The sequence below is a fragment of the Ferrovum myxofaciens genome (assembly GCF_000735045.1).
GTDB classification, from domain to species: Bacteria; Pseudomonadota; Gammaproteobacteria; order Burkholderiales; family Ferrovaceae; genus Ferrovum; species Ferrovum myxofaciens.
This window is the reverse complement of sequence record NZ_JPOQ01000010.1, coordinates 1-55,168: the sequence shown is the minus strand read 5'-3', so window position 1 is coordinate 55,168 and position 55,168 is coordinate 1. Positions and strand designations below refer to the sequence as shown.

Annotated in this window: 57 protein-coding genes, 3 tRNA genes and 1 pseudogene; 27 read left to right on the top strand and 34 right to left on the bottom strand. The window is 51.8% G+C overall.

All coding sequences use genetic code 11. The annotated features are described in order from the left end of the window. Positions 1-123 precede the first annotated feature (123 nt). From IV91_RS0102640 to IV91_RS0102535, 23 genes are all read right to left on the bottom strand, one after another. Complete coding sequence (locus IV91_RS0102640) at positions 124-858, bottom strand: ABC transporter ATP-binding protein (RefSeq protein WP_051861906.1); 735 nt, start codon at positions 856-858, stop codon at positions 124-126. Continuing rightward, entirely contained in the window at positions 849-1,514 is a 666-nt protein-coding gene (modB, locus tag IV91_RS0102635) for a molybdate ABC transporter permease subunit (protein ID WP_031595791.1), read from the bottom strand. Before modB ends, IV91_RS0102640 begins: the two co-directional genes overlap by 10 nt. Before the next feature lie 14 nt (positions 1,515-1,528). Continuing rightward, the gene (locus IV91_RS0102630) at positions 1,529-1,732 is read right to left on the bottom strand and encodes a TOBE domain-containing protein (protein ID WP_031595789.1); all 204 of its coding nucleotides are present in this window, start codon (positions 1,730-1,732) and stop codon (positions 1,529-1,531) included. Then, entirely contained in the window at positions 1,722-2,507 is a 786-nt protein-coding gene (gene modA / locus IV91_RS0102625) for a molybdate ABC transporter substrate-binding protein (protein WP_051861903.1), read from the bottom strand. The genes IV91_RS0102630 and modA overlap by 11 nt, the downstream gene beginning before the upstream one ends. 76 nt (positions 2,508-2,583) lie before the next feature. Continuing rightward, positions 2,584-2,775 (bottom strand): CCE_0567 family metalloprotein, encoded by a 192-nt coding sequence (locus IV91_RS0102620; RefSeq protein ID WP_031595787.1) that lies wholly within the window; start codon positions 2,773-2,775, stop codon positions 2,584-2,586. Between the two features lie 13 nt (positions 2,776-2,788). Further along, entirely contained in the window at positions 2,789-3,262 is a 474-nt protein-coding gene (locus IV91_RS0102615; protein ID WP_031595785.1) for a NifX-associated nitrogen fixation protein, read from the bottom strand. Positions 3,263-3,386: 124 nt separating this feature from the next. Next, positions 3,387-4,766: a nitrogenase iron-molybdenum cofactor biosynthesis protein NifE gene (nifE, locus tag IV91_RS0102610; protein WP_031595783.1), complete on the bottom strand. Its 1,380-nt coding sequence runs from the start codon at positions 4,764-4,766 to the stop codon at positions 3,387-3,389. A gap of 160 nt (positions 4,767-4,926) precedes the next feature. Further along, positions 4,927-6,615, bottom strand: coding sequence for a methyl-accepting chemotaxis protein (locus tag IV91_RS0102605; protein ID WP_031595781.1), 1,689 nt, complete (start codon positions 6,613-6,615; stop codon positions 4,927-4,929). A gap of 23 nt (positions 6,616-6,638) precedes the next feature. Then, positions 6,639-6,977 carry a 2Fe-2S iron-sulfur cluster-binding protein gene (locus IV91_RS0102600; RefSeq protein ID WP_031595780.1) on the bottom strand — a complete coding sequence of 113 codons (339 nt, stop codon included), beginning with the start codon at positions 6,975-6,977 and terminating at the stop codon, positions 6,639-6,641. A gap of 78 nt (positions 6,978-7,055) precedes the next feature. After that, entirely contained in the window at positions 7,056-8,594 is a 1,539-nt protein-coding gene (nifK, locus tag IV91_RS0102595) for a nitrogenase molybdenum-iron protein subunit beta (RefSeq protein ID WP_031595779.1), read from the bottom strand. A 31-nt stretch (positions 8,595-8,625) separates the two neighbouring features. Next, the gene (nifD, locus tag IV91_RS0102590; RefSeq protein WP_031595776.1) at positions 8,626-10,083 is read right to left on the bottom strand and encodes a nitrogenase molybdenum-iron protein alpha chain; all 1,458 of its coding nucleotides are present in this window, start codon (positions 10,081-10,083) and stop codon (positions 8,626-8,628) included. A gap of 142 nt (positions 10,084-10,225) precedes the next feature. Next, the gene (gene nifH, locus IV91_RS0102585; protein ID WP_031595775.1) at positions 10,226-11,125 is read right to left on the bottom strand and encodes a nitrogenase iron protein; all 900 of its coding nucleotides are present in this window, start codon (positions 11,123-11,125) and stop codon (positions 10,226-10,228) included. 366 nt (positions 11,126-11,491) lie between these two features. Continuing rightward, positions 11,492-12,316, bottom strand: coding sequence for an SIR2 family NAD-dependent protein deacylase (locus tag IV91_RS0102580; protein WP_031595774.1), 825 nt, complete (start codon positions 12,314-12,316; stop codon positions 11,492-11,494). After that, positions 12,313-12,522, bottom strand: a complete 210-nt coding sequence (locus tag IV91_RS0102575; RefSeq protein WP_031595773.1) for a hypothetical protein — start codon at positions 12,520-12,522, stop codon at positions 12,313-12,315. Before IV91_RS0102575 ends, IV91_RS0102580 begins: the two co-directional genes overlap by 4 nt. A 14-nt stretch (positions 12,523-12,536) precedes the next feature. Continuing rightward, complete coding sequence (locus IV91_RS0102570; RefSeq protein ID WP_031595771.1) at positions 12,537-12,833, bottom strand: 2Fe-2S iron-sulfur cluster-binding protein; 297 nt, start codon at positions 12,831-12,833, stop codon at positions 12,537-12,539. A gap of 19 nt (positions 12,834-12,852) precedes the next feature. Beyond that, complete coding sequence (locus IV91_RS0102565; protein WP_031595770.1) at positions 12,853-13,989, bottom strand: DegT/DnrJ/EryC1/StrS family aminotransferase; 1,137 nt, start codon at positions 13,987-13,989, stop codon at positions 12,853-12,855. Beyond that, positions 13,986-14,243 carry a hypothetical protein gene (locus IV91_RS15590; RefSeq protein ID WP_035417014.1) on the bottom strand — a complete coding sequence of 86 codons (258 nt, stop codon included), beginning with the start codon at positions 14,241-14,243 and terminating at the stop codon, positions 13,986-13,988. Before IV91_RS15590 ends, IV91_RS0102565 begins: the two co-directional genes overlap by 4 nt. Position 14,244: 1 nt before the next feature. Next, entirely contained in the window at positions 14,245-14,454 is a 210-nt protein-coding gene (gene nifT, locus IV91_RS0102555) for a putative nitrogen fixation protein NifT (protein ID WP_031595767.1), read from the bottom strand. Then, positions 14,451-15,575, bottom strand: coding sequence for a cysteine desulfurase family protein (locus tag IV91_RS0102550; RefSeq protein WP_031595765.1), 1,125 nt, complete (start codon positions 15,573-15,575; stop codon positions 14,451-14,453). Before IV91_RS0102550 ends, nifT begins: the two co-directional genes overlap by 4 nt. Further along, the gene (locus IV91_RS19635) at positions 15,572-15,922 is read right to left on the bottom strand and encodes a DUF3024 domain-containing protein (RefSeq protein WP_084189863.1); all 351 of its coding nucleotides are present in this window, start codon (positions 15,920-15,922) and stop codon (positions 15,572-15,574) included. The genes IV91_RS0102550 and IV91_RS19635 overlap by 4 nt, the downstream gene beginning before the upstream one ends. 13 nt (positions 15,923-15,935) lie before the next feature. After that, complete coding sequence (locus IV91_RS0102545) at positions 15,936-16,175, bottom strand: nitrogen fixation protein NifZ (RefSeq protein WP_031595764.1); 240 nt, start codon at positions 16,173-16,175, stop codon at positions 15,936-15,938. An 8-nt stretch (positions 16,176-16,183) separates the two neighbouring features. Further along, complete coding sequence (locus IV91_RS0102540) at positions 16,184-16,402, bottom strand: 4Fe-4S binding protein (RefSeq protein ID WP_031595762.1); 219 nt, start codon at positions 16,400-16,402, stop codon at positions 16,184-16,186. A gap of 29 nt (positions 16,403-16,431) precedes the next feature. After that, complete coding sequence (locus tag IV91_RS0102535; RefSeq protein WP_031595761.1) at positions 16,432-16,710, bottom strand: hypothetical protein; 279 nt, start codon at positions 16,708-16,710, stop codon at positions 16,432-16,434. Between the two features lie 62 nt (positions 16,711-16,772). Here IV91_RS0102535 and nifV point away from each other — a divergent pair, with 62 nt between their 5' ends. The 3 genes from nifV (at position 16,773) to nhaA (ending at position 20,382) form a co-directional block, all read left to right on the top strand. Beyond that, positions 16,773-17,906, top strand: coding sequence for a homocitrate synthase (nifV, locus tag IV91_RS0102530; protein WP_031595759.1), 1,134 nt, complete (start codon positions 16,773-16,775; stop codon positions 17,904-17,906). Positions 17,907-18,126: 220 nt separating this feature from the next. Continuing rightward, positions 18,127-19,023 carry a hypothetical protein gene (locus IV91_RS0102525; RefSeq protein WP_150112354.1) on the top strand — a complete coding sequence of 299 codons (897 nt, stop codon included), beginning with the start codon at positions 18,127-18,129 and terminating at the stop codon, positions 19,021-19,023. Between the two features lie 183 nt (positions 19,024-19,206). Beyond that, a complete protein-coding gene (gene nhaA / locus IV91_RS0102520) occupies positions 19,207-20,382 on the top strand; it encodes a Na+/H+ antiporter NhaA (RefSeq protein WP_031595755.1) in 1,176 nt (391 codons plus the stop codon). Here nhaA and IV91_RS0102515 read toward each other — a convergent pair. Then, positions 20,367-21,266: a D-hexose-6-phosphate mutarotase gene (locus tag IV91_RS0102515; RefSeq protein ID WP_031595754.1), complete on the bottom strand. Its 900-nt coding sequence runs from the start codon at positions 21,264-21,266 to the stop codon at positions 20,367-20,369. The genes nhaA and IV91_RS0102515 overlap by 16 nt on opposite strands. 196 nt (positions 21,267-21,462) lie before the next feature. Between IV91_RS0102515 and IV91_RS0102510 the strand changes: the two genes are divergently transcribed. The 5 genes from IV91_RS0102510 (at position 21,463) to IV91_RS0102490 (ending at position 24,147) form a co-directional block, all read left to right on the top strand. Further along, the gene (locus tag IV91_RS0102510) at positions 21,463-22,644 is read left to right on the top strand and encodes a BaiN/RdsA family NAD(P)/FAD-dependent oxidoreductase (RefSeq protein WP_031595753.1); all 1,182 of its coding nucleotides are present in this window, start codon (positions 21,463-21,465) and stop codon (positions 22,642-22,644) included. Positions 22,645-22,764: 120 nt separating this feature from the next. Continuing rightward, entirely contained in the window at positions 22,765-23,499 is a 735-nt protein-coding gene (locus IV91_RS0102505; RefSeq protein WP_031595752.1) for an SDR family oxidoreductase, read from the top strand. Position 23,500: 1 nt separating this feature from the next. After that, entirely contained in the window at positions 23,501-23,911 is a 411-nt protein-coding gene (locus IV91_RS0102500) for a dihydroneopterin aldolase (RefSeq protein WP_031595751.1), read from the top strand. A 62-nt stretch (positions 23,912-23,973) separates the two neighbouring features. Further along, positions 23,974-24,050, top strand: a tRNA-Pro gene (locus tag IV91_RS0102495). A 20-nt stretch (positions 24,051-24,070) separates the two neighbouring features. Then, positions 24,071-24,147: transfer RNA gene (locus IV91_RS0102490), tRNA-Arg, on the top strand. A gap of 3 nt (positions 24,148-24,150) precedes the next feature. Here IV91_RS0102490 and lolA read toward each other — a convergent pair. Beyond that, positions 24,151-24,771, bottom strand: coding sequence for an outer membrane lipoprotein chaperone LolA (lolA, locus tag IV91_RS0102485; RefSeq protein WP_031595750.1), 621 nt, complete (start codon positions 24,769-24,771; stop codon positions 24,151-24,153). Further along, positions 24,768-27,110, bottom strand: coding sequence for a DNA translocase FtsK (locus IV91_RS0102480; protein WP_051861899.1), 2,343 nt, complete (start codon positions 27,108-27,110; stop codon positions 24,768-24,770). The genes lolA and IV91_RS0102480 overlap by 4 nt, the downstream gene beginning before the upstream one ends. A 93-nt stretch (positions 27,111-27,203) precedes the next feature. On the opposite strand from IV91_RS0102480, the gene trxB reads away from it, so the two are divergent. The 9 genes from trxB (at position 27,204) to IV91_RS0102435 (ending at position 36,014) form a co-directional block, all read left to right on the top strand. Further along, positions 27,204-28,166 (top strand): thioredoxin-disulfide reductase, encoded by a 963-nt coding sequence (gene trxB / locus IV91_RS0102475; RefSeq protein ID WP_031595747.1) that lies wholly within the window; start codon positions 27,204-27,206, stop codon positions 28,164-28,166. Positions 28,167-28,175: 9 nt separating this feature from the next. Continuing rightward, on the top strand, positions 28,176-29,828 hold the full coding sequence (locus IV91_RS0102470; protein ID WP_035417010.1) for a glycosyltransferase family 39 protein: 1,653 nt from the start codon (positions 28,176-28,178) through the stop codon (positions 29,826-29,828). Next, complete coding sequence (locus tag IV91_RS0102465; protein WP_031595745.1) at positions 29,825-30,196, top strand: SMR family transporter; 372 nt, start codon at positions 29,825-29,827, stop codon at positions 30,194-30,196. Before IV91_RS0102470 ends, IV91_RS0102465 begins: the two co-directional genes overlap by 4 nt. Then, entirely contained in the window at positions 30,183-31,322 is a 1,140-nt protein-coding gene (locus IV91_RS0102460) for a DegT/DnrJ/EryC1/StrS family aminotransferase (RefSeq protein ID WP_031595744.1), read from the top strand. Before IV91_RS0102465 ends, IV91_RS0102460 begins: the two co-directional genes overlap by 14 nt. After that, positions 31,319-32,284, top strand: a complete 966-nt coding sequence (locus tag IV91_RS0102455; protein WP_035417009.1) for a glycosyltransferase — start codon at positions 31,319-31,321, stop codon at positions 32,282-32,284. The genes IV91_RS0102460 and IV91_RS0102455 overlap by 4 nt, the downstream gene beginning before the upstream one ends. Continuing rightward, positions 32,277-33,206 carry a formyltransferase gene (locus tag IV91_RS0102450; protein ID WP_051861897.1) on the top strand — a complete coding sequence of 310 codons (930 nt, stop codon included), beginning with the start codon at positions 32,277-32,279 and terminating at the stop codon, positions 33,204-33,206. The genes IV91_RS0102455 and IV91_RS0102450 overlap by 8 nt, the downstream gene beginning before the upstream one ends. A 110-nt stretch (positions 33,207-33,316) precedes the next feature. Further along, complete coding sequence (locus IV91_RS0102445) at positions 33,317-34,360, top strand: bifunctional UDP-4-keto-pentose/UDP-xylose synthase (protein ID WP_051861894.1); 1,044 nt, start codon at positions 33,317-33,319, stop codon at positions 34,358-34,360. A gap of 5 nt (positions 34,361-34,365) precedes the next feature. Next, entirely contained in the window at positions 34,366-34,863 is a 498-nt protein-coding gene (gene purE / locus IV91_RS0102440) for a 5-(carboxyamino)imidazole ribonucleotide mutase (RefSeq protein ID WP_031595737.1), read from the top strand. Continuing rightward, a complete protein-coding gene (locus IV91_RS0102435) occupies positions 34,860-36,014 on the top strand; it encodes a 5-(carboxyamino)imidazole ribonucleotide synthase (RefSeq protein ID WP_031595734.1) in 1,155 nt (384 codons plus the stop codon). Before purE ends, IV91_RS0102435 begins: the two co-directional genes overlap by 4 nt. Positions 36,015-36,065: 51 nt before the next feature. Here the strand turns inward: IV91_RS0102435 and IV91_RS0102430 are convergent, their stop codons facing one another. The 5 genes from IV91_RS0102430 to IV91_RS0102410 all read right to left on the bottom strand — a co-directional run bounded on the left by IV91_RS0102430 (position 36,066) and on the right by IV91_RS0102410 (position 42,215). After that, positions 36,066-36,404 (bottom strand): P-II family nitrogen regulator, encoded by a 339-nt coding sequence (locus IV91_RS0102430; protein ID WP_031595733.1) that lies wholly within the window; start codon positions 36,402-36,404, stop codon positions 36,066-36,068. A gap of 160 nt (positions 36,405-36,564) precedes the next feature. Beyond that, positions 36,565-38,814 (bottom strand): TonB-dependent receptor, encoded by a 2,250-nt coding sequence (locus IV91_RS0102425; RefSeq protein WP_031595732.1) that lies wholly within the window; start codon positions 38,812-38,814, stop codon positions 36,565-36,567. A 202-nt stretch (positions 38,815-39,016) separates the two neighbouring features. Next, positions 39,017-40,420, bottom strand: coding sequence for an oxygen-independent coproporphyrinogen III oxidase (gene hemN, locus IV91_RS0102420; RefSeq protein ID WP_031595731.1), 1,404 nt, complete (start codon positions 40,418-40,420; stop codon positions 39,017-39,019). A gap of 201 nt (positions 40,421-40,621) precedes the next feature. Continuing rightward, a complete protein-coding gene (locus IV91_RS0102415) occupies positions 40,622-41,266 on the bottom strand; it encodes an OmpW/AlkL family protein (protein WP_031595730.1) in 645 nt (214 codons plus the stop codon). 232 nt (positions 41,267-41,498) lie between these two features. Continuing rightward, positions 41,499-42,215: a helix-turn-helix domain-containing protein gene (locus tag IV91_RS0102410; RefSeq protein ID WP_031595729.1), complete on the bottom strand. Its 717-nt coding sequence runs from the start codon at positions 42,213-42,215 to the stop codon at positions 41,499-41,501. Positions 42,216-42,426: 211 nt separating this feature from the next. Between IV91_RS0102410 and IV91_RS0102405 the strand changes: the two genes are divergently transcribed. Beyond that, the gene (locus IV91_RS0102405; protein WP_031595727.1) at positions 42,427-42,996 is read left to right on the top strand and encodes a YceI family protein; all 570 of its coding nucleotides are present in this window, start codon (positions 42,427-42,429) and stop codon (positions 42,994-42,996) included. Positions 42,997-43,058: 62 nt separating this feature from the next. Here the strand turns inward: IV91_RS0102405 and IV91_RS0102400 are convergent, their stop codons facing one another. From IV91_RS0102400 to IV91_RS0102390, 3 genes and pseudogenes are all read right to left on the bottom strand, one after another. Continuing rightward, on the bottom strand, positions 43,059-44,912 hold the full coding sequence (locus IV91_RS0102400) for a hypothetical protein (protein ID WP_084189865.1): 1,854 nt from the start codon (positions 44,910-44,912) through the stop codon (positions 43,059-43,061). A 68-nt stretch (positions 44,913-44,980) separates the two neighbouring features. After that, positions 44,981-46,258: pseudogene (locus tag IV91_RS19575) on the bottom strand (methyl-accepting chemotaxis protein); the annotation flags it as partial. A gap of 225 nt (positions 46,259-46,483) precedes the next feature. Continuing rightward, complete coding sequence (locus tag IV91_RS0102390; protein ID WP_031595722.1) at positions 46,484-47,002, bottom strand: PAS domain-containing protein; 519 nt, start codon at positions 47,000-47,002, stop codon at positions 46,484-46,486. Between the two features lie 182 nt (positions 47,003-47,184). On the opposite strand from IV91_RS0102390, the gene IV91_RS0102385 reads away from it, so the two are divergent. The 9 genes from IV91_RS0102385 to IV91_RS17800 all read left to right on the top strand — a co-directional run bounded on the left by IV91_RS0102385 (position 47,185) and on the right by IV91_RS17800 (position 54,627). Beyond that, positions 47,185-47,622, top strand: coding sequence for a phosphate-starvation-inducible PsiE family protein (locus IV91_RS0102385; RefSeq protein WP_031595720.1), 438 nt, complete (start codon positions 47,185-47,187; stop codon positions 47,620-47,622). 2 nt (positions 47,623-47,624) lie between these two features. Next, positions 47,625-49,493: a signal peptide peptidase SppA gene (gene sppA / locus IV91_RS0102380; protein WP_031595718.1), complete on the top strand. Its 1,869-nt coding sequence runs from the start codon at positions 47,625-47,627 to the stop codon at positions 49,491-49,493. Positions 49,494-49,496: 3 nt separating this feature from the next. Further along, positions 49,497-49,721, top strand: a complete 225-nt coding sequence (locus tag IV91_RS0102375) for a hemerythrin domain-containing protein (protein ID WP_051861891.1) — start codon at positions 49,497-49,499, stop codon at positions 49,719-49,721. 88 nt (positions 49,722-49,809) lie between these two features. Continuing rightward, the gene (locus IV91_RS15585; RefSeq protein WP_051861889.1) at positions 49,810-50,214 is read left to right on the top strand and encodes a hypothetical protein; all 405 of its coding nucleotides are present in this window, start codon (positions 49,810-49,812) and stop codon (positions 50,212-50,214) included. 77 nt (positions 50,215-50,291) lie between these two features. Continuing rightward, complete coding sequence (gene rpsU, locus IV91_RS0102365; protein ID WP_031595712.1) at positions 50,292-50,504, top strand: 30S ribosomal protein S21; 213 nt, start codon at positions 50,292-50,294, stop codon at positions 50,502-50,504. Between the two features lie 68 nt (positions 50,505-50,572). Further along, entirely contained in the window at positions 50,573-52,327 is a 1,755-nt protein-coding gene (gene dnaG / locus IV91_RS0102360) for a DNA primase (protein WP_031595711.1), read from the top strand. A 75-nt stretch (positions 52,328-52,402) separates the two neighbouring features. Continuing rightward, on the top strand, positions 52,403-54,280 hold the full coding sequence (gene rpoD, locus IV91_RS0102355; RefSeq protein ID WP_031595710.1) for an RNA polymerase sigma factor RpoD: 1,878 nt from the start codon (positions 52,403-52,405) through the stop codon (positions 54,278-54,280). Between the two features lie 7 nt (positions 54,281-54,287). Further along, positions 54,288-54,366, top strand: a tRNA-Ile gene (locus IV91_RS0102350). Positions 54,367-54,405: 39 nt separating this feature from the next. After that, entirely contained in the window at positions 54,406-54,627 is a 222-nt protein-coding gene (locus tag IV91_RS17800) for a hypothetical protein (RefSeq protein ID WP_150112353.1), read from the top strand. The last annotated feature ends 541 nt before the right edge of the window (positions 54,628-55,168 follow it).

The following is a 55,168-nucleotide window of genomic DNA, read 5'->3' as shown; positions in this document are numbered from 1 at the left end:
AATCTATGCCCATGCCTATTGCCGCATCACCAGTTACCTGCAAACCATGGCTTACAAAGGGGTCAATCCCATGATTGCCATTCAAATGGCTTTGGCTGGTGAATTAGGGGGCGAGTAGTTACCTTAAAATGAAAAAACGGGTTCTGTGTGAATCGTGATTTGTCCCAGCAATTCAGAGACCCGTTCATTGAGGGGATGCTTGATGATCTCCATGGGTTCCCCTTCCTGCACGACACGACCCTGTTCGTAGATAATCAGTTTGTCCGCCAAGGCCAATGCTTCGCTTAGATCATGGGTAATCAGAATCATGGGGATCCCCAACTTTCTCTGGAGCAGTTTAAGTTCCGTTCTGATCATCTTGCGAACCGAAATATCCACCGCAGCCAGCGGTTCGTCCAGCAGCAGAATCCTGGGTTTTCTCATCAAGGCGCGAGCCAGGGCCACCCGCTGCTTTTGACCCCCTGAAAGTTCCTTGGGGTAACGATTCTCCAGTCCTTCAAGTTGAAATAACGTAATCATTTCATGGAATTCTTCAGCCGCCGGGCCGGGTGCTTGATGACCATAAAGAATATTTTGACGAACTGTCATATGTGGAAACAGCGCATAGTTCTGGGGCAAATACCCAATTTCTCTCCTTTGTGGGGGAAGATCAATGGTGGCAAAGGAATCAAAAAAAACCCGCTCACCCACTCGAATATAGCCTTCATCCATCGGTGAAAATCCTGAAATCGCCTGCAATGTCATTGACTTGCCAGATCCAGATGGACCAAAAATCACCACGATTCCTTCCCGGGAAACCCAGTGGACATCAAGAGTAAATCCTTCAAGATTTTTCTTGAGTCGGATAGTTACATCCATCTGCTGCGACTCAGTTTTCCTGCCAAATAAACAACGAACACTGAAATGCCGGTCAGTACCCAGGCAAGTTGCCCTGCCCTGGTATCATCGCCTGCCTGAAAAGCCGAATAGATGGACAGCGAAAGGGTACTGGTCCTTCCTGGGATATTTCCTGCAATCATCAGCGTTGCGCCAAATTCTCCCAATCCTCTAGCAAAAGCCAATACCACGCCAGCCATGATACCGCTCCGTGCCAACGGCAGGATCACATGAACAAAAGTTTCCCACTTCGATTTGCCCAAACTATAGCTAACTCTGATTAAATCTTCATCAACGGACTCAATCGCAGACCTGGCCACTCTGACCATGAGCGGCAAAGAGACGATAAAGGCTGCAATCACGGCACCTTGCCAGGTAAATAAAAAGGACCATCCTGTCAACTGGTATAGCGGCGCACCGACAATACCCTCCCGTCCCAACAGAACCATCAAATAGTAACCCACCACTGTGGGCGGTAGCACCATGGGAATGGTCACTACTGCATCAATAATATTTTTCCCCCTGAAATTACAGCGCGCCAGGACGAAAGCCAGAGCCAATCCAAACAGGGCAACCAGCAAAGTTGAACTGGTTGCAACCCACAACGAAATTTTCAAGGCAGAGAGAAAAGAATCCATGTTGCTGGCCACAATCACTTCATGATCATCACTTCCGTTGATTTAATCAACGCCACCACATGGTCTCCTACCTTGAGTCCCATCTCTTCAGCACTATCCCGGGTAATGACCGACACGATCATGTTTTCTCCAGATTTCAGGGTGATCTGACACTCTATTTCCCCTTTTTTGATCGCAAGAATTTCTCCTGCCAGTTTATTCTGTCCACTAATTTTCATGATGATCTCCTTCTGTTGGATTGACACGATGCTTTTCCACAATCTGAAATCCAAATCTGGAAAAGACTTCTTTCCCTTCTGGCCCGGAAATAAAATCCATGAACTCGCGCGTCGCCTGAGGATGAGTTGAAAATTTCAAAATAGCCGCCGGGTAAAAAATCGACTCGTGGGATCCTTTAGGTGCACTCATGACGATCCGGACCCGATCTTTCATGGTCAATGCATCAGTGGAGAAAACCAACCCTGCATCGACGTCTCCTCTGGCTACATATTCCAGAACCTGTCGGACATTCTCCCCGTAAACCAACCGATTTTCCAACAAATCATAGAGTCCCTGAAATTTCAGAATTTCTTTGGCGTACTGACCCGCCGGTACGAAACCTGGATCCCCTATGGCCAAGCGATGTACCTTTGACAGATCTGAAAATTCTTGTATTGAAGCTTGATTGGATCTTGGAACGATCAGAACGATCTCATTCGAAAGTAAATTGTGCGGTTCGCCCAGGATCAATTGCTTTCGTTGAAGCGCATCCATTTCTTTCATGGAAGCACTAATAAACATATCTACCGGCGCACTCTCTTCGATCTGCTTCTCCAGGGATCCGGAAGCCCCAAAATTAAAAAGGATTGTTTCACTGGGATGCCTGGACTGATAAATCCCCTTCAGGACATTCAAGGAATCCGTCAGACTGGATGCGGCCGATACCACCAATTCAGCGGCTTCCGCCTGTGCCATCCACAGAAAAAACAGAACTGGGAGCAAACCCGACTTCATCCCTGTAACCCCTTCATCAATGCAAACCAGTATCACACAGAATCCCCCGGATCAAGCAGGGGGATATTGGGTCAAGTCAACCTTCAGTCATTCGGCTTTTCATTTCATTCAAATTTCGGTAGGCCACATAGGTTTTCTGCGCCACTTCCATGATTCTCTCCCATCCGGTCGGCAGATCCTCCGATAGATCATGCAAATCCATCTTCAAAGCTGTTGCCTGAGCATTGAGTTTCTTCAAAACCAGTTTAATATTTTCGGGTTCATCCATGGTTCAATGTCCTTTAACTGAATTTAGCGACTTCGGGAAATTGAGAGATCATGGCCACCCCGGCTTCCACCAATTTCTCCCCTTCTTCCGCCAACTTTTCCATACTGGGAAAACCGAAACGATGTACATCCCTCAATTGCTTGTTGACGACGATCAAGCGTCCAGCAATCAGGACCATCCGACCAAAACCTTCGTGATGCATCTTCATCATGGGACTCACCATAACTTTTGTCTGTTGTTCAATGGCCATCCCAATTGCGTTATAGAACAACTCCAAACGCCAAATGGTTTCCGGGTCCGGGTCTCCCATGAGCGGAATCGTTTTTCTCTTTTCCTTGTCAAGGATGTAGGGATCCAACAATACTTCATCGCTTTTCTTTTCCCAGGTTCCGTAGGAATCCTGAGCTCGCCATTGTTTGACCAATTCCTTGATGAACATGGATTCCATTGCATTTACCTCTTTGGCTTCAGCCAATACTTGACTCATTCAGACCCCCTAAAATGATCTAATTCAGATTGGTTCTCCATAAATCAGAGCCAATAATGCGCCCTCTTCCTTTCCAGCCATCCACTCAAACTTTGGCATAAGCCAACGTCAATCAACGTATGTCCTATTCCCAAGGTGCCGGTTTCCTGACCTGTTCCCATATCGGGTTATACAGTGCCTTGTCAATTTCACGAACCAGTGCCACCATGCCATCATATCCGGCATAGGCATGATGCCTCTCCTGATTGATGTCCAGCCAGGGCATTTTTGCCTTGAGGGCCACGAACTGGGATCTTCCGCCTGACAACATGATTTCCGCCTTGGCATCCTTGAGCATGGTGTACATCTCCTTAGGGGACATGTCATCAATCATGTGGGCTTCCTCCCCCATGATTTCCTTGATTCTTTCCTTGTCCTCCAGGGTGGATTTTTTAACGCTTGTTCCAACGATTTCCATCCCGACTTCCTGTAAGGCAGAAACCACAGACCAGGATTTGACTCCCCCGGTGATCAATAAAACCTTGCGCCCTGCCAGACGTTCCCGATAACTCTCGAGTTTTTTCCAGGCTTTTGATTCTTCCTCGGCAATCAACGCCTCAGTACGCGCCAGCAAGTCCTCAGGCGCACCTTGCCGGACAAGCAACTGCGCCGTCTGCCGCAGAGATTCACTCATATCGGAGATTCCGTAAAAAGAACCTTCAAAATAGGGAATCCCATAGCGTTCTTCCAGTTTTCTGGTGATGTTGATCATGGCTTTCGAACATACCATCATGGTGACACGAGCACGATGCGCCCAAGCCACCTCTTTGTATTTGGCATCGCCAGAGATACAGGACAAGACACGGATTCCCAGACGCTCGAACAAGGGTTTGACTTGCCATAATTCGCCAGAAAGATTGTATTCGCCGATGATGTTGATATCGTAGGGAGTCGTATATTCAGGCTCTTCAGTTCCAATGACATAGTCAAGCAAGGATTCACCCGCCAATTTATTGCCGAGATTCTTATTTCCCACAAATCCGGGCGAATCCACCGGGATGACGGGTTTTCCAAATTTCTTGGTCGCTGCTTTGCAGACAACTTCAATGTCATCGCCGATCATGGCTGTCACACAGGTTTGATAAACGAAAATGGCAGGAGGATCGTATTTTTCGATGATTTCACGAATAGATTTGTACAGACGTTTTTCGCCACCATACACCACATCCAATTCACCGATATCAGTGGTGAATCCGGTCCGGTAAAGACGCGACCCTGAAGACAGGGCACTACGGTTATCCCAGGAGTTTCCCTCGCAGGCAATGGGTCCATGAACCAGATGGGCCGCATCCGTAATCGGCTGCAATGCGATCTTTGCACCATCAAAGGCACAACCTCCCGCGGCGGCGCCAGGAACAAGTTGTTTGGTACACCCTTTTTTGCGTTCCTTTTCCGACTTCCCCTGATTTTTTTCGCAGCCAGGCTCGCTGAACACTTCCTGTATCTTGATATTGAGTCCGGCCATGGTCTGTCCTCCAGAATGAAAGGGATCCTGCAAAAGGGGTGACAGACAATGAAAAGCAATTACCGTGCCATACTCAACACATTGATTTTATTAAAACTTTAACCTGTCGCAAAACAAACAATTGGAATAAACAAAACAATTGATCAAAACAAGGACAACGTTATAACTTGAATCGACTGGTGAGTTGATTGAGTTCACCCGCCATGCTTACCAGGGCCTTGGTAGCATCATTCACCTGTTCTACCGACTCTGCATTTTTCTCGGCTCCCTGAGCAATCTGTTCAATACGCTTCGCCACCTCATGGCTGGCAATACTCTGTTCCTGAACAGCAGCCACGATGTCAGAAATTCCCGCCACCATTTTTTCCGACTCTTGAGCAATTTTATCGATGGCATCTCCCGCTTTCCCAGCCTGAACTTCTCCATGTCGAACCCTGTCCACCACAAGATTGATCATTCGGATCGCCTCCAGGGTGCCTTCATGAATACCACTGGATACTTTCCCGATCGTGGCGGCACTCTGAGCGCTCTGACCCGCCAACTTTCTCACTTCATCGGCCACCACGGCGAACCCCCGCCCCTGTTCCCCGGCCCGAGCCGCTTCAATGGCCGCATTCAGGGCCAGCAGGTTGGTCTGGTCGGCAATCTCCTTGATGGAACCCACGATCTCCGTAATCTGTCCGGCACGCTCCCCCAGATTCCGAACAGCATCCGAAGCTTGCAGAACTTCCTTGCTGATTATAATCATGTTGTCCACCACCTCTTGAACCGTGTTCATTCCTTCCTTGGCTTCCAGCAAGGAACGAGCAGATGTTTGTCCCACCATATCTGCGTTGTCGGCTGTGCTGTCGATACTTGTGGAAATCTCTTCGACACTGGCTGACGCCGCCTGAGAGAACTCGGACTGCTCCAACGATGTCCTGGCTGCGGAGCGGGAGGCCTTCTCCGTTTCCATTGTGCGGGTGTTGATATTTACCGAGGTGAATATGATCTGGTCGATGATGGCGCCCATCAATACCTTGGTGGACTGAACCTTGTTCAACAGCGTTCCTACCTCATCCTGTCCACTAACATCTACCGGACGACTGAAATCTCCTGCCACGATCTCTTCGAGATGTTGTGCCACCGCCAGAAGAGGCCGCGCAACATAACGACGCGATACCCAACTAAAGATAAAAAAGAACAGGACTTGCAAGATGATCTGTGCCGCCACCAATGTCAGGGTGATAACGTTCAGCCGGGAAAATTCTTTCGACAGATCCATCATCAGACCCTTGGCCACGGCATCGTCAAGAATGTTCGAGCGGATTTGTTGGTAGGTGATGAAAGTAGAACCCGATAATAGTGCGAACAACAGGGGCTGAACCATGACCTGCATTTTGTACTGGATAGACAGTCCGAAAAACCAGCGCTTCAGGGACAGAGGTTGGGACGGAGCTTGGGTTGTTGGATATTGACGGTAAAGTGCTTCGGCATTGAGTACTTCTTGCCGTGCAGGCTTCTTTCGATAGGAGAGGTAACCCTCGACGTGTCCATTCTGGATAATGGGGGAAATCGTAGCCAAGACCCAGTAATGATCGCCATTTTTAGCCCTGTTCTTGACGAAACCCCGCCAGACTCGGCCTGATTTGACCGTTGCCCACAAATCGGCAAAGGCCCACTGGGGCATATCGGGGTGACGCACCACATTGTGACTTTTACCAATGAGTTCTGAACGGTCAAATCCTGAGATATGCACAAAAGAGTCGTTGGCATCGGTGATGATGCCTTTTGGATCTGTGCGTGTGACGAATACCACGGACTCTGGATAATCAATTTCATGCTGAGTCACAGGGCCGTTATTTTTCACGATGATTACTCAGTTCAGAAAGATTAAAATACCACCATTATAGGTTCATCTGAAACAATATACTGGCAGGCCAGACGCCATCTGGGAGGAATATCCTTGAACATGAGTTGTTCACTCTCCGCCTTGGATAACTTTCCATCCCGAATGAACTGCCTTCTTTCGAGAGGGCCTATACTTATCCACTTGGGATTCCGCCGCATTGGAACTATTTTTACGGCACAAGCCCCGCATTTTCCTTCTCCGCACACGCAATGCTTGGGTAGGTCATATTGCTCCATCAATGCCAGCAAACTAAGACCGGGTAAGGTTTCCACCACCAGCTTATCTTGCATCGGCGGCGTCAAAAATGTCACCATCACCATGGTACCCCCCTCCACAAAGTTTGGACATCCATAAAAAGGATGGAGAGCGGACCTGTGCTCTCCAACCCAAACTTCGCCTCAGCGGATGATGTCGAAACTATAGTCGCTCTTGGCAGGAATATTGGTGTTCTTGTCCATCTCGTCAAATATCTTGTCGAGTACCGTCACCAATACATTCATCCCGCCCTGATAACCCCACACCGGATAACGGTGATGGTGATGCCGATCAAAAACCGGAAATCCAATCCGGATCAGTGGAGTCCCCGTATCCCGTTCCAGATACTTCCCGTAGGTATTCCCAATCAAAAAGTCCACCGGTTCCGTAAACAGCAGTGAACGCATGTGCCACAGGTCCTTCCCGGCATAGGCATGACACCCCGCTCCGAAGGGGGAAGAAGCCAGCAAGGCTTCCATCTTCCCGAGCCAGTCATTCCCCCCATTGGTGGACAATACATGCACCGGCTCCGCCCCCAGTTCCATCAAAAAGGCTGCCAGCCCCAGACACAGGTCAGGATCCCCATAGATCGCAAACTTCTTCCCATGAATATGCGCGCTTGAATCCGCAATCGCATCCACCAGACGTCCTCTTTCCTTCGTCAGCAATGCCGGAATCGCCTTACCCGTGATCCGCGATATTTCCATCAGAAATTTGTCCGTCCCAGCCACCCCAACCGGATGGTTGAAGGACACCACTTCCTGACCATGGGTCGCTGCATACGACAACGTCTTCTCGGTGCAATACTGTTGCATCGAAATCGTCGCCTTCGCATTCAACGCCGCCGCCGTATCCTCCAGCGTCGTGCCGCCGTCGTACATCCGGAATTCACCATCCGCAGGCGTATCAAATACCTCACTGTTGTCCGCCAGGATCGTGTAGTCCACCCCCATCAGATCCAGCATCCGTTTCACTTCCCGCGTATTCCCCACGGTGTAACCGTCAAATCCCCCAATCAGGTTGATCTTGTCCTTCGCTACCCGTGTCTTCCCTTCCCAAAAATTCGACAGAATCCCCTTCAACGCGTTGTCATACCCCGTAATGTGGCTTCCCACAAAGGCCGGCGTATGTGCATAGGGCACCGGAAAATCTTCAGGCACACTCCCCTTGTTGCGCGCATTGGTGATAAACCCGTTCAGGTCATCCCCAATCACTTCCGCCATGCAGGTCGTGGATACCGCAATCATCTTTGGCTTGTACATGCTGTAGGTATTGGACAACCCATCGATCATGTTGTTCAGACCCCCAAATACCGCCGCATCTTCCGTCATCGACGACGAAACGCAGGATGACGGCTCCTTGAAGTGCCGGCTCAGGTGGCTTCGGTAATACGCCACGCATCCCTGAGATCCATGCACAAACGGCATCGTCCCTTCAAACCCCACCGCCACAAACACCGCCCCCAACGGTTGGCATGCCTTCGCCGGATTCACCGTCAATGCTTCCCGTCCAAAATTCTTCTCCCGGTATTCCCAGGTCTTGGTCCACTCCCGAATCTCCTCCACTCGCTCCTTCGGGTGTGAATTCTCAAAATTCTTCTTCTTGTTCTCGAACATCTCCAGATATTCCGGCTCTCGAAATAAATTGAAATGATCCAGTACGCTACTCGAGTTCTGCGTCATGATGTCTCTCCTATCACAATATTAATCGGCTTCAACTATTCGCCCAGGGCGTCTTGGTCAATCCCCAGATCGGATTGTTGATCGCCATATCCATATCCCGCGCAAATATGGCAAATCCGTCATACCCGTGGTACGGACCCGAATAATCCCAGGAGTGCATCTGCCGGAACGGCACTCCCATCTTCTGGAATACATACTTCTCCTTGATCCCAGACCCCACCAGATCCGGCTGGACCTTCTCTACAAACTTCTCGAACTCATAACCCGTCACATCGTCATAAATCAACGTCCCGTCCTTCACATAGTGGGTCGTGCGCTGGTAGTCGTCGTTATGACCAAACTCATAGCCCGTCCCCACCACTTCCATCCCGAGATCCTCGTATGCACCAATCACATGACGCGGACGCAACCCTCCCACAAACAGCATCACCGTCTTCCCCGCCAGACGGGGCTTGTACTTGTCAATCACCGCCTGCATCAACGGCTTGTACTTCGCAATCACTCGTTCCGCCCCTTCCTTGATCTTGTCATCAAAGTGGCTTGCAATTTCACGCAACGATGCCTCGATCTTCGAAGGTCCAAAAAAGTTGTACTCCACCCAGGGAATCCCGTACTTCTCTTCCATGTGTCGCGAGATATAGTTCATCGAACGATAACAATGCAGCACATTCAGTTTCGCCTTCGGCGTGTTCTCCAACTCCGCTATACTCCCGTCCCCAGACCATTGCGCAATCACCCGCAATCCCATCTCTTCCAGCAAAATCCGCGAGGCCCAGGCATCCCCACCAATGTTGTAGTCCCCAATGATCGAAACATCATAGGGTGTACTCACAAACTCCGGATGCTTCCCTTCCGACTTGTCAAATATCCAGTCCCGCACCGTGTCATTCGCAATATGGTGCCCCAGCGATTGCGATACTCCACGAAACCCTTCGCATCGCACCGGCACAATCGTCTTCCCACCAAACTCCTTCGACTTCTTCTTCGATACCGCCTCGATATCATCCCCAATCAGTCCGATCGGACATTCCGACTGTACCGTGATCCCCTTGTTCAACGGAAACAGATCCTCGATCTCGTCCATGATCTTCTCGAGTTTCTTGTCCCCACCAAAAACAATGTCCTTCTCCTGAAAGTCCGAGGTAAACTGCATCGTCACAAAGGTATCCACCCCCGTCGTGCCGATGTAGTAGTTCCTGCGGGCCGCCCACGAATACTGTCCACAGCCCACCGGTCCGTGACTGATGTGCACCATGTCCTTGATCGGCCCCCACACCACCCCCTTCGATCCTGCGTACGCACATCCACGGATCGTCATCACTCCAGGAATCGACTTGATGTTCGACTTCACATTGCAGTCCGTCTTCCCTTCTTCGTACACATTCAGATGTTTGGCTCGACGCTTCGCTGTCTTCTCGGGATAAACCTCCAGAACTTCCTCGATCAGCGCCTGGTTTCTTACTTTCACTTGCTCTACTGTCAGGCTCATTTCGCCCTCCTATAAAAAAATGAATAAAGGGTTTACAAGACCCGGAAAATCTCCACCCATAGCCCCTCCTTTCCAGGACCATCGGCGCAACTTTCCCGGACCCCCGCCCATGGCTCTTCACCTCGGACGGGGTTCCCCCCAATTACTGGGCCGCCGCCAGTTCTGCCGCCAGTTCTGCCGCCGTCTTGCCCACCACCGATTCATCCACACGCTTCATGATCCCGTGCTCCATCAACAAGTCTTCCAACTCGTCCATCGTGATCGGCGTCGGAATCGTCCCATTCCCCGCGTTCGCATGAATCTTCGTCGCCAGGCTCCGGTACTCATCCGCCTGCTTCGAATCCGGTGCATATTCCAGCACCGTCATCCGCCGCAGTTCCGCATGCTGCACAATGTTGTCGCGGGGTACGAAATGAATCAACTTCGTGTTCAACTTCACCGCCAGCGATTCCGCCAACTCCAGTTCCTTGTCCGTCTGGCGCTCATTGCACACCAACCCCCCCAAGCGTACGCCACCGGAATTGGCATACTTCAAAATCCCCTTCGAAATATTGTTCGCCGCATACATCGCCATCATCTCTCCCGACATGACGATGTAAATCTCCTGTGCCTTGTTCTCCCGAATCGGCATCGCAAATCCACCACACACCACATCCCCCAATACGTCATAGGAAACGTAATCCATGTTGTCGTAGGCCCCTTCCTCTTCCAGGAAGTTGATCGAGGTGATCACGCCCCGTCCCGCACATCCCACACCGGGCTCAGGTCCACCGGATTCCACACAGCGAATCCCCTTGAAACCCACCTTCATCACATCTTCCAGCTCCAGATCCTCCACGCTTCCCGCATCCGCTGCCAGACTCAAAATCGTGTCCTGTGCCTTCGCATGCAGAATCAGACGCGTCGAATCCGCCTTCGGATCACAACCCACAATCAGAATCTTCTGACCCAAATCCGCCAGCGCCGCCAGGGTGTTCTGTGAAGTCGTCGACTTCCCGATCCCACCCTTCCCATAAAATGCAATCTGTCTCAAATTAGCCATCTCTTTCTCCTTGGAATACAGTTAAATTGAATAGCAGTCCCTAAATTAATCTTGGTTCATCGGGTTTTGTAACTCAACAACTTGAAAAACTTTTTTTATCACCCACAAACCGAAATATATTTTCCGGTTTGTGTACAAACTAAGCAATGTCCGTGCCATTTCCGATAAATCATCACAACATATTGTTTGTATTTAATTATTTTACTAAATCGAAAAAATATCAGGGACCGATCAGTTGTTCGGTATCCAACACCCCTGTCATGAATCATGCAAAACATTCCAATAATTCCAACAGGGTGTTTCAATTCCTTCGAAAGATCCGGCCGGGAAATCCTTTTCAACCGTGGAAAAATACAGGGAGAGTTTTCAAGCCCGAACGACCAATTCCTGTACAAAGTCACCCAAGGAAATATCGAGTCGCTCGATCCCCTGCTCCCTCAGGAATCTATCCTCGTTTCTTGTCAACTCTCCTGGCAAAACAGCCCAGTGCTTGAGGGCGGACCGTTTCATGATCTGGCGAGCAAAAGTTCGCTCCAGTTGATTGCTGAATCGACACCCCATGAAGACAAAGTTCTTACCCCCACGAATGCGTTTGACCGCATCTGGAATGGGGGTCTGAATATCGATTTCTGTCATGACTTCGACAAAATCCGTATCCGACACGAGAAAGTTATTCCCTGGAGAAATTGAACCCAAGGGCTTATAGATCAATTTGCTCCAGTTATCAGCCTGACTTGCTTCAACAAGATCCCCCCCCGACTGATAGTAGTGAACCCAGGTGCCAAAATGTTCAGACTGACTGACTCCGTGCACCTGCCCCCAATCACCGCCCGGTGACATTGCTCTTTGCATGGCATTGTCATACCAGACATCGACGATCAAGGCGGGCCCCAAAGGAAGGCGCGCAAGATAATAATGAAGGGGGCTTGGCTCCACTTGCGGCATGAAAGCCTCGGTCATGATTCCGGCCAAACTTTTCCGATGCTTGAAGTTTTCGATGAACTGAGCTGCAGCCGTCAGGTTCTTACGAACCTTATGCGGAACAGAAGCTTTTGAAACCAGTTTTTCCACCAGAGAATTCGGGGAATTGGGCACCGGGCAATTCGGCACGAGATCCAATACCCCTGGGCCCAGATAGGGAATAAACCGGCCTGTTTCCAGGCCATCCCTGATCAAGCCGATCTCGTTCATACCGATATTTCCTGTTTGAGTACGTTGAGTTGTTCGGTAGAAAGCCTGAAAACACCCCGGCCACCTGAAAGAGATTCATAGCAATTTTGAGTATTACGACTCAAATGATTGAACCAGTTCTGGGCCGTCAGGGCAGATGGGCGCTCACCAATTTCACTGACAGTCGCGTCATTGTTGAAGCGTACATGAATCATGATATTTTCCATGGTGTGTCGTACTCCTACATGAAACTGAGAATTTCAATGGTGATATTTTCACCGCCCAATAATGCCTGACAAGCGAGCCTCGATTTGGAACCAATCCCAACGAGGGTATCGAGTTTTTCGTTTTCGACTCGCTGAATTTTGGAAAGACTTTTTTTTCCTTCCGTCACGAATATATGACAGGAACCGCACTCAGCCTTGCCTTCACACTTGTGAGGAATACTTTCGCCAGAATCAAGAATGGCGTGAAGAATACTGACTCCTTCCGCTGCTTCAATTTTTTTCCCCGAGGGCATCATGGTTACAACAGGCATTTCATTTCTCCTTTATCTATCAATAAATAGCCGAACCGGCTCCTACATTCAATGAAGCATCTTTGGTGATCTTGACGATGAACCCCACTTGGTCTTCCGTTAAATGCCCATGAAAGGGCAAGACAATGACTCTATCAGCCACCTTTTCCGTGACCAGAAAATTTCCCTTTCGGTAACCTGCCTTCTGGTAATAGGGCTGGAGATGGGCTGGCTGGCAATAAGCCGCCGCTTCAACCCCTTCGGTATGTAGATCATGGATGATGGCGTCACGACTACTTTTCGAAAATCGGGTACCCAGATGAATCAGGTAGAGAAACCAATGAACCTCATCGACATCCTGGGCGATGTAAGGATCTTTGATTCCTTCAAAGGAACGCACATGATCGTAGTAAAAATCTTCAACTTCCTTTCTTCGTTCCAGGATTCGATCAATCCGCTGTAACTGGACCAATCCCAGAGCAGCCGTCATATCGCTCATCACGCATCCCCAGGGTAACCGTACCCCAGCAATGACAGAAAACCGTTCATCCTGACGACGATTTCTGATTTGCCTGATGGCGGAATAAAGTTGGGAATCGTCTGTCACGATCATTCCTCCCTCTCCACAAACCAGAGGACCTGGTTGCGAAAAGTCGAAAATCGCCAGATCTCCAAATGAACCCACCGGCTTGCCCTTGTAAAGTGAGGCAATGGCTTCGGTGGAATCCTCGATCAATAAAAGACCCCGTGCTCTGGAAAGTTCCATGAATTCATCCCAGGGTGCCGGATGACCGTTGGTATTTCCCACCAGCAATGCCCGGGTGCTCGAGGTAATTTTAGTTGCAGCCTTGACAGGATCCAGGGTTCCTGCCCAGTAATCGATCTCCGAAAATACCGGAGTTGCCCCACAATGAGAGACTGCATGGCTGATCTGATGCCACGCATAGGGAGAAGCAATCACCTCATCCCCAACACCGATTCCCTTTGCCTGTAGGGAAATCACGAGGCCCAGGATTCCACTATGAACGGCAATGGCATGTTTGCGGCCAAGAAAAGCAGCAAACGCCGTTTCAAATTCCTCGACCTTACTTCCGTGACTGATTCTAGGTGACCTCAGAACCTCTGAGACACTTTCTATTTCAAGTTGGCTGATGTCGGGATCCGAAAGCGTGATCATTGCTTTTTTTCCACCACAATCACCCCCGTGGCCTCAAGCAGTTCCTGGGTAATCTTCCAACAGTGATCCCGACCATCCACCAGATGGATATCAAACTCCTGACAGCTTCTGAAGGGCGTATCACCTGCTATATCAGAGGGCTCGCAACGAGTCAGTGAAACTCCGGGAAATCTCTCTTTGAACATTGCCGACAGACTTCTTCTATCTTCACACTCTTCGAGAAACTGCTCGATCATTTCAATATCGATATCCATTTCATCCCTCGCTTTTTCTGGCCTCAACGGTTATGGGTAACTTGGTGTCTGCCTCCATTTCCGGTAGTTCCAATATCCAGCCATTCCCAAGGGTAACCTTCCCTCCCCAAAGTCCAGGCTTTTCCATGGTAAGGATGGGTTCTTCCAGATCCTTCTTGGGAACATAGATCGAGTGCCCCCCCGTTGCATTTTTTCTGATCATGACTTTCATTGAATCTTTCCCCTCATGTTGTCGATAATGTCCGGCAATACGCCCAACAAATGATCCACCTCCTCTTTTGAGGTGTCACGACCAAGAGAGAACCGTACTGAACTTTCCGCGCCCAGCCCCAATCCCATCGCCAGCAATACATGAGAGGGGTGATTTCCTCCTGCAGTACAGGCAGCGCCGGTTGAAACATGAATCCCTAGTTGATCAAGCTTATCCACGATCACTTCGCTGGGGAGACCATGAAAGCAAATGTTGCTGGTATTGTTGACCCGCAGGGCATTCTTTCCGTTGACTCGTGCAAACGGAACCATTTGCAGAATCTGAGATTCCAGATAGTCTCTCAACCAGGCGATTTCTTTCCAGTGGGAGTTTTGTGCCAGGATTCCGCACACCACCCCCAGCGCAGCGATTCCCGGAAGATTTTCAGTCCCCCCACGCATTTTTCTTTCCTGATGACCGAAAAAAATGGGGGGTAACCACTGCTTCTTCCTCACAAACAAAACGCCGATTCCCTTGGGAGCATGCATCTTATGGCCTGACAATGAAAGAAAATCAGCCGCCGTTGACTTCATGTTCACTTCAGCCTTGCCACAAATTTGCACGGCATCGGTGTGAAACAATGCTCCGCTTTTATGAGCGATCTCCGCTGCGGAATTCACCGGAAAAATCACTCCAGTTTCATTATTGGCCCACATCAGAGAAACCAGAGCAGTCTCTTCGGTCACGGCACTTTCGAGATCGGACAAGTCGAGATTCCCATCGCTGTCTACACCCAACTTCGTCACCCGATAGCCCTTTTTTTCCAGATCTGCCAGCAGTAGCAGCGTCGAAGGATGTTCTACCCTACTGGTGACAATTTGCTTCCTGCCAGGCAGAGCTGCGCAAGCCCCCAGAATCGCCATGTGGTTACTCTCAGTGCCCCCACTGGTAAATATGATTTCCTGAGGAGCAGCCCCTAAAAATTCCGCCACCTCTCCCCTGGCCCTGATTAATCTCTGTTTGGCTAATTGGCCAACACCATGGGTGCTGGAAGGATTTCCAAATTCGCTCATAGCCACAATCACAGCCTCCAGGCATTCCTTGGAAAGCGGTGTCGTTGCGTTGTAATCGAAGTAAGTCATGGCCAAAATTTTCTATGTTTATCCTGATTAAGTACGGTCAGAAGCAGCGGTAACGTTTCAAATTCGGACTCAAGACACCAAGTTCCATGGCTGTGATCCTTTCGATAAAGTTGCCATGTTCCACTCTCCCTGTTGAATTCAATCCTGGCAATGTCGATAGTCCCACCTGTCTTATCAATATTCCGGGAACAACAAGGACTCCTGACTTCGTATCCCCCGGGAATGGAATGCACTTCCGGGGAAACATAGCGATACCTGCACCTTTCGGATAATTTTTTTTGAATTCTTTTGAAATCAACTTCATTGGGATGTGGATACCTTTCCAAAGAACCCTCCCCATCGTCCATGTGCCGCCGATCTTCAGAGGGATACCAACTCCTCTTCCAGGCAACCCACCACCAATCCTTCAGCGAACTCCACCAGATAAACCGGGGTATTGGTCTCTTCATGACTACCCACTTGAACGATCTCGCCGCTACACCCAGTCTTCACGAGTAGATCGCCCGGCTCCTTTCCAGGAAAGGTTCCATCGTTCAAAAGATCCGTTATGGCTGTGACCGGCTGTCCCCACTGATACTTTGGAATTCTTTCACCTATCATGATTTCACCTAGGCCTGATAACGGGGGTAGTTGTTATCGATGACGCAAGTGTTTTCCACAGGACAGACAGCCACACACTGCGCATCATCAAAATAACCGATGCATTCCGTACATTTTTTCGGATTGATCACAAAGGTTCCATCCTTCTCATAAATCGCTACATTCGGGCATTCCGGTTCGCAGGCCGAACACGCGGTACATTGGGATGAAATGATCTTGTACGCCATTTTGGTATTCCTCTCGAAGTTGATTCCACTCACACGACCCAAATCATGAGCAACAAGCATGCCAATTCAAAACTTACTAAAAAAACATAAAATATCCTTACAATACAACCAATTTTAATTTGTTTATATCCATACATCCCTGTCTCATCTGTCGCAAACGCGACAACCCTCCATTGATCCAGCGGTTCAATGTTTGTTACCTGAATCGCTCTATTTTTTTGGTTTCCCCCCTTTTTCCAGTCATCCGTCCTGCTCTTCAAGGTTCTGAATTCGTCTTTCAATGGATCTTTGTCGAAATTTCCAATCACTTCTCCCTATTGGCACAACTATTGCTCAGGGTTAGGTAATGCCTGAATATCCGGGGGTTGACATGACTGTAATCATTAACGATGTAACGTTACGCGACGGCGAACAAACCGCTGGAGTGGCTTTCAATGCGGAAGAAAAAATTGCCATTGCCTGCGCGCTGTCAGAATCCGGGGTTCCCGAGATGGAGGTAGGTATTCCAATCCTTGGCCCGGAAGAACAGGAAATCATCCAGGCGATCACAAAAATGGGACTTTCTGCCCGTTTGATGGTGTGGGGCAGAATGTTGCATGAAGACCTGCTTGCCATGGCAAAATGTGGGGCTGACATCGTCAATCTGTCTATTCCAGTTTCCGACCTTCAGATTTTCAATAAAATCGCCCGGGATCGAAAGTGGGTATTGAATACCATTAGCCGTCAGGTCAGCGAAGCCCGGGATCTGGGCATTGAGGTCAGTGTTGGTGGGGAGGATTCTTCCCGCGCCGATTTGAACTTTCTGATGCAGGTCATGGAAACGGCGCAAATTGCGGGAGCCAGAAGATTTCGGTTTGCAGATACCATGGGACTACTGGATCCCTTCACGACCTTTGATCGAATCCAGCAGTTGAAAAGAAATTCGGACCTGGAAATCGAAATTCATGCCCATGATGATCTTGGTTTGGCTACGGCTAATACCCTTGCCGCCGTCACTGCCGGTGCGACCCACGTCAACACCACGGTCAACGGTCTGGGGGAAAGGGCGGGTAATGCACCCCTTGAGGAAGTCGTCATGGGCTTGAGACACCTTTATGGCATTGAAACGGGTATCAACGCGCGTTGCTTTCCGGAAATATCAGAACTGGTCGCATGCGCCTCTGGCCGTCCGATCCCTGCCAATAAATGTATTGTCGGCAGTTCCGTTTTTACCCATGAATCAGGGATTCACATTGACGGCCTACTCAAAAATGTAACTAATTATCAAAATTTTGACCCCGCTGAAGTAGGTCGTGAACACTGCCTCGTCCTGGGAAAGCATTCAGGCTCAAAATCCGTTCTGAACGCCTACGCCAAACTCGGTATTCTGCTGAATGATGCCGAGGTCAAATCAATCCTTGGTCGTATTCGGAATCACGCGATTGCCAACAAGCAAACTCCCAATGCCGGAGACCTGAAACGCTTCTACGCGGAAACTCTATCGATATTGCCCCCTCCTCACTGAGGGCCCCCTGACTTAGAGAGGTCGTTTTAAGAATTTTGTTTGATCAGGTTTGTCGTGTTTGCTACATTTCTTCTGGTGATCATAATTAACCATTAATTATCAACTAGATAATTTTGGCACAGGAATTGCTTAGGTTACTGTTGTAGTTTTGACCATCGTTATATAGTTAACTACATAACGACAATCTCTTCGCACACAAACTCAACAAGGTTAAATCACCATGACTTCACTCATAAGCAAATCAACCTCATCACGATTGATCAGCTCAGGACTGTTTTCCCTGACGTTCAATGCCTTTGCCGATCCGGATCCAAATTCTCTTTCCTCCGATTCTCCTGAATCCAGCACGAAGGATGGCTGGTTTGCCACCGTCGATAAAACTCAGGAGGAACAGCCCCATTGGATGACCCCACTGGTGACGGTGACCCCGCGCCTGGAAGAAGAGTATCGCTACGATCAAATCATTCAAAACAAGACAGGGGGAACCACACTGACCAACAACGGGGGCGGAAAGGGACTGGAATTGATTCCCTCCGAACATGTTGAAGTCATCATCGGGCAACCTGGCTACATGAGCAACCAAACTCCCAAAACCACAACCTCGGGATGGGCGGATGAATCGCTTCTCATGAAATACCGATTCCTGTCTGCCAACGAAGAACATGGCAACTATATCGTCACGGGCTTCATGGGGGTGAGTCTTCCAACGGGGAGCACCGCTTTTACCCAGAACTATACTGTTACCACCCCGACTCTGGCGGTTGGAAAAGGTTGGGGAACTCGGGATCAGGGGGTAAATGTACAAAGTACATATAGTAAAAGTTTTCCGTCTGGAAACCAGAATATTTTTGGCGAACCCACCGTCTGGAATACCTCGTTTCAAGGGCATTTTTCCAACTATTTCTGGCCAGAAATCGAAACCAGTTTAACCCGATGGGAGGGGGGTCTACTCTCCGGGAAAGATCAGATGGTCGTCACTTACGGTATCCTCTTCGGTCGAATTCCTCTCGAAGGTCGAACCAGACTTATTCTGGGTGTAGGGTATCAAACGACCAACATGAGTGGATTCAGCACCTTTGGTAATGGCTGGGTCACTTCGGCCCGACTGGCATTCTAATTCAGCAAGAAAACACACGATCGGTGGGCTTGACTGCCACAAGCCCACCCTATTTCCTTTTAACGAACTCTTTTGGCATGAGCCAATAAAGCGTGGTGCCCCCCTTCACAATTTTATGTTTATGAAAAGAGCCCATGACCTATACTGACCCACTCACGCGACTTTGTCGTACCCCAAAAAACCATGGCTGACATTCAAACAGTGCTTTCCAGGACATTCAATAATTTTTTTGAATCTGAAAAGTCGAGCGGTATTCTCCTGATTTTCTGTACCCTCGTATCACTTGCCCTTGCCAATTCATCCCTGGGGCATGACTACCTGGGTTTCTGGCATGTCCCTATTGCTGGCCTGACCATAGAACACTGGGTGAACGATGGATTGATGGCAATTTTTTTTCTGTTTGTGGGTCTGGAGTTAGAGCGCGAACTTTACAACGGTGAACTTTCAAATCCAAAAAATGCGCTGTTACCGGTAGTTGCTGCACTCGGCGGGATCAGTGTCCCGGCATTGATTCATTTCATGCTGAACACAGGAACTCCGACTCAAGCCGGAACCGGCATACCGATGGCGACAGACATCGCCTTTGCTCTGGGTGTGCTGTCCATGCTGGGTAGCCGGGTGCCAGCGTCACTGAAGATATTCCTGACGGCACTCGCCGTGATCGACGATCTTGGCGCGATAATCGTGATTGCCCTGTTTTATACTGCGCAGTTTTCCCTGATCCATTTGGTCAGTGCGCTGGGCGTATTTATTCTACTCCTCGTTCTTAACCGGGTATTCAAGGTCATGTGGATGCCGCTCTACTTATTGGGCGGAGTTCTGATGTGGTTTTTTATGTTCAAATCCGGTGTTCATGCCACCATTTCCGGGGTCCTGCTCGCCTTCGCCCTTCCCTTCTCAGCCAAGGCAGAGGACGAAGAATCGCCTTCTCACCGACTTGAAAATTTTCTGCACAAACCGGTGGCTTTTATGATCCTGCCCCTGTTTGCCCTGGCCAATACGGGGTTTATCATCGGACCCGCATGGCAAAACAGCCTGGCGAGCAGGAACAGTTGGGGAATTATCGCAGGCCTGGTGTTCGGCAAACCAGCGGGTATTACCCTGGCGTGCTTCCTGGCTGTCGTAATAAACGTCTGTCAACTTCCCCTCGACTTGAAGTGGCGGCACATTTTCGGAGCCGGTCTCCTAGGGGGAATTGGCTTCACGATGTCCATCTTCATCGCCAATCTGGCCTTTTCCGGCAAGGCGGAAATCATCGATGCATCAAAATTGGCGATTCTTCTATCGTCCCTTGCTGCAGGGACACTCGGTTTTCTTTGGTTGAAACTGTCCAACTCTGAAATTCAGAGTATGGAGTAGCGAACCCACAGGTGATGTTCAGCCCCCGGAGCCAGGGTGATCACGTCCTCAGCCGCGTTGGCATTTTCCACACAGACCATGTGAAGATAGCCTTCCTCTCCCATATCGCCCAATTTTGCCGACTTTTCAATCCAGGGATTCCAGACCACTGTGGATGCGCTCCCGTTCTTGGTAATCCGGATTTGGCGTTTCATCAGAGGATCCTCAATCAGAATATCCTGTGTGGCCCCCAGATAGATACGGTCGGTTTCCTGCGTAAAATTCACCGACCCTTTCTGAACCTTGCGATCCCCACCCTCCACCTTGTCAAGGTAGATGCATTCTTCCAGTCCAAGCAAGCGAACGGTACGGACATCTTCCACCCGAAAGTAGGTATGGAGGGCTTGTCCAATGATTATCGGTTGGCTTCCCAAGTTGTGGGTCACAAGATCCACTTCCAGGTGAGAACCGATTGTGATGTGGCTCTTCAGGGTAGTGGCATAAGGCCATTGATTTTTTGGAAATGCGGTTTCCGGAAGGAGGAAGGTGAGTTGAGTGGTTCCGTCTGTCTGCGTTTCCACGCGCAATATTTCCCACAGGGCAGTGCGCGCAAAGCCGTGGGCAGGGAAATCCCCTTGCGATTCGTGCGGTCCGAACCATGGCCAGCATACAGGAGCCCCCCCCCGGATCGACTTTCCCTTCAAGAAGGAAGCTTCTTTTGACAGCCAGATGACCGGTTCTTCGCCCTTCGGCACCCAACTCGTCAGTTGAGCACCCTGAAGAGCAATGCGCGCAGAGGCCCATGGGTTGTTCACATCCACATGAATGAAACCGTTGGAGTCTTGACAAAAACTCACTTGATTCGGAATACCATGGCGATGATTCAATTCGGCAATACTTTCCACCTTTCCTCCTCAACAAATGGACGGACGATCCTATTTCAGGGTCATCGTCTCACAATTGGATCCTGAAGACCAGAATTTTGGAAAACCTCTCCCAGACCTACCGAACCGTTCTGGTCTCCGTATCCTAGAGGGCAAGAATCCATTTTTTCCATACCGGTGGCGCGTGGATCCACCTCCATGGCTTATCATAAGCCCCATGGACAAAAAAGAATCTTGGGATGTGATCGTCATCGGTGCAGGCGCAGCGGGCATGATGTGTGCTGCTCAGGCGGGACAACGGGGTCGTAAGGTGTTACTGATCGATCACGGTCGAAAGTTGGCCGAGAAAATCCGTATCTCCGGGGGCGGGCACTGCAATTTCACCAATCTTCACTGTGCACCGGATAATTATCTTTCCCAGAATCCTCACTTCTGCCGTTCTGCCCTCACGCGCTTTACTCCCCAACATTTCATTGCTCTGGTGGAACGTTACGGCATCCGCTACCACGAAAAAACCCTGGGACAATTATTTTGTGATGGCAGCGCCCAGCAGATCATCGCCTTGTTACAGAGTGAATGTGGGCAGGGGCAGGTAAACTGGCGCATGCCCTGCGAAGTGCAAACGGTGGGCCGAAATGAAGAAGGATTTCAGGTGGCGACGAACCAGGGCCTTTATCAGACCCAGGCGCTGGTCATGGCCACTGGGGGACTGGCCGTCCCAGCCATTGGCTCGACCCCGATGGCCTATCAAATCGCCGAACAATTTGGCCTGACGGTGATCTCGCCCCGTCCGGCCCTGGTACCGCTGGCCCTGGAACCTGAAACCCTGAGACAGTTTGGCGATTTGTCCGGCCTTTCCCTGGAAGTCGAAGTCTCTTGTCGCAAAGGACGTTTTCGCGAGTCCCTGTTATTTACCCATCAAGGAATTTCTGGCCCGGCTGTTCTGCAAATTTCTTCCTATTGGCAAAACGGAGATTTCATCTCCATCGACTTATTGCCAGACAAGGACGCTGAAACCTGGCTCCGCGCCCATGGTTCCAGTCGAGTTCGGATCGATAATTTCCTGGCAGAGGTCTTGCCGCGCAGATTTGCGCAGCAATGGTGTGCCGCCCATAATCTGTCAAAACCACTCTGCCAGTTTACCCCACCGGAACTACGAAAAATCGCGGATGCCCTCGAAAACTGGCGGATCCGACCCTCGGGAACCTTGGGTTATAACAAAGCCGAAGTTACCCTGGGGGGCGTTGCCACGGAGGGCTTATCGTCCAGAACCATGGAATCCAAAGCAGTTCCGGGGCTTTACTTTATCGGGGAAGCCGTGGATGTAACGGGACATCTGGGTGGATTCAATTTTCAATGGGCTTGGGCCAGCGGAAATGCTGCCGGACAGGCGGTATGAATCTTTTGGCTTCCGCACTGACCGAAGAGAATTAGCAGCAAATTTTGGACTTGACCTCCCTTTTCAAGCATAATTGCCTGTCATCGGCAACGATCCAGCCAATATTCCCAATTTAAGAACATGGACAATCCACGTGTCAATCAGTATGTCGTCACGGGGGCAGCACGTCGCGGCGGAGCCGCCATCGTACGATCACTGCATGACGCTGGGTACCGCGTCATCATACATTGCCGTACCTCCTCGCAGGTTGATGCCGACATTCTTTACCATTCCTTGAATGCTCAGCGTGCGCACAGTGCTCGACTCTGGGTGGAGGATCTGTGCAATCCTTTTCCCCCTCCCTTCTTTTGTACGGACATCGATGGCATCGTGGCCAATGCCTCGGATTTTTCCCCGACAGACCTCGATAACTACGAAGACCACCTGGAACGGGATCTGGGTAGCCACCTTTATGGCCATCTACGCCTGATTCGCCAATGTCGTGACTCCTTGGTAAAACGGCAAGGTGCTATTGTCGCCATCGGTGATATTCACTTTCATCGCCCGGCGTCCGGTTACCTGACCTACCACATTGCCAAGAATGCCCTGATGGCCGCAATGCAAGCCCTGGCCGTGGAACTTGCGCCCCAGGTTCGGGTCAACACCGTACTCCCCGGTCACTTTGACTGGCCGCACAAATCCCAGGCGTTTGCCGAAGAAAATCAAAAAAGAATCCTGCATGCAGTGCCCCTGAAGCGCTTGGGCCAGTTTGATGAATTGGCTCGTGCCGTTCGTTTTTTATTGTGCGAAGCCACTTTTACCACCGGCTCCTTTCTGACCGTTGATGGCGGTCTGTCACTCCATATCGAAGGTTAAAATGCCCCTGACCCCTCCCCTTTCTTCTGATTCTCTTACCCGTTTCGTTCTGGAGGGCATTGACCTCGAGTTAGAAATCGGGATCAATGCCTTTGAAATAGGCAAACCCCAGAAGGTCTCTCTCACGGTGAGTGTTGAAGTGCCCGACACCCTCTGCCACATTGCAGATTCACGGGAAGGATTGCTCTCTGGCTACGACTACAACCACGTTTATGATGCCATCAAGCAAGCCATCTCCGAACCTGTGACGCTGATCGAAGTGCTGGCCCAGCGAATCGCCGATCTCCTTTTGCGTAATCCCGAAGTCCGGGTTTGCGAAATCAAGGTAATGAAGTACCGGATGTGGCCAGAAGTGGCTACGGTGTCTGTTTCCATTCGGCGTTCTCAGCCTCTCAGACCTGGGGCCGTATAAAGGAAGGTCGAGAAAGCGCTATCCTTGACAAAAAACAGGGGCCTGTAGGATAATCTCGGGTTCGGGGTGTAGCGTAGTCTGGTAGCGCGCCTGGTTTGGGACCAGGATGTCGGGAGTTCGAATCTCTCCACCCCGACCATAGAGAGTCGACCCGAGCGAGTGCCCGTAGCTCAATCGGATAGAGCACCAGCCTTCTAAGCTGGGGGTTACAGGTTCGATTCCTGTCGGGCACGCCATTCCTATTGAATGACGTCGGCACCCGGAGGGGGAGTGAAATGAAAAGTATCCGGAGTGAATTTTGGATCTTTCTCGAATTGAGTAAACACGATGCTGAGGGTATGTCCAAAACTATCCCTCAACTCCATCCGCGCCAGCGCCTGATCCGTAAATCCCATTTTGACCCATTCAAACCCTGATTCCGTACTTTTGGGTTTGGCCATCACCCATTCCAACCCCTCGCTCTCCCCACCCTCCGTAACCACATACCCTTTCTCCAAGGCATCATCCCCCGCCAGTAAGGCGGCCGGAGTACTGCCCAAACTCTGACTCATTTTTTTTCGGGTCACCTGCTGCAAATCCGGATCCCAGATCCAGAGGGTCTGACCATCTGCCACCAAGGTCTGTGGATAAGGACTACGATACTCCCAACGAAACTTGCCCGGCCGCGAAAACAGGAAGACGCCCCGACTGACGGTTCCTCCCGTATCTCCCTGTCCCTTGAGGTTGCGCTGCTCGAACTGTGCCTCTCCCCTACGCGTGTCGCGCAGAAAAGCATGCAGACGGTCGAGACCGGAGGCGCTGGCCCACCCCATACTTCCCATCCACAAAATTACGCCGAACCACAGTTTCCATTGCTTCATTCCCGCCCTCCTCCCACCAAGACATCCCGACTGCCATTGGTGGCCATACTGGACACCAAACCCGCTTTTTCCATATCTTCAATCAAGCGCGCCGCGCGGTTATAACCAATCCGCAAGTGGCGCTGCACTTGAGAAATCGAGGCTCGCCGCGTTTCCAATACCAATGCCACGGCCTGGTCATACAGAGGATCCTGCTCTCCAGTGGACTGCCCTGGAGCCGTTTCCGGATCCATGCCCTCCTCGATTCCTTGCAACATTCCTTCCACATAGGCCGGTTTGCCCTGCGCCTTCAGATAATGCACGACTTGGTGCACCTCGTCATCGCTCACAAAAGCCCCGTGCAAACGGTGCGGATAACCGGCTCCTGTGGGCATATAAAGCATGTCTCCCTGACCCAGCAACGCTTCTGCACCCATCTGGTCGAGGATGGTGCGTGAGTCTACCCGACTGGAGACCTGAAAGGAGATACGGGTGGGGATATTGGCTTTAATCAGCCCGGTAATCACATCCACCGAAGGACGCTGGGTCGCCAGGATCAGATGAATCCCCGCAGCCCGTGCCTTCTGGGCAATCCGCGCAATCAATTCTTCCACCTTCTTGCCCACCACCATCATCAGATCCGCCAATTCATCGATCACCACCACGATGAAAGGCATCGGTTCCAGTGGCTCCGGAGTATCTGGGGTCAGAGATAAAGGATTCATGAGTGGTTGTCCCTTGTGGAACGCCTCATTGATTTTTTGGTTGGCACTGGAAAGGTTTCGCACTCCCAATTGTGACAAAAGTTTATAACGACGATCCATCTCTGCCACACACCAGTTCAAGGCATGGGCCGCTTCCTTCATGTCCACCACCACCGGTGCCAAAAGGTGTGGAATCTCGTCATAAACCGACAATTCCAACATCTTGGGATCCACCAGAACCAGACGAACCTGCTGCGGTGTCGCTTTATACAGCAAACTCAGGATCATGGCATTGATGGCCACGGACTTTCCAGACCCTGTTGTTCCCGCCACCAAAAGATGGGGCATTTTGGCCAGATCCACCACCACCGGATTGCCGGCAATGTCCTTACCCAGCGCCAAGGTAAGGGGCGAAGCCATATCTCCATAGACCGCCGCCCCTAAAATTTCAGAGAGTCGTACGGTTTCGCGCCGCGCATTGGGTATTTCCAAACCCATGCAATTCTTTCCCGGAATGGATTCCACAACCCGGATATTTCCGACGGTCAGAGCACGTGCCAGATCCTTCACCAGATTGATGATCTGACTCCCTTTGACCCCCACTGCCGGTTCAATTTCGTAGCGCGTGATGACAGGACCAGGCAAGGCAGCCAATACCTTCACGCTGACATTAAAATCCGCCAATTTTCGTTCGATCTGGCGCGACGTGAATTCCAGCAATTCCTGGCTCACCGATTCCCGTACAGAATTGGCCTCGTCCAGGAGTTTGAGGGGAGGCAGGGTGGAATCGGGAAGATCCTTGAACAGGGGCACCTGACGTTCCCGTACCGCCTGCATGGAAGGCTCGATCTGGGTAGTGACCGGCAACACCTGCAAAGGCTCGTGATCTTCCTGTAATTTGCGGGCTTCCTGTACCAAGGTCTGGCGTTGCTCACCAGCTCGACGTCCCACGCGCCGATCAATGGCCACACTGCGCTTCGAGTTGAAGCGGCGGAAGAGATTTTCACAGGTCGCTCCCAAGGATTCCGCCAAGTGTAGCCAGGAAATCCCCGTCATGAGTGAAAACCCCAGGGCCCATGCCAACAGCAGAAACATGACCGCCCCACTCAGTCCGACCCCCTGAATGGCCCAACTGGCCAGTTCGCACCCCAGCACGCCACCACCGCCACTACAGGTCCCTTCGCCCATGGCCTGAAGAGGCAACTCGAAATGCATTCCGGCCAGACGCATGGCTTCCAGCCCTGCGCTGGAAACCACCATCAGCAGAAACCCCAGGCCCATCAGAACGAACCAGTACCGAGGTACCGGCGACACAGTTTCTTTTGCCCCGCTGAAGTTCGGTTCGAGTTTGAGATAACGATAGCCGCGCCAGGCCACCCAACCCAGAACGACCACGAACCAACCCGCTGAAAACCCGAACAGATAAAGTAAAAAATCTGCCAACCAAGCCCCCACCCGTCCACCCGCGTTGGCCACATGGGAGATGGAGACTTCCCAGTCAGGACGATTGACCGCCGATCCCAGGGACCACCCTGGATCGGTCCGATGATAGGTCAACAGGGACAAAGCGAGATAAAGTGCCAGCAATACCACCAGCAACAACAGGGCCTCGCACAACAGACGGGTCAACTTCAGGGCAAGGGGAGAATCACTCATGGGCTGATTATAGCCTTTCTGACTTCGAAACGATAAGAGTCATCGAAGGGAGGATGGTACAATCATGGGCTGATTTAATTACGGGAGAAGACCATGCCCAAACGCCGTCATTCACGTCTACTGATCCTGGGCTCCGGCCCCGCCGGTTATACTGCGGCAGTTTATGCTGCGCGCGCCAACCTCCAACCGGTATTGATTACCGGGATTGCTCAGGGAGGCCAGTTGATGACCACCACTGAGGTGGACAACTGGCCTGCCGATGTGCATGGTGTCCTGGGACCGGATTTGATGCAACGCTTTCAGGCCCACGCCGAACGTTTTCACACCGAAATCCTCTTTGACCAAATTCATCGGGCGGACCTGAACACCCGTCCCTTCGTCCTGGAAGGGGATGACGGAGTTTACACCTGCGATGCGCTGATCATTGCCACCGGTGCTTCCGCACTTTATCTGGGCCTACCTTCGGAACAAACATTCATGGGACGCGGCGTATCAGGCTGCGCCACCTGTGATGGTTTCTTCTACCGGGGCGAGACAGTCGCCGTGATCGGGGGAGGCAATACGGCAGTGGAAGAAGCGCTGTATCTCAGCAATCTGGCCGCTCACGTCACCCTTGTTCACCGTCGTGACCGCCTTCGTGCCGAACCCATTCTGGTGGATCGACTCATGGAAAAAGTGGCGCAGGGAACCCTGAGTATTCGCTGGGATCATGTACTCGATGAAGTATTGGGAGATGAGTCGGGAGTCACCGGAGTACGTCTGCGCCATACCTCCTCCGGAATCCCTGAAGAATTGACGGTCAAAGGCGTGTTCATCGCCATTGGTCACCGCCCCAACACGGAACTCTTTGTCGGCCAACTGGAAATGGATGGTGGCTACCTGATCACACGTACGGGTCGCACCGGAAACATTACCGAAACCAGTATTCCCGGCGTATTTGCGGCAGGTGATGTGCAGGATTCAGTTTACCGTCAGGCCATCACCAGCGCCGCCACTGGATGTATGGCTGCCCTTGACGCCCAGCGCTATCTGGAAAGTTTGGCCCATGCCGGCTAAGCCACACCCTTGAACGTCAAACCGATCAAAACCTGCGGCATCTGGGTCATCCTGCTGGCGATGATCTGGAGCTTGGGACTGGGGACGCGCGCCCTCACTCGGCCCGATGAAGGGCGCTATGCCGAAATCGGCAGGGAAATGGCCGTTTCGGGAGATTGGGTAACCCCCCACCTGAATGGCATTCCCTACTATGAAAAACCACCCCTGCAATACTGGGCTACGGCATTCAGCATCGACCTGCTGGGGCCTACCCCACTGGCTGCTCGTCTTTGGACCGGTTTGCTCGGCTTTTTGGGAATCCTGGCCAGCGCTTTTTTTGCTCGGCGCCTCTTCGGAACGGAAGCCGGATGGCGTGCGCCCCTACTCCTGGCAGGAACCTTCTATTACACCGCGCTGGGACATATCAACACCCTCGACATGGGGGTTACAGTCTGGATGTTTCTGGCGGTGGGGTGTTTTCTGCTGGCCCAACAGGAATCCTCTCCGCGCTTCTGGATGACCCTGGCCTGGGGTGCCGCCGCCGCCGGATTCATGAGCAAGGGTCTCATGGCCTTGGCGCTCCCCGGCGGTACTTTAGTGCTCTACACCCTATTCACCCGTGATCTGAGCCCCTGGAAAAGACTTCACCCATTTCCCGGCCTGCCCTTGTTTTTATTGCTCACCTTACCCTGGTTCTGGCTGGCCAGTCGCGTTCACCCCGAGTTTCTGTGGTTTTTTTTCATACACGAACAGTTTGACCGGTATACCACCACTCTCCATCAACGGGTGGAACCTGTCTGGTATTTTATCCCCATCTTGCTGGCAGGTCTCTTCCCCTGGACTCTGGTGGCTCTGCGCGCCACAGGAAACACCTTGCTTCGCAGCCATGGTCGCCATTTCTCACCCGCCCGATTTCTCGCCATTTATGCCCTCTTCGTCGTCGTCTTCTTCAGTTTGTCCGGCTCCAAGTTACCCGACTATATTCTCCCGGCCTTCCCGGCATTGGTACTGCTCAGCGCCCGCCAACTCAGTTTGCGCCCGGGCCCCTTCCCGCTTAGCCCCCCTCTTCTGCTGACCCTGGGCGGCGCTTTTTTCGGAGTTACTGCGTTACTTTTTAGGTTCCCCACCCTCCCTGAAAGTTTGGGCTGGTCGTTGGGAATGGACCCGGACATGATTCCGGGTTACCAGAATTTTTCTTACTGGATTGCCACTGCTGCCGCACTATCTCTGGTTCTGGGCTACCTGGCCCACCGCCAGCGTGCCCTGCCTGACCGCAGTTTGAAAACTGTCGCCATCGGTACGCTGCTCGTCACCCAACTGCTGCTCAGCGGGAGTAACACCCTGGCAGATTTTCAATCCGGGGTCACCCTCGCCCACCGTCTGGGCCCTCGATTCGCAGCGGCCAGCCATCTATACAGTGTGAACACCTACGACCAGACGCTGGATTTTTATCTGCAACGCACCGTCATTCCTGTGGCTTATCAAGATGAAATGGCCTTTGGTCTAAGTCTGGAACCCCAACACTTCATTCCTACCCTGGAAAAGTTCAAACCGCTTTGGGCCTCGGATCTGGGGGCCTTGGCCATTCTTCCTCCACCTTTGTACGACGTCATGAAAAACCAAGGTTTCCCCATGCACCTTCTGTTTCGGGATGCGCACCGTGTTATAGTGGCTCGAACATGAGCCTAGTCAGTTTTTCTCTCATCCTTTCCGGTGTGCTACTCAATGCCGTGGCCCAGTTGCTGCTTAAGGCAGGAACCAACCAGTTGGGGCAGTTTGCATTCACCTGGGAGAACCTCTGGCCCATTGCGCTCAAAATTTGTACTCAATGGCCCATTCTGGCGGGACTGTTCTGCTATGCCGTCAGTGTGGTGGTATGGATTCTGGCACTTTCACGCGTCCCTGTTTCCCAGGCCTACCCCCTGTTGTCCATTGGCTACGTGGTCAATGCTCTGGCGGCGTGGGCGTTGTTGGGAGAAACTCTGACAGGTAGCCGGATTTCAGGCATTGCCGTCATTCTCGTAGGAGTATATTTGATTGTCCGCTCGTAACCTGCCCTATCTGCCCTTTGCCCGCCCCACAATCGATGAATTCATGGTGGAAGCCGTCGGGGATACCCTGCGTTCCCTGTGGATCACTTCAGGGCCTCAGGTTTTGGCTTTCGAAAAAGCCCTGTCCGAGTATCACGGAGGACGCCCGGTCCGGGTCTTTTCTTCGGCCACGGCGGCCCTTGAGGTAGCGGTCCTAACGGCGGGCATCGGCCCCGGCGATGAAGTCATCATCCCTGCCCAGACCTTTTTTGCCTGTGCCAATGCAGTAGCTCGCACGGGTGCCACCCCCGTCTTTGTGGATGTAGACCCCATCACCCGCAATCTGGATCTGAATGCTGCCGAAGCCGCCATTACGCCCCGCACCCGTGCCCTTATGCCAACCCATTTTGCCGGTTGGCCGGTGGCTCCGGAACCCCTCTATGCCTTGGCCCAAGAACATGGACTACGGGTTATCGAAGATGCCGCCCTGGCCATTGGCAGTCGCTGGAAAGGAAAACTCATCGGCAGTTTTGGGGACATGGTGAGTTTCAGTTTTCATCCCAACAAAACCCTCACCACCATCGAGGGAGGGGCACTGATTTTTGCCAGCGAAGAAGAGGCGCGCACCGCCGAGCGTCTGCGCTTCCACGGCATTGTCCGCCTGCCCGACGGGACCCGCGACGTCGTGGTCACCGGCAGCAAATCCAACTTGCCCGATGTCAATGCGCGCCTCGGGTTGATGCAACTGGCCCGTCTCGAGGAATTCATCGCCCGCCGTCATGTCTTGGTCGCCCGCTATTTTGAACGTCTGCACACCGATCCACCCTGTGAACTGCCTTTTCGAGGAGACGAGGGACACAGTTGGAATTTCTTTGCCCCCCTCCTGCCCCTCGAGCAGTTGCGCTGGAGCCGCAAGGAAATCATGGACGCTTTGCATCAGGAAGGCATCGGTAGCGGAATCTCCTATGAAGCCTTGCATCTGACCACCCGCTATTCAGCTCTGGGATACCAGGCGGGAGATTTCCCCCATGCCGAGCGCATCGCACGCACAACCCTGACCCTCCCCCTCTATCCCACCCTTACCTTGGAGGAGGTAGACCGGGTCTGCGCAACCCTGGAAAAAATCCTGAAACAGGCTGCCCGATGAATCAAAAACCTGCCCTTTCCGTCGTCATTCCGGTCTATAACGAAGAAACCGGATTGCACCTGCTCTTCGACCGTCTCTATCCAGCCCTCGATGCCCTGCAAATCCCTTACGAAATACTCTTCATCAATGATGGCAGTCGCGACCGCTCCGCTGCCCTGTTGCGCGAGCAATTCCAATTGCGCCCCGAGGTGACCCGCGTCATCCTCTTCAACGGTAACTATGGGCAACACATGGCCATCATGGCAGGGTTTGAACATTGTCGGGGCAAGCGGGTGATCACTCTGGATGCCGACTTGCAAAATCCTCCAGAAGAAATCGTCAATCTTCTTGCCGCCATGAATCAAGGCCATGATTATGTCGGGACCATCCGCCGCACCCGGGAAGACAGTGCCTGGCGCCATTGGGCTTCGCGCCTGATGAATCGCCTGCGTGAAAAGGTCACTCATATCCACATGACCGATCAGGGCTGTATGTTACGGGCCTACGACCAGCGGATCATCCAGGCCATCGTTTCCTGTCGTGAAGTGAACACCTATATTCCTGCCCTGGCCTACAGTTTCTCCTCCAACCCTACGGAAATCGTGGTGGGGCATGAAGAACGTTCAGCGGGGGAATCCAAGTACTCCTTATATAGTTTGATCCGTCTTAATTTTGATCTAATCACCGGGTTTTCCATCCTGCCCCTCCAGTTCTTTTCCTTGCTTGGCATGGGTCTGTCGCTGTTATCCGCCTTGTTTGTCATTTTTCTGGTTCTGCGCCGCCTCATCGTCGGTCCTGAAGCCGAAGGAGTTTTCACCCTTTTTGCCCTTACCTTCTTCCTGATCGGTATTCTGCTGTTCGGTATTGGTCTGTTGGGAGAATACATCGGACGCATCTACCAGCAAGTTCGCGATCGTCCGCGTTTCCTCATCCAGGGCATCCTGGAAGCCCCCTTGCCACCGGAGGAATCTGGCGATGCCTGATAAAGTCAAAAATCCGGTACGTGTTGTGGTGTTTGCCTACCATTCAGTGGGAGTACGTTGCCTCCAGGTGCTCCATCGTTCCGGCCTGGATATTGCTTTGATCGTGACCCACCCGGATGACCCAACTGAAAATCGCTGGTTTGATAGTGTGGCCGAATGGGCATCTCACCAGGGCATTTCTGCCCTTACCCCCCCAAACCCCAATGATCCCGCTCTGGTGGAGCGAATTGCCGCCCTTCATGCGGATTTCTTTTTCTCTTTCTATTATCGACAGATGCTGGGTGCCGACTTGCTCGCTCTGCCCAAACGCGGCGCCTATAACCTGCATGGTTCGCTTCTGCCCCGGTACCGGGGACGGGTTCCGGTGAATTGGGCGGTCATTTGTGGCGAAATGGAAACTGGTGCCACCCTGCATGTCATGACTCTCAAACCAGACCAAGGCGATATCATCGCCCAGGAAAAAGTGCCCATCGGTCCGGACGACACGGCTCATGATGTTTTCCTGCGCGTCATCGAGGCGGGCGAACGGGCTCTTTCTCGAGTGCTTCCCGCTCTGCTGGCAGGAAAAGCCGTGCATCATCGGCAGGATTTGTCCCAGGGAAATTACTGTGGTGGACGCCGCCCCGAAGATGGAAGAATCGACTGGAGCCAACCTGCCCAGGCCATTCATAATCTGGTGCGAGGCGTGGCCCCTCCCTATCCCGGAGCCTTTACCCTGGTAAACGGGCAACCCCTGCGCGTTCTTAAGACCAGTCTTCATCCCCACCCGGATGCCCTGGCAAGGACTCAGGGCGGGGATGGGCAACCCCTCTACCTGTTACAAGCAGAATGGCGGGGGCAAGGTCTGAACACAGCGCAATTCAAGGCCACGTTTCCCCAAGGCTGCGTACCGGATCCTTGGCCCGCAACAAAAAGCCCTTAAAATACGCCTTTCCCCGTTTATTGGAATGAAGCCTTACCGTATAATGGCGGGATTCTGAAAACAGTCAAAATTTAGATGCCTAATTTTTATATTTGAACAACGGAACCCCCATGAAAAAAATCCTCATCCTTGGCGTCAATGGCTTCATCGGTCACCACCTCAGCCAGCGCATCCTGTCCACCACCGACTGGTCGGTGTACGGAATGGATATGCAGAGCGAACGCGTCAAGGATCTGTTGGACCACCCACGCTTTCACTTCTTCGAAGGGGATATCACCATTAACAAGGAGTGGATCGAGTACCATATTAAGAAGTGTGATGTAGTACTCCCTCTGGTGGCCATTGCCACCCCCGCTACCTATGTTCAGCAACCTTTGCGGGTTTTTGAACTGGATTTCGAAGCCAACCTGCCCATCGTGCGCAGTTGTGTCAAGTATGGCAAACGAATCCTTTTCCCTTCGACCTCGGAAGTCTATGGCATGTGTCGGGATAGCGAATTCGACCCCGACCAATCCGAATTGATCCTGGGCCCCATTGAAAAACAGCGCTGGATCTATTCCTGCAGCAAACAGTTGATGGACCGGGTGATCTGGGGCTACGGCATGCAGGAAGGACTGGACTTCACTCTGTTCCGTCCCTTCAACTGGATCGGTTCAGGACTGGACAGCATCCACACGCCCAAGGAAGGCAGTTCACGGGTCATCACCCAGTTCTTTGGACATATCGTACGAGGAGAGAATATCCAGTTGGTGGATGGAGGTACCCAGAAACGGGCCTTCACCTATATCGACGATGGCGTCTCTGCGCTCATGAAAATTATCGAAAACCCTCAAGGTGTGGCGACGGGAAAAATCTACAACGTGGGCAATCCGAGCAACAACTACTCGGTCAGGGAACTGGCACAAATGATGCTGGATTTGGCGATGGAATACCCCGAATACCGCACCACCGCACAACAGGTCAAACTGGTGGAAACCACCGCCGACACCTATTACGGCAAGGGGTATCAGGATGTCCAGAATCGCGTCCCCAAGATCACCAATACCTGTGAAGAATTGAACTGGGCGCCTGAAGTCGGCATGATGGACGCACTGCGCCGCATCTATGATGCTTACCGCGGCCAAGTGGCAGAAGCACGCGGATTGGTGGACTGACGTTGATGTCGGCAACGCCTTGGGTAGGACTGGTCATGGGAAGCCAGTCAGACTGGACGGTGATGGAAGAGGCCGCCCAGATGCTGACTCGTTTCGAAGTACCCTTCGAGGCACAGGTGATTTCAGCCCATCGCACGCCCGACCGTATGTTTCGCTACGCGGAAGAAGCCCGTGACCGCGGCCTGAACTGTCTGATTGCAGGGGCGGGCGGAGCCGCCCATTTGCCAGGCATGCTGGCCTCCAAGACCACCTTGCCCGTCTTGGGCGTTCCCGTACCTACCCCCTATTTTCAAGGGCAAGACTCTCTTCTGTCCATCGTACAGATGCCCAAGGGAATTCCGGTGGCCACCTTTGCGGTAGGTGCTGCTGGTGCCGCCAATGCCGCTCTTTTTGCGGTCAGTTTGTTGGCTGCACAGCACCCGCACCTGACCGGGCGTTTGAACGCCTATCGCGCCGAGTTGGTTGCACAGGTCACCGCCATGCATCTGCCGCCCGCCCCATGAGTCGACGCAATCGGACCTTGGGTTTGCTGGGTGGGGGGCAATTGGGGAGAATGTTCACCTCGGCTGCCCGCACCATGGGATTTGATGTTTGGGTATTGGACCCCGACCCGGACGCTCCGGCAGCGCATTTTGCCACCCGTCATCTGTGCGCGGCCTTCGATGATGCCACGGCTCTGAAACTGCTGGCAGATTCCTGTCGAGCCGTCACCACCGAATTTGAAAATGTACCCGCCGAGACCCTGTCCGCTCTGGCCAGTCAGGTGATTGTCCGCCCGGGAGCACGCGCCGTATCGATAGCTCAGGATCGCATCCTGGAAAAGTCCTTCCTGCGCAACGAAGGCTTCCCCGTAGGTACTTTTGCGCTTATCCCCAACCGGGAATCCTGTGTTAACGCACTGGCCCAGATCAAATTTCCCGCCTTGATCAAAACCGCACGGTTTGGGTACGACGGGAAAGGCCAGGTTCGTGTGGAATCGGCAGAAGAAGTTCAGGAGATCCTGAGCCATAATTCCGATCTCCTGCCTTGTATTCTGGAAGAAATCGTCCCGCTTCGTTTGGAAATATCGGTCATTCTGGCCCGAACTTCCGCCGGTGAAATCAGCCACTGGCCAGTGGCTGAAAATCGTCATCATCAAGGAATTCTGGATATCACCATTGCGCCTGCCCGTATTCGCGACGAACTGGCCGCCCGAGCACGAAAAATGGCCAGTGAAATTGCGGAACGACTGGAGTATGTGGGAGTCATGGCAGTAGAATTTTTTGTGACGGGGATTGACCAAATCCTGGTCAATGAAATAGCGCCGCGCCCTCACAACAGCGGACATTACACCCTCGATGCCTGTATCACCAGTCAATTTGAGCAACAGGTCCGGGTACTCTGTGATCTCCCCCTGGGTAGCACCGAACAGTTGAGACCTGCAGCCATGATCAACCTGCTGGGAGATTTATGGCAGGAAGGAACGCCCCCCTGGACCTTGGTTTTTCAGGAACCAGAAGCCAAATTACATCTCTACGGCAAGGAAAAACCCCGCCCAGGACGAAAGATGGGACACATCACGGTGTTGGGTCCCAGTGCCAATGAAGCACTGGAGCGCGCGCTGCGCCTCAAAAATGCGTTGACCACAACGGCTTCCTGTTCAGTCGCCGTATAACATCGGTCAGTTGCATAGAAAATTTTCACCCTTTAGAAGAAAGAGAGGAGGTCAAACGGCATCCTCACCCTGTTCTCCCGTGCGGATCCGTACGGCCTGCTCCACATCGATGACGAAGATCTTGCCATCGCCAATTTTACCGGTACGGGCGGAATGGATCACTGCCTCCACTACCTTGTCCACCAGCATATCGGTCACAACCACCTCAATCTTGACCTTGGGCAAAAAATCCACAATATATTCCGCACCCCGGTACAACTCCGTGTGCCCTTTCTGGCGCCCAAAGCCCTTGACCTCTGTAACAGTCAGACCAGATACGCCCACTTCAGAAAGTGCTTCTCTGACTTCATCAAGTTTGAAGGGTTTGACGATGGCCGTAATCAATTTCATAACATACTCCGACGAATTCATTGTTCGAAGTAGTTTAGCAGTCTTTGACTAAATTTTTATAAAATATCTTCAGAAAATAGGTGATGTATGCTATGCCCCCCGATTGCACAATGGGGGGCATAGCACCAATTTTTGAAAACGATCCATGAATGACAGGAACTTAGAACATCACAGAAAAATTGACCACATAGGAGCGTTCAGGCAAAGCAAAAAGCAGTGGGTTTCCATTTTGATCTGTAAATCCGGATGTCGATGCGTAGATGTCATTTCTATTAAATAGATTATTGATTTGAAATCCAAGTTTTGCCTGCTTCGCCCAAGACCAGCCTGTGTCTATCTTATAGTTCATATTGAAGTCGGTCATGGTGTAAGAGCCAAAAGGAATGTTGGTGGCCGCCATCGCGCCACTATTGCGTGCGCCCACTTCCTTGGTGATAAGAGAGCCGTACCAATTCCCTTGGTCGTAGATTCCGCCCAGCGCCGCAGTGGTTCGCGGTGTATAGGGAAGGATGGAGCCATCGCTGGTGGAATAATTATTTATCCCCAAATTACCGTACAGGCTGAATCCCCTGGCAAACATCCAGGTTCCCTGCATCTCGCCCCCGTCATAGCGCACACCCCCGATATTGGTGAAACAGGTATTGATTCCGCATGCCACTGGACTGATCTTGTCAGTGAAATTGATGCGGTAGAGATCAGCAGAAAGATTTAGGGCCCGGGTGGTAAAAACGGTTCCAATCTGGAAATTCTGGGTGGATTGGGGTTTTAAAGTATTCGTCTGGGCATTGTTGAAGAAATTATTCATATTGGGGGCCATAAACCCTGAGGCATACTCGCCATAGAAAGACCAGTTGCTGCTCACCTTGTAATTGGTGGTCAAGGCAGGCAGCGGTTTGGCCCAACTTTGAGCCCCATTGTAAGGTTGCCCCGTTCCCTGCATGACTGGGGAATTAAATGAACGTTCAAAATAGGAGTACTTGAGGCCAGGCGTAATCGTCCATTTCTCGGTGGGTTTCCATTCATACTGCACATAGGGCTGAATGGTGGTCAAGGTGTCCATCATCAAGCGGTCGGTGTAGGCCAGATTACCCGTCGTTGCGTAAATCTGGTTACCTGAATTGTAGGCTCCGTTCAAGGTCCAGTCACTTTCGTACTGAGAGCGGTTATTGTTCTGATAATCGATCCATGTGCCGTAGTCCAATTGACCTTGGCCCAAGATTTCCGACATTCTCAATAAATCACCCACCGAACGATAATTCATGGTCATCGCCTGACCTGGAATATCATTGGGATAAGCTGTTCCGCCTACCACTGTTCCTGTGGCCGGGAGGCCTGCCCCATTCCCCGTCCCCGGATAGGTGCCAAAGCCCGGCTGCAATCCATTGTAGCCATTGTGATAATAGGCGTAGGTATAGAGTTTATTATCCACTTCAACATCGCCGAATCGGGTTTTAATTCCAATGTACTCGAAGTCCGAAGTGATGTTGTCGAAGTTGTAGCCGTAAAAGGCTTGGCTGTTGGGATTGGATGAGAGGCCATAATTTCGGCCATATTGGGCCATTTGCTGCAAGGTTGCCCCATAAGGTACATTCTGCTGAATCTTGTTTCCCATGGCCACAAAAGTCAGCAGGGTATCTTCACCCACGACTTTTTCAAACTTCATGAAAAGGTTTTTGCGATGCTGAGCGCTGTTGGTCAGATATCCATCGGTAGAAAAGTCCTTGTAACTGATAAAAGCCTTGGTATCCCCATAGTTCTGCAGGTTGCCGGTATCGAACTGGGCCCCGAGAAGGCGCGTATTCCAACTGCCAAAACTTCCGAATACACTGGTTCCGGTCTGATTTTGGGGAAGTTTTGAACTGAGGGCGATGGTCCCCCCGAAAGTCGAATAGCCAATATTGCTGGCGTCTCCCGGACCCAGGTCAACCTTGACCCCGGCCAAATCCTGCTCCATGAAATAGGAAGTGGTGTGGTGGGTAAAGTCGTTGGAATCGCCCCAGGGAATGCCGTCGAAGGTGACATTGTATTGACCATCCTGAAAACCACGGAGGGTCAGGGCCTGATTCTCCATCCCCCCCGGACCATTGGGATCCACACTGTTCACGCTGGGCAAAATGGAAATGATGTCGCTGTAGTTTGCCCCAGGAGCCGCATTCTCTTCAATATAATGCTGATTGATATTGAAGACTGGTTCCGTGGCATTGATGGACATGCTGCCTGGAGCCTCATAAGTCGCCGTGCCTTTGCCCGTCACAGACGGGATGGAGGGATCTTCTCCTCCACCCGTGGCAGACACCGTCCCAAGGTCCATGGCCTGAGAATCGGCCAAGGCGGGCAAGGTCCCCAACAAGGATAATACAGAGAGCACCGCTTGGTGAACGGCACGTTGTTTAAATTTTTGTTTTATCACAATACTTCCCCCTTTAAAAACTTTTCCCTTGGGGGGTATTGTCGTTACAAATTGTTACAATCCAGAGTAACGCTGATGAAGATTCTGTGAATGATAACCATATTCAAAAGCATTGCCTCGAAATATTCCTCCGCATTAATACCGCACAAGAAAAAGCCGCCCACAGAGGACTGGGGGCGGCGAAGACCACTTTAGGAGACTGCTACAACACTTTCGAGAAACGTTGATGATCCTGATGCAACCAGAGATATTTATCAAAACTCATGGCCATGGGACGCACAAAGAACCACCCGGCTTTACTGACCTCCAAACCCGCCAACGTACGGATCAAAAGGCCCTCATGTTCAAATTCCTGCAACCGCTCCAGCGCATCCTGGAAATAGGTTGCAAAGTCGATTCCGTAATTTTGCTCAATGGTCTCAAAAGCAATACGCCCTTGACACATCAAGGACATGATGACTTCGCGCCGCAGAAGATCATCGGATTCCAGCGTCAAGCCTCGCTCCACGGGGAATTTTCCTGCATCCAGAGCCGCATAATAGGCCTCCAGAGTCTTAACGGACTGACTGTAGGCTGCCCCCACCTGGCTGATGGCAGATACTCCGAATCCCAACAGATCCGCCCCCGCATGGGTATGATATCCCTGAAAATTCCGTTGCAACCGTCCATCCCGTTTAACCTTGGCCAATTGGTCCTCGGGTAGGGCAAAATGGTCCATCCCGATATAGTCATAACCATGGGCCATAAAGGCGTGAATTGCCTGATCCATCATCTGCACTTTGGTGGCCACTGCCGGCAAAGTCTCCGCATCGATGCGCCGTTGCGGTTTGAAACGAGCAGGTAAATGAGCGTAGGCGTAAAGAGCAATACGATCCGGCTGGATGGTCAATACCTGATCCACAGTCTTCTGAAAAGATTCCAGCGTCTGGTAGGGTAACCCATAGATAAGATCCAGGTTGATGGAATCGAATCTCAAACGCCGCACTTCCTCCACCAGTGACTGAACCTGCTCAAAGGGCTGAACACGGTGGACGGCTTTCTGGACGCGAGGATCAAAATCCTGCACCCCGAAACTCACCCGATTGAAGCCCAGAGTACGCAAATGTGCCAGTCGTTTCGGCGTAACCGTACGCGGATCGATTTCGATGGAACGTTCCATGTCCGGAAGAAGTTCAAAACGCTGAGCCAGCAGACTCATCAATTGGGTCAGTTCATCATCATCCAGAAAGGTGGGAGATCCCCCACCCAGATGCAACTGGGCCACTTGACGATGACCTGCACCGATCAAGGGTGCCACCAAATCCATTTCCTGTTCAAGATAACGAAGATATTCCGAAACCTTCCCGTGATCCTTGGTGATTACCTTGTTACAGGCACAGTAGTAGCAAACCGAGGCACAGAAAGGCAAATGGACATACAGGGAAAGCGGCGCATGACCCAACGTCCTTGCACGACTTCCCAAGGCATGAGCTAGGTGCGCACCCCACCCGTCGGGCAGAAAACGATCCGCCGTCGGATAAGAAGTGTACCGCGGCCCCGCAATATCGAAACGCTCCACCAATTCAGGGGAAACGACAATCTCGGAGGTGGGTTTCATACGGTCCATGGGTGCATTATCTCCCCAGCCAATCCCGTAAATATTGACGAAAATCAACTTTTGGTACGTTACCCCCGGGATCCCGAAAATACGAACGGCTCGGATTAACCGAGCCGTAATCCCCGCCAGACAAGGAAAGCGCCACCGCAAAACTACGCTACGGTGGCGAAGGTTCGCCGGCGGAGGGGGAAAGCCGGCTAGAGGACCATGTTAGAAACGGTAGCCAACCCCCACACCCATGATATAGGGATCGGGATGGAGTTGAAGAATCGTGCCGCCGGTAGCAGCAGAATTCAATCCCACGCTAACCCAGGTTTTCTTGATATCCGCGTTCAACAACCAGTGATTATCCAGCTTGTAATCCGCACCCAACTGGACATCCTCTCCCCAGTTGTTCTGTTGCAGGCCCAATGCTCCACCTTCTAGGGAAACGTTCATGGTTCTCATGTACATCACGCCCGCGCCCACGTAGGGTACAAAGTTCCCCATCCCATCGAAGTGGTACTGCAAGTTCAAAATGGGAGGTAATTCCTGAAAACCGCCGATGTAATTCCCATTCACTTGCACCTGATGGCTGAGCGGATAGGAAGCCACCAATTCCGCAGAAATATTGTGGGTGATAAAGTAGGAGACATCAATTTCCGGTTGGGTGCGATTGGCTACCTTGATCGAATCGGCGGGTACACCGCCTCCGGCATCATTACCCTGCATGGTCTGGACCTGAAGCATCCGAACCCGAACGAGCCAGGGACTGGGCTCACTATCATCTGCAAAGGCGCTGGATGCAGCGAAGGAACCAGCCACAGCGGTCAAAGCGACGGCCGCCACCAAAGTTTTTTTGGTCGAAAATTTCATTACTCCCCTCCTAAGTACGTTGTATGACAGGCATGATTTTTTATGCAGTTCCTAGCCCTGCGCAGTTATGGTAGCGCAGGACATAAGCGCGCATTCTGACGCAAATCAATCTTGAATGAAACAGTTGGTCACAGGATCGTTACAATTCAGAGAAAGATTGTTGCATTTACACAACAAAATACCGACCAATGAAAAGAAATGAAATCGCAGACCCGGAAGATCTGCTGACTTGCTAATTATGGGTTTCTGTTCTGCGCAGGGCCAAGGCGTTTCGGTCGAGAATTTTTACCCGCCGTCCCCGTACTTCCAGCAAGCCTTCATCATGAAAACGCGAAAGAAGACGACTGACGGTTTCCAGTTTAAGCCCCAGATAACTGCCAATGTCCTCTCGCGTCATGCGCAGGGTCATCTCCACAGAGGACTGGTGGCGATGGGCATGGCGATCCGCCAGATCGATGAGGAAATTGGCCAGACGCTCCTCCGAACGCATGCTCCCCAGCAACATCATGACATTGTGTTCGCGGACGATTTCCCGAGACAAATCCTTGTTGAACCGATGCTGGAGGTTGGCCATGATCTGTCCCAACTGTTCGAACTGGTCAAAGGAGATGGCACACACGGCACTATCTTCCAGAGCAATGGCGTCACACACATGATGATCGCTATGAATGGCCTCCAAACCCAGCAGTTCTCCCATCATCTGAAACCCGGTGATCTGCCCCCGACCATCTTCATGAAGCAATACCGTCTTGAAAAACCCGGAACTCACAGCAAAGAGTGAACGAAAAGGATCACCGACACGGTAAAGATAGTCGCCCTTGGATACAACCTGACGATGATCCATGTGCTGATCGAGCAGATGAACTTCCTCATCGCTCAATCCGGCAGGAAGACACAATTCCCGGATGGTGCAACTACCACATACCGATTTCAAGTCATGAAGATTCATAATGGGAACAATGCCTGATCCGAAAATTATTAATAAAATACCATCAGATTTTGACTTATGTCATTGTACCCTTCCCTATCTTTGAAGGGGAAAGCTTTTATGCCATCCTGTGGCAGAATCGAATCTAACATTCCACAAAAAAACTTGCATCCATGGATGCAAACCCTTATATTGTTCGTGTTCGTACTATTTATCCCCCAGGAGACAATTCATGAAAAAAGCACGACTCATTCTCGCCCTGCTTGCCCCCCTTTCCGCATCGGTGCACGCGGCCATGGATACCTATGCTACCGACCCCCATCACACCTTTGCCCGCTTCTCCTATAACCACCTCGGATTCAGCACCCAGTTGAGCCGCTTTGACAAGGTATCCGGAACGATCATGCTGGACACCGCAGCCAGGAAAGGTGCAGCCGATATCACCATCGATACCCGCTCCGTGAGTACCGGTTCGGATCATTTCAATGAGCATATTCAGGAAGCCGATTTTCTGGACACGGAAAAATTCCCTACCGCCACTTTCAAGGGCGATTCCGTCAAATTTACCGGGGATACGCCCACCGAAATCGACGGGATCCTGACTCTCAAAGGCATCAGCCATCCCGTGGCACTCAAGATCACCTCGTTCACGTGCAAACTCCATCCCATGGTACTCAAGGAAGCCTGTGGTGGCGATGCAGAAACCCATGTCAAACGTTCTGATTTCGGCATGAGCAAATATGTTCCCTACGTGGGTGATGATGTCACCATCACGGTTTCTGTGGAGGCCATCAAACAGTAACAACGGTTCTATCCCCCGAGGCTTGCCCTCGGGGGGATTTCAAACAGACCGCCGTGCGCGCATCAATGCGACTTCGTCCGCATGGCCCAGAGCATAGCCACGACCATCACAGCCACTGCACCCCAGACCACATAAATCCAGGCAGAGTGATCCTCCTCGGCAAAGGGATCAGTCAGTGTCCGTTCAGCATTTGGTGGCAATTGGGCCAGTTGAGTCAGGGAAGCCCCAAAGAGCAGGTTGATTTTTGCCCGGGCATTGATCGCCCACCCATTGGCATCGAGGATCGGACCCAAGGTACGGGAACGCAACTTGAACCATGCCAACAGAAGCGATGGCCCGGAAATCAGAAGCAAAACGCCCAGAAGGACAAACGGAATCTGCCAGAACGCCAAGGAAAATAACCCGACTGCCACCGAAGCCAGAGCAGTACCAATGGCCCCCACCGCCATGCCGATGGCCGCAAAAATTCCCGCAAACTTACCTACGTCAAAAGCCTGTTGTGCCACGCCGGAAGTACCCCCGGCAGCGTTTTTAGTGGTCAAGGTCGCAGAACTGACCAATTTGTCATCAGCAGCCTTGGCTCTACTGGAGGCAAATTTCTCAAACTGGTCGCTGATGGCACGTACCATCTTCTTGTAAGGTGACCAGAACGCTTGACGCAGACTGATGGGTTGCTCGAGGATACGCGTAATGGTGGCGTCCCAATCCTGTCCTTTGGCATCATAGAACACACCGTTTCTTCCCACCCTCAACTGATCAGAATCCCCATCAGTAAATGCAGCCGCAATGGTGGTCTTCTGCCCCGCGCGCGTGCAATCGCAATAAACCAGACAAATGTTCGACGAATTTGCCAACAGTGCATGCTTGGCCGTATCGTTCACCGTGACACACAGTTCACAGGAACGGCTATCCAGATAAAGAGTACCCGCCTGAAAAATCGCTTGACCCGTACGCGTATAAAAGGCCTTGAATGAAACGAAATTGTTCGCCAGGAGCATGAGATCTCGCACCAGTCGGACCAATTTTTCCAAATCACGAACCGTTTCATTCTCTGTATCCACAGGACCTGCCCCTTGCCAGTCTGCGAATTCTGAAAAAATATCCTTGAGTTGTATCCATTCACTCTCGGCCAGTGTGGTGCGCTCTCCCAATAGTGGAATGACCACCTGGGTCCGAAAAGAAGTCATGGCTCCCGCCCAGACTGGATTGAGCCCTTCGATTAGAGGCAAACACCCCGAACTGTCCACAAGCGCCAGAGGCCACTCCAGTAATACCTCCCGAGCAACACTGGAAGAAGAAAAAACCGCTTGATGTTGCGCCTCTGTAACCAATTCTTCACTTTGCTTTCCTTCAAAGGCCAGAATACGACAGCGCAAGAAATAATCATCCAGTTTATCCGCCACCTTTTTCAGGATCAGGTACCCATCAGGAGTTTTTTCTCCGAGCGGCAAACTTGCAGGGCAGGCGTCTTCCCATGCGGTACGAAGTCGAGCCATGAAACGCGTCTGAGCCTGTTCAACATCGGTGACAGTCAAGGCATCGAATTCGGTTTTGCCCAAGTCCGCAAGCAACCGACGGGCCTGTTCGGCCAGTGCGCAACCTTTCTCATCCTCGCGCAGATGGCTCAGTCTCAAACCCTCCTGGGGGCATGCCAGAATTTCCGGGTCAATCAATCGATCCGCCGCCCAATCGATGGCAGCCAAAAGTTCAGGGACTCGCACATGCCCATCCTGATCCGTATCGATCAAACTCAGCGTGCGTTCGTCAAATTGCAGTCCCTTGACCGGACAGGACAAAGCGACCCATAACTTTTGGTTCAATTGCTTGAGTTCGAGCAAATCCGAGGCGGTCTCGATTTTGACCTGATCAAATCCACCTGCCCGAAAAAAACGCCAAACCTTGGGGACCTCCACCATACCCGTCTCCATTAAGTTATCCTGACCGGTTCAAGGATTGAGACATCTCTCCGAAACCCCAATCAGTTCTATCCCATAGAGGGATGTTTGTCGCGCACCATCCGGGCCAGCAATGTCATTACTTCCAAACTGGCTTGTTCGGCTTTTTCCATGGACTGAATGATGTGGTCATGGATATCGAGATCTTCCATCCATTTTCCTTCCATCAGATGACCAACCTCATGAATGTTGTCATGAACTTTGGCATGAGGAGTTTCCAACTGGCGAAAGGCCTGGAGAGAACCGAAATCTTTCCGACCTGCACCGTCATACCACTGCCCCAACCGACAATGGCGATGATCCACCGCCACCGCCTGGGCTGCTGTTGAATCTTCTGTACGATTGAGCATGACGTAGGCCTGTTGTTTGTAAATGAGGTGATCCACCTTGATCAAGGAGGTAAAACTCAGATCATGAGCGTAAGTTGCATCCTTCAGCGTTTTATTGGCTGAAGCATCGAAAGATGCGAAACGTTCTGCCATCTGACCGATGACGTGTAATGATTGCACTGCGTTCGAGCGCATTTCTTCGGAATCCGCCTGCATCTGATGAGTTTCCTGCTGCAAGGTTTCCATGATCTGACCGATGGACCTCGAAGCATGTTTGGTATTCTCAGCCAACTTTCTCACTTCATCCGCCACCACAGCGAACCCCCTCCCCGCCTCTCCCGCTCGAGCCGCTTCGATCGCCGCATTGAGCGCCAACAGGTTGGTTTGATCGGCAATGGAGGTGATGAGTGCGACTGCTTGACGAATTTCCGTACTGCGTGAATTCAATTGCAGCAAAGTCTGGTTGGCAGAATCCACTCGACGGGCTATATCATCCAAACGTTGGACGACTTCCGCCACCAGTGACTTTCCGACAGTTGCATCGGCGCACGTTTGGGTAGCCTGATCCGTGACCGCGCCCATGCGCTCCGTGATCAGATGCATATCCTCCTGAGTAGAAGCCAGGTTGGGAAGCAAATTACGCGTATTGAGGTCATGGGCCCGTGAAATGAGTCCATGATAAATTGACTTGCGTTTTTGGTCTGCCATGGCAGCCAGCAAAACATTCTGGTTTTCCAATCCCCTTCGAAATCCTCCATGCAACCCTGTGGAAAGAGTCGTACGATAGTATTTACCTTCGATGTTGGCCCGAAAGGTGGTTTCCTGCTCACGAAAGAAAGCACCCAACTGGTCGAGCATATCATTGATATTCCAGCATAGTTCTCCCAGTTCACCCGTATCGTCCACACCCAGAACCCGATTATTGAAGCGTCCCTGAGCGACCTCACGCACTACGACATTGAGTTTGTCGAGCGGACTCATCCATCGGGTCAATATACGCAACGAAAGCCAAGGCAATAACAACGCGGGGAGCAGGAGCACCAACAACCAGGGAGAAACCACCCCAAAGCCCGCCGTCAATACCACCATCAGGCTCACCCAGGCAGCCTGTATCGAGTAAATCAAGGTCATCCTGCCGATCAAGGAGTGGGTCATGGTCCGATATATCCCCAAATAAACAGACAATTAAAGTACTATAGAGGATCAGATCGAGAGAACAAACTCGTCATAACCCACGCCCTTATCCGCCAATATCTTCAACAGCACCTGAGTAGAGGCTTCAATGGCATCCCGCGCCCCCGCCTTTTGTTCAATTTCCAGCAGCGCCTGGTACAGGCCCGCCATCACCTTGACCCCCTCCGCCCTGGGTTTGCGCCGCACGGAAAAATATCCCTCAATTTGACCGGACGGATCAAAGAGCGGAGTAACGTTGGCAAAAACCCAGTAAAAACTTCCGTCCTTGGCCAAATTTTTAACATAGGCATGGCATTCATTCCCCCCGGCAATGACATCCCAGAGCAGTTTGAACACGCATCGGGGCATATCGGGATGACGAATAATATTATGTTGCACTCCTGCCAACTCCTGCCAGGAATAGCCAGAAAACTCGATAAAAATGCGATTCCCGTAGGTAATACGCCCCTTGACGTCGGTCATCGAAACGATAAAGTCATTATCACGCATGACTTTTTCTACCTGTGTCGGAGATAATTTGTTTTTCATGAATCAACCTCTGGTCGGCATGAAAGTTTTGGGATCGTAACGTATTGTCCGTGTGGATTCTAGCATGGTCTTTTTGGAATCCGTGCCGGATCAGGACAGATTTTTCTCATTTTCTGCTATCCTGAGCACTCACCAAAAACTCTATTCGATTGTGTTTTCCATCTTTACCGGATCAGTGTCTCATGCGCTTCAAAAATATTCTTGGTTTCAAGGGTCGCATCCTAAGAATTTACGGTTCCATGATCGACCTCATCGTTGTGTTCCTGATCATGGTGATGCTGATCACCTTGGGGGTTGCGTTGTTCAGCGTTCTGGTGGACCTCTATGATGCACTACGCAACTTGCGACACGAAATCGCCATCCAAACCCTGGTGGAGTCCATTCTGTCTGTTTTCGTCTTGATCGAACTCTTTCGCAGTTTCACTGATTATTTAGAGTTTCATCGCTTGCGTTTGCGCGTCATCTCTGAAGTCGCCATCGTCTTCGTACTGCGCGATGTGTTCATTGGACTCTACAGCCATAGCCTGGAATGGCGTGACATTCTGGCGCTAAGTCTATTGATTGCTGTTCTGGTCGGTACCCGGGTCGCTTCCCTCTTTTTCCCACCTCCTCAGGAGTAAGTATGGCGTCGTTGTTTCGTTGGTTGGGACGTTCCCTGTACTGGATTTGGCGTGGATTGATGGGCCTGGGTCAATTGGGAGTCAGTCTCGTATTTGTGTTTCTTCTGGCCGGCGGCCTGACGACCTATCTGAGCAATCGCATCCCGGCTCCCAAGCCAAAAACCACTCTGGTCATTGATTTGAACGCCCACCTGGTGGAGCAAGCGGCTCCCCGTACCGATAATCTTCTGAGTGCAAGTCTGTTGCATCAAAACGATTCTGGAGATATCGAGTTGCGTAATGTTCTGGAAGCTCTGGATGCAGCAGCCCAGGATCCTGCCATCGATCGCATATTGCTCAAGACCGATGGTCTGCAAGTTTCAGGAATCGCTATCCTGCACGAAGTCGCCCATGCGTTAGACCGTTTCAAAAAAACAGGGAAGCCCGTCATTGCATGGGCTGACCATTACGATCAACGCCAATATTTTCTGGCAGCCCACGCCGACCGTCTCTACCTTGACCCTTTGGGACAAGTACTCTTTCAAGGTTTTGGACGTTACCGCAATTATTACCGTGATGCCCTTGATCGTTTGGGTATCAAGGTCAACTTGATTCGGGTAGGCACATACAAGAGTTTCGGTGAACCTTATGTTGCCAATGGACCTTCTCCAGCCGCCTTGGAGGCGGATCAAACCCTTTACCACGCACTTTGGGCAGATTTTGATCAATCCATAGAAAACGCGCGTCACCAACCCGCTGGCATGATCGACCAATCTATCGATCATCTTCCCCAGGATCTCGCCACGCTACAAGGCAATGCCGCCAAACTGGCCCTTTCCCAGCATTGGGTCGATGCTCTGGTCACCCCCGACGAACTGACCAAATTACTGGAAAAAAATGGCCATGAGGATGACAAGGCCAAGGACTTTCGCCAAATTTCTCTGGATGACTATGTCTCCCGCCTCCCTGATCCCAAAAGTGGGGATGGCATCGCCGTGATCGTCGCCGAAGGAGAAATACAGGACGGAGAAGCACCGGCCGGAACGATTGGGGGAATCACCACCGCAGATCTGGTTCGGGCAGCACGGGAAGACGATCAGGTCAAGGCTGTGGTGCTGCGCATTGATTCGCCCGGTGGCAGCGCCCATGCCTCGGAACTGATTCGGCGCGAACTGGCTCTCACCCAGGCAGCGGGGAAGCCGGTGGTGGTATCCATGGGTAATCTGGCGGCTTCCGGCGGCTACTGGCTTTCTTTGTCTGCAGATGAAGTTATTGCCGACCCGGATACGGTAACTGGCTCCATCGGCGTATTTGCCCTGATCCCCACCGCCGATGGTCTCATGAACAAGGCCGGCATTCATACAGGGGGAGTCACCACGACCTGGCTGAGCGACGCCGACAATCTGTTGCGCCCTCTGGATCCACGCTTCACCCAGATCCTGCAAAGCAGCGTGAGTCACCTCTATCAGGACTTCATCCAGCGCACGGCCACTGCCCGCCGGCTTTCTCCTCAAGCCGTCGACACTGTCGCCCAGGGTCGGGTATGGACCGGGACCCAAGCCCTGAACTACCATCTGATCGATCATCTCGGCCTGTTTCAGGACGCCCTGAAGAGCGCCCGTTTGCGGGCACATCTCACGGAAAGTGCCCCTGTTCACTATTACGATCCCAACCCCAGTCCCTGGCAACGGTGGCTCAACCTGATTGGACAAAGTTTGTTACCCAATCCTCTGGTGGCTTGGTTATCCCAGGGAACACTCGCGCTGAATCCTGCCCTGACCATCGCATCGTCCTCCCAAATGCGAACCGACTTGAGTGTCCTGGTCAGCCCACTGCTGAAAGGAACCGCCCCCTTCGTTCCCCTCACCCACTGTTTCTGCCAGATCCCCTGAGCCATGTATATTCACTGGGATAAATCGTACGAAATTGGCAACCCTCTGATCGATACGGAGCATCGTCTCTTGATCATGCTCTTCCGCAAACTGGACGTGGCGATCAAATCGGCAGAACCCGAAGCCACCATCATGCGCATCCTGTTAGAGGTCAAGAAATTTGCGGACTTTGCCCGTTTTTCCGAGCATCGCCCCATAGGAGAGTTCACGTACCCCGAGTATATTTGAGCCGCCCCGAGGTTTTCTCCCTCTCTTCTTCCCATGCTGCTCATCCAGAAAAACAGAACAGACCAGACCACACAGAACACGAGTAATAATGGAATTAACCGTTGAATATGGCACACCCATCCTGAGCGAAGTGCGGGGCATGCCCGCCGCGACTTACCGATCATTTCATGTCCTGGTCCAGCGTTCGGATTCACCGCTGTTTCTTCCCATCCGTGCCTTGCAGGTATTGGCCATTCTTGAACACCATGAAATCACCTTTCTCCATCAGGATAACAAACAACAGGCCCTTCTACGCTGGGCTCACTTCCGCCCACAGGACCGTCTGGACCTTCAATCCCCCGTTTATTTCGAAGGACACTACTACCTCCCAGAGGGCGTAGAATTGAAGATACGGATCCCGGCAGAATTTGAGCGAGCCTTGGCCCAACTCGAAGAAAAAAGCACCATCCGTTCTCTCACACCCTATGTTTCACCGTTCCCTCTGAAAAAATAGCGTTTGCTGCGCCATCTCCCATAAAAACTGCTATACTTGAAAGATTGATAACCCTGCTGATTGAATCCGAGGTCTGAATGCCGAACATCCGCGTCAAAGAAAACGAACCTTTTGATGTTGCCATGCGCCGCTTCAAGCGCGCCGTTGAGAAAACGGGGCTGTTGACCGAGTTGCGTGCCCGCGAATTCTATGAAAAGCCCACCGCCGAACGCAAGCGTAAATTGGCCGCTGCCGTCAAGCGCCGTTACAAGCGTCTACGTAGCCAAATGTTACCGCCCAAGTTGTATTGATTATAGGACTTTCAATCATTTGACTTCCCCTTCTCGCCGGCACGGGGGTTGGGGTGACAGGGAAGCGAATGATCCCCAACGATTTCATTCAAACCCTGTTGGATCGCACTGATATCGTCGATCTGATCGGGCAATCGGTTCCGCTCAAGAAAGCGGGCGTCAATTACGTTGCCCGTTGCCCTTTTCATCAGGAAAAAACCCCTTCTTTTTCGGTCAACCCCCAACGTCAGTTTTTTCACTGCTTTGGTTGTGGTGCCAGTGGCAATGCCTTGGGCTTTGTGATGCAACATACGGGCGCCGGTTTCGTGGAAGCGGTCCAGCATCTGGCAGATCAAGCCGGACTGACGGTTCCCTCAAGCACAGAACCGGTCCGTCAGGCTCCCTCCAGAAGCGGCCTCGACCTGCTCCAACAAGTTACCCTCCATTACCAGGAAAAACTAACTCAAGTTCCTCATGCTCGGGAATATCTCCAGAGACGGGAGGTAACACCGGAGACTGCACAACATTTTAGTTTGGGCTATGCCCCCGACGCATGGCATGGACTGGAAGAAAAGTTCCCTCAGGTCACCGTCGATACCTGGCTGGCCTTGGGAATGATGGTCCGCAACGAGAATGGCAAGTGTTACGACCGTTTTCGCGACCGCCTCATGTTCCCCATCCATGACCATAAAGGACAGGTCATTGGCTTTGGTGGACGAGTCCTCGATGCCGGGGAACCCAAGTACCTGAATTCACCTGAAACCGAACTATTTGAAAAAGGCAAGGAATTATACGGCTGGCCCCAGGCCCGTCAGGCACTGCGTCAGAACAACCAGATTCTCGTGGTTGAGGGATACATGGATGTCGTCAGCCTTTCCCAGGCAGGGATTGGCAATGTCGTCGCCACCTTGGGGACAGCCACCACAGCCGATCAGGCAAAACGTTTGTTGCGCAGCACGGACCAGATCCTCTTTGCCTTTGACGGCGACAAAGCTGGACGCAAAGCCGCCGAACGAGCCCTGCACCTGATCTTGCCTCTTTTTGAGGAAGGAAAGGAAATCGGCTTCCTGTTTTTCCCGGAAGGAGATGACCCGGATAGTTTCGTGCGCCAGAATGGCCCCGCTGTACTGCGTGCCAAAATTGCCACGGCCCTCCCACTCTCCAATTTCGTCATGGAACTGCTGACCCAAGGACTGATACGCAGCCAACCCGAACATCAGGGCCAATTTCTGCGCCAAGCACGGGAACTTCTGGCTACGCTGACTTCCCCCTGGCTCACCTTCTCACTGAAACGAATGATGGCCGCGTGGTTGGAAATCACCCTAGACCAATTGAATTCATTTCTCGGAACCTCCGCTGCCCCCAGGGTTCAATCACCTCAACCACGGTCTCGCCTCCCTCTCCGGCCGCGCCAGGCCCCCAGTTCCATTGCCCATCAGTTAATAGCATGCCTACTGGTTGAACCCTCCTTTGCACAGCAGGTCGGCATTCCTGACCCGGATACCCAGACTTCTCCACTTCCGGACGCACTGGCTCTGCACCATTTGGCCAGTTATCTGCGTCATCAGGACTCCATTCCCAATCTGTCACATATTCTCGAACATTTCCGTGCCCAGGATGAAGAAAAATTGATAGAAGCTGTTCTAAAAAGGGAATTTTTGACCCTACAGGAGACTCCAACGGAGGAACTGGTCGTAGTCTATCAAGATGGTCTGAAGCGCTGGCAGAGTATGGGGCGTCAACAGGAGGCCAAAAGCCTGCTCCAGTTGGCGCAGAGCCGCCCTCTGAATCAACAGGAAAAGGAACGATTGCAGTGGTTGACGCTCAATCGTCTGGCGCAGTGACTGGAAGGATTCTCGATAATAGGCTATAATCCTCTGTTATTTTAACGATTCTGCCTGACAGGAGTACGCCCGCCTATGGCTGCAGATAAACCCGAGACGCGACAATCCGACGTCGACGCGCAACGCACCCGACTTAAAAATCTCATCGTACTGGGAAAGGATCGGGGGTTTCTCACCTACGCTGAAATCAACGATCATCTCCCCGATGAAATGCTCGACTCGGATCAAATCGAGTCCGTCATCGGCATGATCAACGATATGGGTATTGCGGTGTATGACGAGGCACCGGATAGCGAACAGTTGCTCATGTCGGAAGCGCCTCCGCCCATGGCCGATGAGGACGTGGTGGAAGAAGCCGAGGCTGCGCTGTCCACGGTGGATTCGGATTTTGGTCGGACCACGGATCCTGTGCGGATGTACATGCGTGAAATGGGCTCAGTGGAATTGCTGACCCGTGAAGGGGAAATCGAGATTGCCAAGCGCATCGAAGATGGCCTCAAGCACATGATTCAGGCGATTTCTTCCTGTCCTTCCACCATTGATGAAATTCTGGTCCTGGTGGATTCCGTGGTTGAGGGAACTTTACGAATCGACGAAGTCATCGACGGGTTGATCGACAGCGATGGTGCCCTTCTTTCGGACGAGGAGTTGACTGAAGAGGTGGAAATCGACCTCACTCACGATGAGGACGAAGAGGGAGATGAGGATGCCAACGCGTCCAATGCCAGTCTCGAACATCTGAAAACCGAAGCTTTGGTTCGCTTTTCCCGAGTTCGCGAACTCAATCAGCAATTACAACAGACTCTTGCCAACGCAGGACATGCCAGCGAAGAATATAAATCATTGCAGCAATCCGTCTCGACGGAACTCATGGCCATCCGTTTCACGGCCAAACAAGTGGAATTTTTGTGTAGTAGCCTGCGCCGATTAGTGGACAGGGTCCGGGCCCATGAACGCAATATCATGCATCTCTGCGTCAGTTCGGCGGGGATGCCACGGAACTACTTCATCAAATCCTTTCCGGGCAATGAGGTCAATCTGCACTGGCTGGCTGATGAAATCAGTGCCAAGCGGAGTCACAGCGCAGCCCTGGAACGTTTCAAGTACGCGATTGTTGAAGAACAGGAACGAATTCTTGCGCTGCAAAGAGAAGTGGGCATCCCCATTCGCGACCTCAAGGAGATCGCGCGCCAGATGTCCACTGGAGAGGCCCGTGCGCGCCGTGCCAAGCGTGAAATGATCGAAGCCAATCTGCGTCTGGTCATTTCCATTGCCAAAAAATACACCAATCGCGGCTTGCAATTCCTTGACCTAATTCAGGAAGGAAATATCGGTCTGATGAAGGCCGTGGACAAGTTTGAATACCGGCGTGGCTACAAGTTCTCCACTTATGCCACCTGGTGGATCCGTCAGGCCATTACCCGGTCCATTGCTGATCAGGCCCGCACCATCCGAATTCCGGTGCACATGATTGAAACCATTAACAAGATGAACCGCATCTCCCGCCAGATTTTGCAAGAAACCGGATTGGAACCGGATGCATCTGAACTGGCACGAAAAATGGAGATGCCTGAGGACAAGATTCGCAAGATCCTCAAAATTTCCAAGGAACCCATTTCCATGGAAACGCCCATTGGGGATGATGACGACTCCCATCTAGGCGACTTCATCGAAGACAATGCTACCGTTGCGCCGGCTGACTCTGCCCTGTATGCCAGTTTGCGCGATGCCACTAAAGACGTGCTGGACTCCTTGACGCAACGGGAGGCCAAAGTGTTAAGAATGCGCTTTGGCATCGAAATGAGTACAGACCATACGCTGGAAGAGGTGGGCAAACAATTTGATGTAACACGGGAACGCATTCGTCAAATCGAAGCCAAAGCCCTGCGCAAATTACGCCATCCTTCCCGTTCGGAACGACTGCGTAGTTTCATAGAAAATTCAGAAAATTGAGTTAACCGGGCCTCTAGCTCATGCTTGGTTAGAGCAGCGGACTCATAATCCGTTGGTGCTCGGTTCGACTCCGAGGAGGCCCACCAATAAATCAAGTTAAATCAGCAGGTTCACGATAGTTTAATTTGAATCCAACCGATTTTACCACCCATTTGACGCCCTTGCCACCCGAAAAAGGTGGTTTTCCATCCGGCAAAACTGAACGAAAAGGGATTTTAATCCTCGGAAGAAAAGAGCGCAACCAACTCACTCCAGAGCATACCGAACTCATCGAAAATTTCATACTCAAGCCCATAGATGGGTATACAGTCGCCATTAAAGGTGAACCAGAATACATATCGAAGTGAAATGTGGCGCGGTTGTTGGGATATGATCTCAAGCGCGAGAGGCGTCAAGATTGATCGGTATTCCCTCCCCCTGATCCCAAGTAAGGAAAACCACGCGACTCAAGGGGGCCACCGCATCTCCAATCCAAAAATAATTGCGGCGGGTCTTGGAAGCGTCATCTTTTGGATTTCGCTGACAAGATCACCCGCCTTCATATTGTTCTTTCGTATGATACTGACCTCCAGTTCCCCCGGCATGTTCAGCAAGTAGATGCAACCAAGGGTGAGAAAAAACAGAGGGAAGCGAGGTTTCCCTGATCTTTCAGAAAATTCTGTACGGATTTTGTGTGATGGGGGCAGCGCAAGTAAAGACGATAGGAACGGCTTAAATAATACGTGGGTCGGGTGATTCGTTCATTATTAGGAATATCTGGCAACGGGATTCCCCTGATTGGGTAGCGTTATTGCATCACATGGTTGTGTTCAGGGTATGCATCAGATAAAACAGCGCGCCCAGAGCAAAGAGATACAAGAAAGAAAACCGGCTCAGGATGCTGGTTTT

Coding starts and splice junctions, on each gene's coding strand:
- IV91_RS0102565 (WP_031595770.1), bottom strand. CDS start 13,989: ATGATCACGCTTTCGGATCCCGACATCAGCCAACTTGAAATAGAAAGT.
- nifE (WP_031595783.1), bottom strand. CDS start 4,766: ATGGCCGGACTCAATATCAAGATACAGGAAGTGTTCAGCGAGCCTGGC.
- rpsU (WP_031595712.1), top strand. CDS start 50,292: ATGCCGAACATCCGCGTCAAAGAAAACGAACCTTTTGATGTTGCCATG.
- IV91_RS0102480 (WP_051861899.1), bottom strand. CDS start 27,110: ATGAGTGATTCTCCCCTTGCCCTGAAGTTGACCCGTCTGTTGTGCGAG.
- purE (WP_031595737.1), top strand. CDS start 34,366: ATGTCGGCAACGCCTTGGGTAGGACTGGTCATGGGAAGCCAGTCAGAC.
- rpoD (WP_031595710.1), top strand. CDS start 52,403: ATGGCTGCAGATAAACCCGAGACGCGACAATCCGACGTCGACGCGCAA.
- hemN (WP_031595731.1), bottom strand. CDS start 40,420: ATGGACCGTATGAAACCCACCTCCGAGATTGTCGTTTCCCCTGAATTG.
- IV91_RS0102415 (WP_031595730.1), bottom strand. CDS start 41,266: ATGAAATTTTCGACCAAAAAAACTTTGGTGGCGGCCGTCGCTTTGACC.
- IV91_RS0102410 (WP_031595729.1), bottom strand. CDS start 42,215: ATGAATCTTCATGACTTGAAATCGGTATGTGGTAGTTGCACCATCCGG.
- IV91_RS0102545 (WP_031595764.1), bottom strand. CDS start 16,175: ATGATAGGTGAAAGAATTCCAAAGTATCAGTGGGGACAGCCGGTCACA.
- sppA (WP_031595718.1), top strand. CDS start 47,625: ATGGCGTCGTTGTTTCGTTGGTTGGGACGTTCCCTGTACTGGATTTGG.
- IV91_RS0102620 (WP_031595787.1), bottom strand. CDS start 2,775: ATGGATGAACCCGAAAATATTAAACTGGTTTTGAAGAAACTCAATGCT.
- IV91_RS0102450 (WP_051861897.1), top strand. CDS start 32,277: ATGCCTGATAAAGTCAAAAATCCGGTACGTGTTGTGGTGTTTGCCTAC.
- IV91_RS0102540 (WP_031595762.1), bottom strand. CDS start 16,402: ATGGCGTACAAGATCATTTCATCCCAATGTACCGCGTGTTCGGCCTGC.
- IV91_RS0102570 (WP_031595771.1), bottom strand. CDS start 12,833: ATGCCTGTTGTAACCATGATGCCCTCGGGGAAAAAAATTGAAGCAGCG.
- modB (WP_031595791.1), bottom strand. CDS start 1,514: ATGGATTCTTTTCTCTCTGCCTTGAAAATTTCGTTGTGGGTTGCAACC.
- IV91_RS0102500 (WP_031595751.1), top strand. CDS start 23,501: ATGCCCCTGACCCCTCCCCTTTCTTCTGATTCTCTTACCCGTTTCGTT.
- IV91_RS0102400 (WP_084189865.1), bottom strand. CDS start 44,912: ATGGTGGAGGTCCCCAAGGTTTGGCGTTTTTTTCGGGCAGGTGGATTT.
- nhaA (WP_031595755.1), top strand. CDS start 19,207: ATGGCTGACATTCAAACAGTGCTTTCCAGGACATTCAATAATTTTTTT.
- IV91_RS0102630 (WP_031595789.1), bottom strand. CDS start 1,732: ATGAAAATTAGTGGACAGAATAAACTGGCAGGAGAAATTCTTGCGATC.
- IV91_RS0102435 (WP_031595734.1), top strand. CDS start 34,860: ATGAGTCGACGCAATCGGACCTTGGGTTTGCTGGGTGGGGGGCAATTG.
- IV91_RS0102510 (WP_031595753.1), top strand. CDS start 21,463: ATGGACAAAAAAGAATCTTGGGATGTGATCGTCATCGGTGCAGGCGCA.
- dnaG (WP_031595711.1), top strand. CDS start 50,573: ATGATCCCCAACGATTTCATTCAAACCCTGTTGGATCGCACTGATATC.
- IV91_RS0102405 (WP_031595727.1), top strand. CDS start 42,427: ATGAAAAAAGCACGACTCATTCTCGCCCTGCTTGCCCCCCTTTCCGCA.
- IV91_RS0102600 (WP_031595780.1), bottom strand. CDS start 6,977: ATGGTGATGGTGACATTTTTGACGCCGCCGATGCAAGATAAGCTGGTG.
- nifK (WP_031595779.1), bottom strand. CDS start 8,594: ATGACGCAGAACTCGAGTAGCGTACTGGATCATTTCAATTTATTTCGA.
- IV91_RS0102445 (WP_051861894.1), top strand. CDS start 33,317: ATGAAAAAAATCCTCATCCTTGGCGTCAATGGCTTCATCGGTCACCAC.
- IV91_RS0102455 (WP_035417009.1), top strand. CDS start 31,319: ATGAATCAAAAACCTGCCCTTTCCGTCGTCATTCCGGTCTATAACGAA.
- IV91_RS0102525 (WP_150112354.1), top strand. CDS start 18,127: ATGACTTCACTCATAAGCAAATCAACCTCATCACGATTGATCAGCTCA.
- IV91_RS15590 (WP_035417014.1), bottom strand. CDS start 14,243: ATGGATATCGATATTGAAATGATCGAGCAGTTTCTCGAAGAGTGTGAA.
- IV91_RS0102640 (WP_051861906.1), bottom strand. CDS start 858: ATGGATGTAACTATCCGACTCAAGAAAAATCTTGAAGGATTTACTCTT.
- IV91_RS0102375 (WP_051861891.1), top strand. CDS start 49,497: ATGTATATTCACTGGGATAAATCGTACGAAATTGGCAACCCTCTGATC.
- IV91_RS0102385 (WP_031595720.1), top strand. CDS start 47,185: ATGCGCTTCAAAAATATTCTTGGTTTCAAGGGTCGCATCCTAAGAATT.
- IV91_RS15585 (WP_051861889.1), top strand. CDS start 49,810: ATGGAATTAACCGTTGAATATGGCACACCCATCCTGAGCGAAGTGCGG.
- IV91_RS0102550 (WP_031595765.1), bottom strand. CDS start 15,575: ATGACTTACTTCGATTACAACGCAACGACACCGCTTTCCAAGGAATGC.
- nifD (WP_031595776.1), bottom strand. CDS start 10,083: ATGAGCCTGACAGTAGAGCAAGTGAAAGTAAGAAACCAGGCGCTGATC.
- nifT (WP_031595767.1), bottom strand. CDS start 14,454: ATGAAAGTCATGATCAGAAAAAATGCAACGGGGGGGCACTCGATCTAT.
- modA (WP_051861903.1), bottom strand. CDS start 2,507: ATGAAGTCGGGTTTGCTCCCAGTTCTGTTTTTTCTGTGGATGGCACAG.
- nifH (WP_031595775.1), bottom strand. CDS start 11,125: ATGGCTAATTTGAGACAGATTGCATTTTATGGGAAGGGTGGGATCGGG.
- IV91_RS19635 (WP_084189863.1), bottom strand. CDS start 15,922: ATGGACGATGGGGAGGGTTCTTTGGAAAGGTATCCACATCCCAATGAA.
- IV91_RS0102430 (WP_031595733.1), bottom strand. CDS start 36,404: ATGAAATTGATTACGGCCATCGTCAAACCCTTCAAACTTGATGAAGTC.
- IV91_RS0102390 (WP_031595722.1), bottom strand. CDS start 47,002: ATGAAAAACAAATTATCTCCGACACAGGTAGAAAAAGTCATGCGTGAT.
- IV91_RS0102505 (WP_031595752.1), top strand. CDS start 22,765: ATGGACAATCCACGTGTCAATCAGTATGTCGTCACGGGGGCAGCACGT.
- IV91_RS0102615 (WP_031595785.1), bottom strand. CDS start 3,262: ATGAGTCAAGTATTGGCTGAAGCCAAAGAGGTAAATGCAATGGAATCC.
- IV91_RS0102465 (WP_031595745.1), top strand. CDS start 29,825: ATGAGCCTAGTCAGTTTTTCTCTCATCCTTTCCGGTGTGCTACTCAAT.
- IV91_RS0102580 (WP_031595774.1), bottom strand. CDS start 12,316: ATGAACGAGATCGGCTTGATCAGGGATGGCCTGGAAACAGGCCGGTTT.
- trxB (WP_031595747.1), top strand. CDS start 27,204: ATGCCCAAACGCCGTCATTCACGTCTACTGATCCTGGGCTCCGGCCCC.
- IV91_RS0102575 (WP_031595773.1), bottom strand. CDS start 12,522: ATGGAAAATATCATGATTCATGTACGCTTCAACAATGACGCGACTGTC.
- lolA (WP_031595750.1), bottom strand. CDS start 24,771: ATGAAGCAATGGAAACTGTGGTTCGGCGTAATTTTGTGGATGGGAAGT.
- nifV (WP_031595759.1), top strand. CDS start 16,773: ATGACTGTAATCATTAACGATGTAACGTTACGCGACGGCGAACAAACC.